The following is a 57671-nucleotide window of genomic DNA, read 5'->3' as shown; positions in this document are numbered from 1 at the left end:
ATGAAGTTCGCGGCAGGTCTCCGGCCCCTTAGGCCGGGACGAGAGAAATGGGCGCCGACAAAGGGCGCCCACATCCAACTCCGGCAGTGGGGGCAGGTGCTCCGCGACGGCGTCATCGAGGACGTTATGCCCGACCGGGCCGGCTTCTGGCTGGGGGCAGACGGAGCCGATTCCCGGCTTTTCGTCCATCTCAACTACGACGACATCGAGGTCTGGGTGCCCGAAGGGATCGGGCGCTCCCAGCGGCGAGTCGCCTGAAATGCAAGCGAATCAGATCGGAGACATGACATGAGAACAACAATTCCGCCTCGTCTGGGCACCTCTTCTGCCTGGCGGAGAGCGGCGCCTGCGCGCACCGGCGAGCACTGCCCTCTGACCGGCTGGTGGTCGACCGCCGGAATTGGGGAAGCCCAACAGTTTTCGGTCTTCCTCTCGAAAGGGAGCCTCATGCCATCAGCTGGGGGAAAGCCCACCGTCTGGAGCCTCTCAGCCTGATTCCGCAGGCACCCGCGCTCCCACCCGGTTGTGTTTTCCCAATCGGTCGGGAGCGCGGCGCGTCGCGGCCACATCACGTGTCGCAGGCAGAGAAGTGGGCTGGAGCGTGAGGTCCCGCCCAGCCGGCCCGCGCACGCCCGAGCAGCTGACACCACCCCTCTTGCAGCTGACACCACTTTGGTGTCATTATGGCGTCATGGAACTGGATCGCTACGTCGCCGACCTCCGCTCCCAGCTCGCCGTCTCCGCCGAGACCGCTGGGGAGGAAGTCCGGGGACTGGTCGAGCAGCTGAGTCTCTCACTCGACTCGGCCGCCCGACTCGCGCTGCTGGAGGCACTCAGCGACGCGGCGAGCGAGATCACCCGCGAGCTCGCCCCGGGTTCGGTCGATGTACGTCTCCGGGGTCGCGACCCGGAATTCGTGGTGTCGCCCCCTCCCACCGTCGAGTTCACCGACGCGCGCACAACACCGGCGCCCACACCGGTGGAGACGGGGAACGAGGGCAGCTCGCCGAGCGCCGACGCCCTGGACGACACCGTCACCTCACGCACCACCCTGCGCTTGCCCGATCAGCTCAAGGCCCGCGTAGAACGGGCCGCCGCGCAGGATGGCATCTCTCTCAACGCCTGGCTGGTCCGTGCGATCGCGGCCGCCCTCGAACCAAAGAGCCGTCGGACCGCGCAGCGCGAGCCGCGCTCGGGAGACAGCTTCATGGGCTGGGTCCGCTAGCCCAAGCCCATCTCATCTACGTCCCGCGGCTGCGGGACCGATCCGTCATGCCCGCAGACCCCGGCACAGAAGGCCGGGCATCAGGAGGTCACCATGCCCAGATACAAGACCGACGGCCCGATCGACGCCGTCATCGACCTCGGCGTCGGCCACGTCGAAGTGCTCGCCTCCCCCCGCGGCGAAGTGGTCGCGGAGGTCGTCCCGACGAACCCCGGCCGCAATGGGGACGCCTCTCTCGCAAGCGAGGCGACCATAACCTTCGACGCCGGCCGGCTCCGCATCCGGGTCCCGCGCCGGCGAAACCTGTTCGGCCCGGGAGACTCCGTGGATGTCCGAGTCGAGCTGCCCACCGGGTCACGGGTCGACGTCGACAACGCCTACGGCTCCGTGCGGACTCGTGGCGAGCTCGGCGAAAGCAGCATCACTGCGAAATACGGCACCATCACCGGTGACACGATTGGGGGCCTGGTCCTCGTCTCGCCATACGGGAGCGTCGACATTGAACGCGTCGCCGGCCGGCTTGACGCAACTCTCGGACACGGTCAGGTGCGGATCGGCCGGGTTGACGGCGAAGCCCGGGTGCGTGGCTCGCACGGAACGATTGATCTCGGAACCACCGGAGGGCCAGTCGAAGTCACGACGTCGGGTCCCCTCACCATCGACCGGGCGCTCGACGATGTCACCGCCAAGAGCGCGCACGGGGCCATCCGCGTGCGGGAGGTGACCGGCGGCTCGATCCGGATCGAGAACGGTTATGCCGAGGTCGAGGTCGGCGTGCCGGCGGGGTTGGCCGCGTGGCTCGACGCCTCGTCCCTGCACGGCGCCGTTCGAAACGAGCTGACCCCAGATCCCGAGGCGGCGACGAGCGGCCGCACCGTCGAACTGCGCCTCCGCTCCAATTGGGCAGACGTCAGCGTCCGCCGCGCGGGCCTCGGCACCAGAAGGGAAGCAGCATCATGACCATGGCCATCACCGCCCGCGGACTGACGAAGCGCTACCGCGAGCAGACGGTCCTCGACAGCGTCGACCTCGATGTCACGGCCGGCACCGTCCTTGCCCTGCTCGGCCCCAACGGTGCGGGCAAGACGACCACCGTGCACATTCTCTCCACCCTCGTGCGGCCGGACGCAGGGAGCGCGACAATCGCGGGCCGCGATCTGCGCCGAGACTCGCAAGGCGTGCGTGGCGCGATCGGCCTCACGGGCCAGTTCGCAGCAGTCGACGGCCTGCTCACGGGCGAGGAGAACCTCAGGCTCATGGCGGACCTGCGGCATCTAGGCCCACGCGTCGGCCGCCGCCGCGTCGCTGAGCTGCTCGAACGATTCGACCTCACCGAGGCCGCCCGCAAGCCGCTCGTGACCTACTCCGGCGGAATGAAGCGCCGCCTCGATCTGGCCATGACGCTCGTCGGGACGCCGCAGATCGTCTTCCTCGATGAGCCGACCACCGGCCTCGACCCCCGCAGCCGGCAGACCATGTGGGAGATCGTCCGCGAACTGCTCGACGACGGGGTAACCATCTTCCTCACCACCCAGTACCTCGAGGAGGCCGACCGGGTCGCGGACCGCGTCGTCGTGCTCGACCACGGCCGCGTCGTCGGCGAAGGCACGCCCAGCGAGCTCAAGGCTCGGGTCGGCACGGAAGTGCTCATCGTCACCGATCGCGATGGCACCGTCCGTCCTGAGATCCCGATCGACGGGACGGTCGGGGGACTTCGCGACGTGCTCGCGGCTATCGACGGGGACGAATCGGCGAGCGTGAGTCTACGCGCGCCGAGCCTCGACGACGTCTTCTTCGCGCTCACGGGGAGTTCGTCGTCGTACGACGACGCCGCGCCCGCCTCCGCATCGGCGCCCGCCTTCATCACCCGGGAGGAATCATGACCGCCACAGCTTCCACCGTCGCCGACTCGGGGACGATGTTCCGCCGCAACCTTCTCCACATGCTGCGCTACCCGGGCCTGACCGTGTTCGTCATCGGCATTCCCGTGCTGCTTCTGCTGCTTTTCGTCTACGTGTTCGGCGGCACCCTCGGCGCGGGCCTCCCCGGGGGCGGGCGGGGAGCAGACCAGGAATACCTCGCCTACGTCGTCCCGGGGATCCTGCTGATCGGCGTCGCCGGGATCGCTAACGGAGCTTCGATCGGCATCGCGCAGGACATGACGGAAGGCATCGTCGCCCGCTTCCGCTCGATGGCGATCTCGCGCGCCGCCGTCCTCAACGGACACGTCCTTGGCAACACGGTGCAAGGACTGCTGTGTCTCGCCATCGTCATGGGGGTCGCGCTTCTCATGGGCCTGCGGCCAGCGGCCGGGGTGTTCGCTTGGCTCGTGCTCGTCGTCTTCCTCGCCCTGGTCTGCTACTCGGTGTCCTGGATGGCCGTCGCGATGGGGATGAGCAGCAAGACCGTCGAAGGTGCCAGCAATACTCCTATGATCTTCACGCTCCTTCCGTTCCTCGGCAGCGGCTTCGTGCCAACCGCCTCGATGCCGGGTTGGCTACAGTGGTTCGCCGACGCGCAGCCGTTCACGCCGTTCATCGAGACCACCCGCAGCCTGCTCGCCGGGCAAGCACCCGACCCGCGCTACGGCTCGGCGTCGCTCATCTGGTGTGCGGCGTTCATCGCCCTGGGCTACTTCTGGTCACGAGCGCTGTACGAGCGCAAGTCGGTGAGATCATGAGGTAAACTTCCGCCGCGACTCTCGCCGCCCAGCGGTTCACACTCGTTCTGCCCCTTCCCGTTTCGGGTACGGCAACTCCCCCTTTTATCGCGTTCCGGGAGCAGCTATTCCTCCCCACGGAGCTTTCGGGTACGGCTAGCGAAGACCAAAGGCGGACGACGGCGCGCGGTGCTTTCGTCGTCGTCCTCGCCTTCAAGCGCAGGTGAGTTGGCGTACCCGAAACGACCAGGGGCGCGAGTTGGCGTACCCGAAACGACCAGAGGCGGGGTTGGGGTTAGGATCCGCCCCACTTGGGGTGCGGCGTCTCGGGCCCCTCGTAGGGCCGGTCCCCGTAGAACTCCTGCAGGCGGTCGAGCTCGTCCCGCAGCTCCGCGAGTACTGACGCGTACGCCGGGTCCGCGATGACGTCCACGAGCTCGTGCGGGTCGGCCTCGAGATCGAACAGCTCCCACTCGCTCGGCTCCCGTTCGGGCGAGGCGCCGGGCACTCCCAAACCGTCGCAGTAGTAGTGGATCAGCTTGTGCGTCCGCGTTCGGACGCCGTAATGGGCGGGCACGTTGTGGCTCGGGTCGCGATGTTCCCAGTAGCGGTAGTACATCGACTCGGGCCAGCCGGGAACCTGCTCCCCCCGGAGGAGCGGCCGGAACGAGCGGCCCTGCGAAGTCGGCAGCGCCGAGGCAGGGTCCAGTCCGCAGAAGTCGAGGAAGGTCGCCGCGAAGTCCGCGTTGGAGACGATCGCGTCGCAGCGGCTCCCGGCTGGAATCTCGGCGGGCCACCGCACGAGCAGCGGCATCTGGAGCGACTGCTCGAACATGAGCCGCTTGTCGAACCAGCCGTGGTCGCCGAGGAAGAAGCCCTGGTCGGAGGAGTAGACGACGATCGTGTCCTCGGCGAGCCCCTGGGCGTCGAGGTATTCGAGCAGGCGGCCCACTCCGTCGTCGAGCGCTTGGACGCACTGGAGGTAGTCCCGCATGTACCGCTGGTACTTCCAGCGTGCCCGCTCCCCCGCACGCTCGGGGCCCTCGAGCTCCGGCGGCGTCGGCTCCTTGACGTCCTCCTCGGTGAGGTCGTCGGCGATGCTCATGCGCACGGAGCGGACGCACTCCGCCAAGTTCGCGTGGTCGTCGTCGAACGTCTCCGGCTCAGGGATGGAGCCGACTGGGTACAGGTCGCGGTGCTTCTCGTCCGGGATCCACGGCCGGTGGGGCGCCTTGTGGTGCACCATGAGCGCGAAGGGGCGGCCCGGATCGCGGTTGATGAGCCAGTCGAGCGCGAGATCCGTCACGAGGTCAGTCGCATACCCGTGGAGTCGCCGTTCGCCCTCCGGGCCGATCATGACGGGGTCGAGGTAGTCGCCCTGGCCTGGGAAGACGAGCCAGTCGTCGAAGCCGCGGGGCCTGGCCCTTGGGGACTCCCCGAGGTGCCACTTCCCGTAGAGCGCTGTCGCGTAGCCCGAACCATGGAGCACGTCCACGAACGTGGGCACGCGGTAGTCGAACTCGGCGAAGATCCCGGGAACGCCGTTGATGTGGCTGTAGGTCCCCGTGAGGATCGTGGCGCGCGAGGGACTGCAGATCGCGTTCGTGCAGTACACCGAGCCGAGGCGCGCTCCTTCCCTGCCGATCCGGTCGATGGCCGGCGTCGTGTTGACCCTGCTCCCGTATGCCGAAATCGCATGTGGGGCGTGATCGTCGGAGAGGATGAAGAGCAGATTCGGGCGGTTCATCGGCTGGCTCATCGGGCCCGGACGATTCCCAGGCGCAGAAGGCTCTCCGCGCAGGAGACGGCGGCCTCCTCGTTCGAGCGCGGTTCCCACCCGAGCATCCGCCGCGCCTTCTCGTTGCTGGCGGCCCGAATGATGTTGAGCTGCGATGAGATTTCACGCACGGGAGGGACGACGACGGCGAGCGCCTTGAACACCCAAGCTGGCGCCGTGCGCGTAGTCACCTTCGACGCTGCCGACCCCAGGGCGTCCCGCAACGCGAGCGCGATCTCGTGGAAGGAGATCGGCTGCCCGGCGACGGCGAGGAAGCGCTGCCCAGCGGCTTGGGGGTCGATCATCGCCCGGAGGTGGAGGTCGGCGACGTCCCGAACGTCGACGATGTTCATCCACATGGGCGGAGCGGCAGGCAGCTGGCCGCTCAAGAGAGTCGAGACGATCCGGATGGAGCTCGAAAGGTGCGGGCCGAGCACCGGCCCGAGGATCCCGACGGGGTTCACGACGGCGAGTTCGATCCCGCCCTCGCGTTCGACGAAGTCCCAGGCGGCGCGCTCCGCGATGGTCTTCGACTTCACGTACGGGCTGATTCCGCGAGCGCTCAGATCCGTCCAGTCGTTCTCGTCGAAGACGTGCTGCTTGTCGGGGTGCCCGTAGCCGACCGCAGCGAACGACGACGTCAGCACCACCCGCCGCACTCCGGCGTCGCGCGCTGCCCGCAGGACCCGCCCCGCACCATCCCGCGCAGGGCCAATCAGCTCCTTCTCGTCCTTCGGCTGGACGCTCGGAAACGGAGAGGCCACGTGGAGCACGTAATCGGCCCCGTGGGCAGCTTCGGCCCAGCCGCTGCCAGCCCTCAGATCGGCCGTCAGATACGTGACGCGCTCCTGATGCGGCGCTCCCGCGATCGCGAGCATCCGCTCGACGGCGATCCGACGGTCCGGCGAGCGAACGGTTGTACGGACGCTGTGGCCGGCGGTGAGGAGCTGCACTATGGCGTGGGCCGCCACGAATCCAGAGCCGCCCGTCACGAGCACTGTGGCCACGGCCAATTCACCCCTCGCCGCCGAGCTTCGCGGAGAGCTTTCGCCGGAGGCGGTCGTAGCGCGCCTCCGCCTCGGCCGCGAGCTGGAGCTCCCTCGCATGGAGCCGACCGTAGGTGAAGGCGTTCTCGCCGCGTCCGTATGCCTCGACCCCAAGCCGCTGAACAAGTTCCGCGGTGACGATCGAATCTTGATGCTCGCCCAACGTCTTCTGGATCTTCTGCGCGCGGCGGCCGAGTCGCGCAGCCTTCTTCGCCCCGAACGGGGCGGCCGCCTCCGCCGAGTACCGAAGACGCTTGGCCGCCTTGCGCACGTCGTGGAGTGCGACGTCGTGCTTATCGGTGCCCTCGGTTCCCTCCGCCGTCTTCACGGCAGCGCGGAGGCGCTTCGCATCGCGGCGCACGACGCCGGAGACGGTCGCCTTGGTCGCCCACTTTCCGTCGACCTCCCCAGCTGAGTCGACCAGCTCTGTGATGCCGTCGAGGAGCCGGAAGTACCGCTCCGAGCCAAGGGCGTCCTTGAGCTCGCGCGACGCCTCGGCGTGCTCAGCGCCGAGCGACTCGTCGAAGGACCGCCTCACCGGGCCGAGCACCAGCTCGGCCTGCTCGCTCTCCACCCGGCCACGCAGGCGCTCGCGCATGACCTCGGCGTCCCGCACCCTCCCGAGGACCCGGCCGAACCATTGGAGCTCATCACGCAGCTCCCGTCCGGCCTCCGGGTCGAGGTCCTTCCGGAAGGCCGAGAGGCACGAGCGCAAGCGCCGCATCGTGATGCGGAGCTTGTGGACGGAGTCGGGTGTGGCGAGGCGTACCTCGGGATCGAGCTGTTCCCATCTCTCCAGCAGCTCCGCGACATACTCCACGAACGCGCGCTGCACCTTCCCCGGCTTGCGCTGTGCAGGGCCCTCATCACGGGTGACCCGGGGAACTGAAGCGGCGAGCGTCAGAAGCGAACTGCTGCGGCCGCCGGGCTCCGCTCCCGATTCGGCGAAAGCCGTGCGGAGTTCCTTCGCCAGCCGCTTGTTGCTCGGCTCGCGCACCTCGTAGTCCCACAACCGCCACGCCCTTGGTCCGCCGTCGGCAATGAGGGGCTCCGCGCGGTGGTGCTCGTCGGCTGCCTCCGCGAGTTCGCCGCCGTCGTCCGCAATGAGCAGGGCGATCCGCCGGACAACGGTCACGTCCGCGCTCCTCACAAGCTGGCGCCCGCGCAGATAGAACTGAAGGCCGTCCGTCAGCGAGGCGGGCAGGGACTGGTGCGAGCCCAGAGGCTCGACGGCACTCCGGCCGTCGGGGAGCTCAAGGTGCCAGCCCTCCCGTGGGCCGCCTGTCCGGCGGTAGAGGACGATGCCATGGGAGCCGAGCCGGAAATCCTCGGTGTCGAAGAATTGCTCCTCGAAGACTAGATCCTCGCCGCTGCGGACCTCGGCGACGTCGCTCAGCGAATCGAACTCGGGAAAGCGGCCGGCCACAGACGCATCGAAGGTGCCGTGGGCGGCCGAAGGGGTCCTGGCCATAGCGCATTCTAGGCATCGCATGCCGCGCTGCCCCATGGCTCGCGCGGAAGAAGATGCCAGCGTGCCTTGAGGAGCCCGTCCTCTAGCGGTGGGAGAAAATGAAAGGCCAAACGGAAAGGAACATTCGCCCATGCCCTTGTACCTCGACGACCTGCAGGCCGGACAGATCTTCGTGACGCCGGGCCGCACGATCACCGAAGCGGACGTGATGTCATTCGCCGCCTGGACGAACGACAACAACCAAGTGCACACCGACGTGGAATTCGCCAAGAACACGCGGTATGGGCAGCGCATTGTGCACGGCATGCTCGGGGCATCCCTCTGTCTCGGCCTCATCGCCCGCACCGGCGTCTTCGAGGGGAGCGCGGTCGCCTTGCTGGGAATCGACCAGTGGCAATTCACCGCGCCGGTCTTCATAGGCGACACGCTCACGTGCACCGTCGAAATCCTGTCCACGCGGGCCACGAGCTCGGGCAAATATGGCATCGTCGAGCGCCAGCTGACCCTGCGCAACCAGCACGGGGAGACCGTGCAGACCGGACGCATGGATGTCATGGTGACGACTGGGCCGGTTGGCTGAATCGGTCAGGAATCGAGAAGCGCCCGGAGCCGGGCGGGACCTAGTGTGAAGACAACACCGATGATCGTCAGGAGGCCACAATGCCGTACGCCGTAGATTTCAAGGACGTCTCCACCGTCGGATTGGAATCATCCCCAGTCGCCGAGGCGTTGGCAGGACTGCGTGCCAACGAGGCGAGGTATTACAAGAACAAGTACGATCACGTTTTCACCGTGACGCCCGCGAACGAGGCCCCGGAAATCCTCGACTGGGTGAACCGCATCCTTTCCGAAGAGCGAAACCTCGTCATCGCTTCCCGCCCGCTCGAGGTGACCTCCTTTGAGGTCGACGGTCTTCGCATGGCCTACGTCTTCTACGAATCCGGGCTCTCGATAAACGTGATGTATGGGATTGAAGAGGGAGCGAAAAGGGCTGTAGGGTTCAAGCTCTCCGATGGCATGGAAGTTCCCGAAGAACTTGCCGGGACCTTCAAATTTGCCCGGCAGAAGTCGAAGTTGGCGGGGACGATCCGCGGCTCCTTCTTTGTGATTAAGGGCGAGTACTGACGGGGATCAGGTGGTCGCCCAAGCGACCGGAAGATGCTTGAGCCCATAGACGATCGAGCTGTCCATTCGCGTCAGGTCTTCCGCCGACCGGAGGGCGAGGCCGGGGAGCCCCCTCAGGAGTGCGGTGAGTGCGATGCGGGCTTCGAGCCGGGCCAAGGGCGCTCCCAAGCAGAAGTGGATGCCCTGGCCGAAGGCGAGGTGGCGGTTGGGCGTCCGGTCGATGTCGAACTCCTCCGGGGCGGGGAACTGCCGTTCGTCGTGGTTCGCTGAGCCGATCCAGGCCACCAGACGGGCGCCCGCGGGGATCTGCTGGCCCGAGAGCGTTACGTCCTGGGCCGCGATGCGGTACATGGACTGAACGGGAGAGCGGAAGCGCAACACCTCCTCGACGGCAGCCGGAAGTGCGTCGCCGTCGGCCCGGAGCCGCTCCACGAGGTGCGGGCGTTCCAAGAAGGTAAGGACCGCGTTGCCCAGCAGATTTGTCGTGGTTTCGTTGCCGGCGACGAGGAGCAGCGCGCAGAATCCGAGCAACTCCGGCACTGACAGATGCTCGCCCTCGATCTGGGCGGCGAGCAGCCGGCTGATCAGGTCTTCACCCGGGTCGCTGCGCCGGTGCTCGATCATGTCCAGGAAGTAATGACCCATCTCCTCCTGGGCCTCGCTGTGGCCGGCGGCTGGCGCCGGGGCACCCGCCCGCGTCTGGCTCACTACCACGTCCGACCATCGTCGGAACCGATCGCGATCCTCGGGCGGGATCCCCATGAGCTCCGCGATGACGATCACGGGCAGCGGGTAGGCGAAGTCGTCGATCAGGTCCATCTCCCCGGCGGCTGCCGCCCGCCCAAGCAGCTCGTCGGAGATTTCAGTGATCCGCGGAGCGAGCGCGTCGACGGCGCGCGGGGTGAACGCCTGGGTCACGAGCGACCTCAGCTGACGGTGGCGGGGAGGGTCGGTGCTGATCAGGCTCGAGGCGAAAAGGCCGCCTTGGCCCGGGCCCCGGCTCCCCGCCAGTTGCGATGAAAAGACGTGGTGGTCCGAGAGGACGCGTTGGACGTCGTCGTATCGGAAGACATTCCACGCCTGCCGTTGAGCGTCGAACAGGACTGGCGATTCGTCCCGCAGACTTCGGTAGAGAGCAAACGGATCGAGTTGCTGGGTCAGTGCTGGCAGAGCGTCCACGGTGTCCTCCCGGCAACCAAGGAATAGGGCGGTTTCCCGCCGCCGCCAGTTTACGTCCGCGCCTTGCTGCCGAGGACTTTGTATTCCCCGCCTTACCATCTCAGTATGCTGATGCAGCCAGAACGCCTTACTGTCCGTTCGGAAGCTGACGGGCTGGGCATCTCAGTCCTCCGTTGGGAGGCCGTCGGGGAGAAGAAGGGCTCGGTCCAGATCTCGCATGGCATGGCCGAGCACAAGCACCGCTATGCCCGTCTCGCAGAAGAACTCGCACGAAACGGCTTCACGGTCTACGCATCGGACCACCGTGGACACGGAGAGTCGGTGTCAGAGTCGGTGCCGTTGGGAGACTTCGGCGAAGCTGGCTGGGACGGATTGCTGAACGACCTCGCTCAGCTTGGGGGCTGGGTCCGAGAGCGTGAAGGTGCCCCGGTACTCCTCCTTGCCCACTCGATGGGCTCCATGGCCGGCCAGCAGGTCATTTTGACCCACGCGGACCTTTACGACGGCGTCGTCTTCTCTGGTACCTCTGCGCTAGATGAGCTCGCTGCCGCCGCTGCGGAGAGCGACTCGGAGGGATTGCAGTCGTTCAACGAGCCGTTCGAGCACCGGACGGGCTTCGAGTGGCTCAGCCGTGACGCGGACGAGGTGCAGAAGTACATCGACGATCCCCTCTGCGGTTTCGACCTCTCAGAGAAGGCCTCGAATGGGTTCTGGTCGTCTGGATCGGCCGCGGCCGACCCGGAAAAGCTCGCGGGCGTCAAGGAGGATCTCCCGATCCTGCTGATCTCGGGCGAGGCCGATCCCGTCGGCGGGGGCGATGGCAGGTGGGTCCACAAAGTCGCCGACCGCTACAGGGAAGCCGGCCTGCACGACGTCGAAACCCGCCTTTACCCGGAGGCGCGCCACGAACTCTTCAACGAGACAAATCGCGACGAGGTGACCGCCGAAGTCGTCTCGTGGCTCACGCGAGTTTCGACCGCACCGTCTCGCTGACCGTCTTGCCCGGCGGTTCCATGGGCAAGGATCCTTCTGGCAGCACGCCTAGCTTCTCGAGTTGTAGGGGCTACCATACAGCCGTGTCCAATGAGCTGATCGAGTCGCTCCTCGCCGAGGAGGACCGCTGCGCCCAGGAGTCGCACCGTGCCCGCTGGGAGATGCTCCGGGCCGCGGAAAGGCGCCAGGAGGCGATGTTCGGACTTCAGGCCGAGGGCCTCTCTATCCGGGACATAGCGAAGAGGCTAGGATGCAGCCCGAAGGTCGTCCAGGACTCCATCGAAAAAGCCAAGCGCCGCCGACCGCCCATGGAGCGCCGGGAGCAGCGCGTCTCGTGGGAGCTCCATCGGGCGATTGCCGACCGACTGCGGCAAGACCCGGCCCCGATCCTTGAGGTCGCGCGCAGGAACATCGATCGAATGAAGGACCGGCGCCGCGACGAGTACGCGCGCGGATGGGTCGAAGAATGGGAGCGCCTCGTCGAAGGCGATGTAAGCGCCCTCATCGATAGGATGCTGGGCACCGACGAGCGCGCCATCGACCTCCGGCAGATGACGCCGTTCGCAGGAGCTCTCAGCCAGGCCGCCCGCCTTGTCGCGATCCACAAGGCGGTCGCCCGTGCGACGTGACCAGCTCGAGCACGCGATCCGCGCCGCGACGGAGATCATTCGGCAGGACGCGGTCATCGTCATCGGCAGCCAGGCCATCCTCGGCAGCTACGACGAGGACGACCTCCCGGAGGAAGCCACCCTTTCCGACGAGGTTGACATCTGCCCACTTGAGGACGATGACGCTGAATCCTTGGCGACAGAGCTGGACTCGGTCATCGGAGAGATGTCTATGTTCCACGAGACACACGGCTTCTACATTCAGGGAGTGGGCCCTCACACCGCTGTTCTCCCCTCCGGATGGCCCGACCGGCTTGTGCCCGTCGAGAATGACAACACCAACGGCCGGACCGGGCTCTGCCTCGAGCCCCACGACCTCTGCGCTGCGAAGCTGATCGCCAATCGCGAGAAGGACCACCGATTCGTCCGTGCCCTCCTCGATGAGAACTTCGTGCAGGAGGACATCCTGAGGCAGCGACTGGCCATGACCGAGGGCCAGGACGATCAGGTGGCGCTGGCTTAAATGACCGCAACCCCTCCCCAGGAGGGGGCTCGGGGCAGTTCGGCCTCGACGACCATCGCTTCGGCCAATCCTCGGCGCGACGACGGCCCCTGGGCCTCGTTGACCCTTGATGTGGCGTAGGTTACGCTCAGATTCGATATCTCGATTGATGTTCGATATATCGAATCCAAAGCCATCCAGCCGAAAGGGTTGACCATGCCCTCTCTTCCCTCGCCTAACTCGGAAACGCGAGTCACCGTCGACCGCAGGCCGATCACGCGCGCGCGGTGGGTGATCGCGACGCTGCTGTGTCTGGGGACGGCGATCAGCTACGTTGACCGAGCGAACATCTCCGTAGCGCTGCCGTTCATGGAGCACGATCTCGGCATCAGCAAGGCAGCCACCGGCCTGCTGCTCTCGTCGTTCTTCTTCACCTACGCCCCCGGACAGCTGATCGGCGGGCGCCTCGTGGATCTCGTCGGACCCCGCATTGCCGCAGGTTTCGCCACCATCTGGTGGTCGTTCTTCACAGCCATAAACGCCCTTGCTACAGGCTTCGGGTCCCTCTTCGCCTTCAGGCTAGGCCTGGGCATCGGAGAGGCAGTCGGGCCCAATGCATTCGGGAAGGTAGTGGGAAGGTGGTTCCCGCTGCGTGAGCGCGCTCGCGCAGCTGCACTCTACGATTCGGGTTCCCGGCTCGGAACGGCCCTATCCTTCCCGATAGTCTCGCTGCTGATCTACTACTGGGGCTGGCAGGCCTCGTTTGTCTTCTCGGGTTGCCTCGGCCTGCTCTGGGTCATCGGCTGGTTTACCTACTACCGAGATCCGGAGAAACACCACCGAGCGTCCGAGGCGGAGAAGCGGCTCATCCTCGACGGCGGTGCGCGGCTTTCGGGCGACGGCCAGACCAGCGGACGGAAGGTGCGCTGGGTCCAGCTCCTGCGCTATCGGACGGTCTGGGGCATGATGCTGGGGTTCTTCGCCCTGAACTTCGCGTTCTACTTCTTCGTCACTTGGTTCCCCTCCTACCTAGTGCAGGCGCGAGGGATGAACCTGCTGAGCATCGCTTGGATCGGCATGATCCCCCCGCTCGTCGCGTTCTTGGCCGAGCAGTTCGGCGGATGGCTCTCGGACGTGCTGACCGCGAAGTACGGCCCGACGAGGGGCCGCAAGATCCCCATCGTGTGCTCGATGATCTTCGCCTCGGTGATCGCCCTCGCCGCCGTCGTACCGAGCGCGGCACTCGCCATCGCCCTCCTGAGCGTTTCGATGGGCTGCCTCGCCATTGCGGCGGCCTCCATCTGGTCCCTACCCTCAGATGTGGCACCCACCGAAGCCACCGTAGGTTCGATCGGAGGCCTGCAGAACTTCGCCTCGAATATCGCCGGCATCATCTGTCCGATCTTCTTCGGGCTCTTCAGTGGGGCCGGAAGTGCCGCTTTCGTCATGCCACTTGTCGTCACCGGTGGAATCGTGGTGGTGGGTGCGCTCTGCTACTTGGTCATCTGCCAACGGTTCGAGCCCCTGCCCGTGCCCGCGGACGCGATCGAGATCGCATCCCCGCACGACGTCACCTCACTGAAGGAAGGAAGCGACCTCCGATGATCTCCCACTCCGCCGGGACCACCCTGGTCACCGGGGCTGTTCCCGTCATGCCCACCATCTTCGACGACGACGGCGGGCTCGATCTCGCGGGCCAGGCACGGGTGGTCGAGCATCTCATCGACGCAGAGGTCGACGGAATCTGTGTGCACGCGAACTACTCCGAACAGTTCTCCCTGACGGACAGCGAACGCCAGCGGGTCCTTGAGCTCGTGAGTGGGCAGGCCGCGGGGCGCGTTCCGCTCTTCGTCACGACGAGCCACTACAGCACTCGGGTGGCAGTCGAACGAACCCGGGCCGCACGCGACGCGGGGGCGAGTGCGGTCATGCTCATGCCTCCGTTCGTCGGCGCGACGATCCGCGCAGGTGAGCAGGAGATGCTGCACTACTTCGAAGCGGTGGCCGCCGTCGGGGTGCCGATCATGATCCAGGATGCCCCTATGAGCCCCACGCCGCTCTCGGTCCCGTTCCTGGCCAAGCTCGCCCGGGAGATCGAGGAAGTGAAGTACGTCAAGATCGAGGTCGCGGGTGCAGCGGAGAAGCTCCGGGCCCTCAAGGCTGCGGCCGGCGACGCCCTCCCCGGCCTGTTCGACGGCGAGGAGGGAGTCACGCTCATCCCGGACCTCGCCGCAGGCGCCGTGGGCACCATGTGCTCGGCATCGGTCCCGCACGAGCTCGGACGGATCGTCCACGACTACCTCTCGGGGCACGAGGACGAAGCCTCCGAGGCTTGGGAAGCTCTCCTTCCGCTCATCCACTTCGAGAACCGTCAGTGCGGGCCAGCGGCGTGCAAGGTGCTCCTGAAGGAGGGCGGCGTGATCGGCAGCGACGCGATGCGAGCCCCGTGGCCACGGATGCACCCCGCGGTCCGGGAAACTCTCGTGCGGCTCGCCCGCAGCCGGAGCGTCTTCGCCATCAGCAGCGCCACGGAGGCAGCACGCGCATGAGCGCCCAAGCCCTTCCCCTGCAAACAGTGGCGGTGCTCCCGGAGCCCGGAGACAATGCCGCCGTCGCAAGCCGCGTGCTCGAGGCCGGGACCGTCCTGGACCTCGGCGACGACCGCGAGACTGTCCTGCCGCATCGCATCATGGAGGGCCACCGCTTCATGGTGCGCCCGGCAGCCGCAGGAGAACCGATCCTGTCCTGGGGCACCCCCTTCGCCAGCGCCCTGCGCCCCCTCGCTCCCGGCGACTACGTCTGCACTGATCCCGTGCTCGAAGCCCTCGGCCGCCGGGGAGTCCAAGGCCTGCCCGAGACCGCCTCTGCCGCCAACGTGATGCTCGATCCCTACGAGCTCGACGAGTCCGCGGTGCACGTCGGCCAGCAAGTCGTGCTCCCGGCAGGGGTGCCGCCGCGCACCTTCAAGGGGTACCGCCGGGACGACGGCAAGGTCGGCACCCGCAACCACATCATCGTCGTCGGAGTTACCTCGCGAAGCGCGAGCTTCGCCGAAGCGCTCGCCGCCCGCTTCAAGGGCCGCACGAGCGAGACCTTCGACGGCGTCGTGGCCGTCGCTCACACCGAGGGCGGCGAGGACACCGCGCCCAACAACCGGGAGTTCCTGCTCGGGGTGCTCGCGGGGTGCCTGAGTCACCCTAACGTCGGTGCCGTGCTCGTGGTCGACGAACCCGGCGCCGCAATCACGGCCGACGACGTATTCGCCCACCACCGCGAGTCCGGCCGCGAGCCGCTCACCGCGCTGTACGCGACGTTCCAGCGCACCCGGGGCTTCACTCGGGATCTCGAGCGGGCGGCCGAGCTGATCGAGGACTGGATCGCCGTCGTGAGCGAGACAGAGCGGAGCGACGAGCCGCTCACCGCCCTCTCGATCGCGCTGCAGTGCGGCGGATCGGACGCCTTCTCGGGCATCACGGCCAACCCGCTCGCCGGGCTGGTCGGCGCCGAGGTCATCCGCCACGGGGGAACCGCCGTCCTCGCAGAGACCGATGAGCTGATCGGCGCGGAGCCCTACGTCCTGCAGAACGTGCGGTCAATGGATGTCGCGCGGCGCTTCCTTCAGAAGGTGGAGGAATTCAAGCAGCGGGTGGCCCTACACGGCCACACGGCCGAGGGCAATCCCTCGGGCGGGAACCTCTACCGGGGCCTGAGCAACATCGTGCTCAAATCCCTCGGCGCGGCCCGCAAGCTGCCTCGGGAGGTCCGCCTCGATGAGGTCATCGGCTACGCGGATCCCTGCGACCGGAGCGGCTACATCTTCATGGACAGTCCCGGCAACGACCTCGAGTCCGTCGCGGGCCAGATCGCCTCCGGGTGCAACCTCATCTTCTTCACCACCGGCAACGGCTCGATCACCAACTTCCCCTTCGTCCCCACGCTGAAGTTCGTCACGACCACGGCCCGGCACGACCTCATGCCCAACGAGATGGACGTCAACGCCGGGGCCTACCTCGACGGAATCCCGATGGAGCAGCTCGTCGGCGAAGTCTTCGACCTCACCCTCAACGTCGCTTCCGGGCAGCGGACGGCGGGCGAACTCGCCGGCCACAGCCAGGTCTCGATCTGGCGCGACTGGAAGCAGACCGCCCCACGCCCCGGCATCTCGATCAGGATCGACGGTCGGGACGGCTACGATGCACCCGATGCCCCGGATGAGGAGCGGGACGCCCCACTCCCCGGCCTTCCCCTAGGCGCGCAGGGGAAACCCAAGCTGGCCTCCGCGTCTTCGCACACTACAGCGCCGGCAACAGAGCGCGTGGCCCTCGTGCTCCCCACCTCGCTGTGCTCCGGGCAGGTCAGCCGGTTGATCGCCGAGCGGGCTGCAGCCGAGGACTGGGCTGGCGGTGCCGTGGACAGGATTGTCGCCCTGCCCCACACCGAGGGCTGCGGCGTCTCCAGCGGGGCGAACATCTCAACGTTCTCGCGAGTCATGACCGGTTCTCTGACCCACCCGAACGTGGCCATGGCTCTCCTGCTCGAGCACGGTTGCGAGAAGACGCACAACGACTTCTTCCGGGACGAGCTCGGCAAGATCGGGGCGGACCCCGACCGGTACGGCTGGGCGAGCATCCAGCTCGGGGGCGGTGTGGAAGCCGCAACGGAGGCCGTTCGCGAATGGTTCCGCTCAACCTCCCCAAACGTCCCTCCCGCTGCCCGGCCCGAAATCGATCCGGACACCGATTCGGCATTCGCCGGTATTGCGGTCGGGCTCGACGCGCGGGGCGAGCTCACCGAGGAGACGGCCGCGGCGCTGGCGAGCGCCGGGCAGCGAGTGGTCGACGACGGCGGCACAGTCATCCTGCCCGCGGGCAGTGCCCTGCTCGCGCACCCGCGCTTCCGGGGGCTGGTCGCGGAGCAGACGGGGCAGGACCCCGAAGAGTGGACGCCCACACTCGCCCATGGCCAGCAGCCCACCGCACCCGGGTGGCACATCATGCGCGCGCCGACCAAGGACTGGGCCGAGACCGCCACCGGCCTAGTGGCCTGCGGGGCGCACGCCGTCCTGGTGCACGTCTCCGGCCCTCCGCTCAGCGGCCACCGGCTCGCACCGGTGCTCCAGGTCAGCTCGGACCCGCCCACGATCGCCCACGTGCAGGACGATCTCGACGCCGAACTCGTCGGCTCGCCCGCCGAGCAGAGCGCGACGATCCTCGCCGTCCTCGCCTCTACGCTGTCCGGGCACCATGCGCCGCAGTCCCTCGCGGCCGGCAACGTGGCCTTCCAGATCACCCGAGGCCTCCTCGGGACCTCGATGTAAGGAGAATGAACTCTCGATGACCCTCCCCAGCAGCGCCGCCCCCGCCGACCTCAAGGCGCCCCGCCGCGCCGTCGTCCGATATCAAGGCGACTCCGACCCAGAGCCCCTCGTCGGAGTCCTCGAAGCCGGCCAGCTCCACCCGATGAAGGGCATCCGGTCGATTGCAGACCTGCTCTCCCGCACCGGCGATGAAATTGCCCGCCTCATTGAAGCAGCGGCAGAATCGGGGAGCGTGGACGGGGATCCCGTCCTCCTTCCGCCGCTCGACGGGCGAGGTGAGCTCTGGTGCTCCGGCGTCACGTATCAGCGGAGCAAGGACGGCCGCATGGAGGAAAGCGCGGAGGCAACGGTCTATGACAAGGTCTACGCTGCCGAGCGCCCCGAGCTCTTCGCCAAGTCTCCGGCCTGGCGCCTCATCGCCGACGGCGAGCCTGTCGGGATCCGCTCGGACTCCGGCCATGACGTCCCTGAACCGGAACTCGCCCTCGTCTGCAACGCGTTCGGCGAGATCGTCGGCTACGCCGTCTGCAACGACATGAGCTCGCGGTCGATCGAGGGCGAGAATCCGGTCTACATTCCGCAGGCGAAGGTGTTCGCTGGGGGTTGCTCGGTGAGCTCGGGTTTCGTGCCGGCGGCCGATGTCGCTGATCCGTCGAACCTCAGGATTCGCATGCGCGTTGTCCGCGAAGGGCAAGAGGTCTTCGCTGACGAGACGTCGACCGCGCAGCTCGCACGACCCCTCGCCGAGCTTGTGCGGTACCTGTTCCATCCCTTGGACTTCCCGGACGGTGTGATGCTCGCAACCGGAACCGGCATCGTTCCGGAACTCGACTTCGCCCTCGCCGACGGAGACCTCATCGAGATCGAGATCGACCAGGTTGGCCGTCTCCGGAACACCGTGCGCGTCGGGAAGGAGCCCTTCCGGGCGCTGTCGCACGGAAACCGTCCCTCCCACGCTGGCATAGCTGCCCGAAGCTGACGGCCAGCCCCTCGACAGCGCCACTCCCACCGCCCCCCATCGAAAGGAATCCCGCGTGAAGTTCGCACGGATCGGCTCCCCTGGAGCCGAAATCCCCGCCGTGAGCCAGGACGGCTCCCTGTTCAGCCTTGAGAAGATCACCGACGACATCGACGGCGTGTTCCTCTCCGGTAATGGGGCAGCGAAGGCAGCCGAAGCCCTGGCCGCAGGGCGACTTCCACGAATCGATCGCGAGGCTGTGCGCTTCGGGGCGCCCATCGCAAGGCCTGCCGCCGTCATCTGCATCGGCCAGAACTATGCGGCGCATGCGGCAGAATCAGGCTCCTCCGCGCCGGAGCATCCCATCGTCTTCTTCAAGCACCCGAACACGGTTGTCGGGCCGAACGATCCGCTTGTCCTGCCCAAGGGCTCTGGGAAGACGGACTGGGAAGTCGAGCTCGGCGTCGTCATCGGCAAGCGCGCGTCCTATTTGGCCTCAAAGGAAGATGCCACGGACCACATCGCCGGATTCGTCACGGTCAATGACCTGTCCGAACGCGAATTCCAGCTGGGCGTCTCGGGCGGCCAATGGTCGAAAGGCAAGAGCTCTCCGGGGTTCTGCCCCACGGGGCCGTACCTCGTCACCCCGGACGAGGTCGACGCCCGCGGCCTGATGCTCAGGAGCTGGGTCAACGGAGAGCCACGTCAGGAATCCTCCACCGCGGACATGATCTTCGACGTTGAGACCCTCATTTGGGACCTGAGCCAGTTCATGGTGCTCGAGCCGGGCGATCTCATCTGCACGGGAACTCCACAGGGCGTGGCCCTCTCGGGCCGCTTCCCGTATCTCCAGCCCGGAGACACGGTCGAGATCGAGATCGAGGGGATCGGCCGCCAGCGCCAGGAAGTCATGGCCCACGGGGAGGGCTAGTCTTTGAGACGGAAAGACGATCCGAGCAGCCGTGACCGAGAAGCCGCAAAGGCGGAGGCCTAGATGCCCAGACTTACCCCAGCTGTGCTCCGCAGCCTGGACATCCTCGAGCTCTTCCTCGACCACCAGCGCCTGACAGGAGCGGAAGTGGGCCGTCTCACCGGCCTGCCGCGGGCATCCGTACACGAGCTTCTGGCCACGCTGGCCGAACGTCGGTATCTGGACCGGCATTCTGACGGTTCTTACGCGTTGGGCGTCTCCTCCTTCGTGCTCGGCCAGGCGTACCGAGACCGGCTCGATCTGCGACAAGCTGGCCGCCAGATCGGTCAGCAGGTCGCGGAACGCTGCCAGGAGACCGTCAACATCGGTGTCTTGGAGGGGTCCGATGTGGTCTACCTCGTGAAGATCGACAGCCCGCTGCCAGTCCGATTGGTCTCCCGTGCCGGCGGACGGTTGCCCGCCTCCTGCACGGCGATCGGCAAGGCGTTGCTGTCCGCCCTGGACGCCGACGAGCTCAACACCCGGATCCCGGCCGTCCTCCCGCAACTGACCCCGCAGAGCATCACCGACCGCGAGGTGCTGCTCGCCCAGCTCAACGAGGCACGCTCGGCTGGTGCTGCCTACGAGGCCGGGGAATCGTCGCCGGAGGTCAACTGCGTCGGGGTCCCGATCAGGGACCACAGTGGAACTGTCGTTGCTGCGCTTTCGGTGTCTGTGCCCGAATCCCGCTGGGCGCGGCGGGCCGCCGAAGAGTGGACCGCCTTCGCCAGACGAGGCGCCCAAGAGCTCTCGAGGACCTTGGGTTGGCGCGTCCCGGCCGACGAAGAGCTCGAACCCGGGGCCCGGGAGGAGAGCGCAGACGAGGCCGATTCCGCGCTTTCCCAGACGCCTCCGGTTCCGAAGGCCTCCTGAGAAGACCGGCGACCCCTCACCGCCCCTCCAACCGCCGCTTGGTCTTCCCGGTCGCGACGGCCGTCCAAGGGTCCTCCGGCCACGGGTGCTTGGGGTACCGCCCCCGCATCTCGGCGCGCACCTGCGCGTACGGGCCCGACCAGAACGAGGCGAGGTCGCCGGTCACCGCCACGGGGCGGCCCGCCGGTGAGAGCAGATGGAAGAGCACCGGCACGCGTCCGTCCACGAGGCGCGGTGTCTCTGCCCACCCGAAGCACTCCTGAAGCTTGACGGCGACAACCGGCCGAGCGCCGTCGTCCACTCCGCTTTCGCCCACCTCCGGATACTCGATCCGCACGCGTGATCCGCTCGGAACCTCGAGGCGCTCGGGGGCCAGCTCGTCGAACCGGGCAGCCGCGGGCCATGGCAGGAGCCTTCGGAGGGGGTCGGCCAGATCAACGGCCCGCATCGGCGCGCCGCTGGCCAGCGCCTCGAGCTCTGGGCCGAGCCACTCATCGAGCCGCGCAAGTAGCGCGGCCTCCGAGACGTCCGGCCACGGTTCGCCGAGTTCCCGATGCACCAACGCGAGCCGGCGGCGCAAAGCGTCGGCCGCGGGCGACCACCCGATAGTCCCCAGGCCGCCAGTGCCGAGAGCGCGGGCGACGGCTTCCCGCCCCTCAGTAGGTGAGGGCCGCACAGGAGTCGAGGTGAGCGAGATCGCCCCGAGGCGCACCTCCCGCCGGGCCACCACGCGCCCGTCAGCGAAGCGTGCCTCGACGTCATCGCTCAGAAGGTGGGCCGCCGCGAATTCTGCAGACGCGCGATTGAGCGGCGCGGCAGCGCGCACGACTGCCCCCGTCCCCGCCGCGTCGCGTCCGTCAGCCCGTGTCACGTCCGCAATCGCAAGCCATTCGTGCCCCGCGAGCGAACTCCCCGAGGGGAGACCGGCCCGCGTTCCGGACGCGAGCAAGTAGCGTTCCTCGGCCCCGGGAACTCGCTTCGCCACGAGGCGCGGGAACGCGAGGGCGACGACGAGGGCCGCCTTCTCCGCGTCGGTTTCCAGCTGTGCAACGAGCGGATCGGAGTTCTCGCCTGAGCCTGAGTTCTCTCGGGCGATGCGCTCGAAGCGCCGAACGTCGTCGGCCCACGCTCGAGCAGACGCCTCGCGTCCCGACCGAAGCGACGCGAGGAGGCGGCCGAGGTCCGCTCCGGGAGGCCGAAGGTCTCGCGCGACGAGGGCAACCGTCTCGGCGGCGACACGGGCGCCGACAAGCGGTGCGCCCTCAAGCAGGGCTCGGCCGAGACGGGGATCGGCGGGTATACGCGCAAGCGTCCGCCCGAGATCAGTCGCGAGGCCTTCTGGGGTCAGCGCACCGAGGCCATCGAGCGTCCGGAGCGCGTCCTCGAGAGCGGACGACGGCGGCGGGTCCGGGAGCGCGAGGCCGTGGCCGCCCGGTGCGCCCCAGCATGCGAGGACGAGCGCCGCCTCGGTGAGGTCAGACGTCGCAATCTCCGGGAGCGACTGCGGCGGTGCCGCAGCGTAGGAACGCTCGTCGTAGCACCGGACCACGCGGCCCGGTCCCTGACGTGCGGCGCGCCCTGCGCGCTGTTCCGCCGACGCGCGCGAGCAGGAGACGGTCACGAGCCCCGTCATCCCGCGCCCCGCATCCCGCCGCGGCTCTCGGGCCAGCCCCGAATCGACGACGAGCCGGACGCCGGGAACCGTGAGCGACGATTCGGCGAGGGCGGTGCTCACGACGATCCGCGGTGGCTCGCCCGGCTGCCGGCCGCCGACGGCGCGGTCCTGCTCGGCGGGGGGCGCCTGCCCGTGCAGCTCAAGGACTTCCCGTGTCACGCCGGAAGGGTGCGCCCGCAGCCACTCCGCGACGGCGCGCACCTCGCGCACGCCCGGCAGGAAGACGAGGGCGTCAACGTCTTCCCCGGCGGCAAGCAAGCTCGCGTGTTCGCGTGCGGCGGTTTCCGCGACATGGTCGAGGAATGCCCGGCTCACCCCACGATCGTCGAGGCGGGGAGCGGACGACGGCGCCCACCTCACCTCAAGTGGATGCAACGCTGCAGGTGAGTCGATCACGGGAGCCGGCTCGCCGCCGTCGTCCGCAAGCAGCGCAGCAAAGCGCGGCGCCTCGACGGTCGCCGACATCGCGACAAGGTTGAGATCGCCCCGCAGTGCGCGCACGTCCGCGAGCATGCCGAGGGCCAGATCCGTCTCGAGGCCGCGCTCGTGCACCTCGTCGAGGATCACGGCCGCGGTGCCCTCGAGACCAGGGTCAGCGAGGAGCCGCCGAAGGAGGATGCCCGGTGTCACGAACTCGACGAGCGTTCTCGAGCTGATCTTCCGTTCGCCACGAACCGTGTAACCGACCCGTTCGCCAAGGGAAGTGCCATCGAGCGCCGCGAGGTGCCGGGCGGCCGAGCGCACCGCGACTCGCCTTGGCTGGGTGACGACGACGCGAGGCGGCAGGGCGCCGTCCGCGCGACTGAGGACGAGATTGGCAATGAGCGGCGGAACGAGCGTAGTCTTCCCGGTCCCTGGGGGAGCTTGCACGACGGCGGCGGCCCCCTCAGGCGCGAGGGCGCGCGTGAGCTGGCCCTCGACCTGGGCGACGACGAGGCCGGTTCCTATGGACTCGAGATCGAACTGGCGCGCCAACGTCAGGGGGCGCTGCTCTCCGCGGGCTGCCGCGGCTTCCACAGGCTCGCGAGTGTCCACCGGTCCGGTGCGCCGTCGAACGCGCCGCCTTGCGGGTCATCCTCCCGGCTCCGGCGAATCGGGTCGGTGGCCGGATCGTAGATGTCCGCCACCACATGGAGGCACACGTAGAGCAGCGTGATCATGTGGACGACGACCGCCAATACGTAATACGGGGTGTCGATATTGTTCTGGACGGGCCCGTTACTCGTGGTCCACCCGATGTACATCCAGACCGCGACCCAGTGCAGGGCCTCACCTGCCATCCACACGAGGAAGTCACGCCAACGTGGGCGCGCAAGGGCGAACAGCGGAATAAGCCACACGACGTACTGGGGCGAGTACACCTTTCCAGTGAGGATGAACGCGGCGACGACGAGGAAGGCGAGCTGGGCGACGCGGGGCCGGCGCGGAGCGTGGAGCGCGATGAAGGCGATGGCCAGGCAGCACAGGCCGAACGCCACCACGAAGATCGTGTTGGTCGTAGCTGCCGAGAGCTTTGCCAGATGCATGCGGTCGGCGAGCAGGTTCCACGAGTAGTAGGCGGATGAGAAGCTCGGGTCACGGTCCGTCGAGTACGCGAAGAAGAAGGACCAGTCGCGGGGGTTCGCGATCGCTGCCGGGAAATCGACGACAAACCAAGCGATCACCGCCGACCCAATCGTGACGAGGGTCTGGCGCCAGCGGCCGGTCCGGAGGGCAAGCAGCACGAACACGCCGAGGACCAGGACGGGATAGAACTTGGTGGCCGTGCCAAGGCCGATCGCGGCCCCCGCGAGCGCTGGATGGTTGCGCGAGAACGCGAGCAAGCCCAAAGCGAGCAGAGCCACAGCCCACATGTCCCAGTTGATGAACCCCGAGAGGATGATCCCGGGGGCGAGCGCAACAAAGGCGGCGTCCCAGGGCCTGCGGGGATTCGAGCGGGCCGTCGCGATCACGGTGATCAGCCACATGACGGCGACGAGGATCGCGTTGATGTCGAAATAGGTTGTCGCCCGCGCGTCCGTGGCACCCACCCCGGGAACGAGGAGCGCGGTGAAGCCCGCGATGAGGGACGTGATGACGGGGTACTCGAAGAGTGCGCTGTGCGAGAAGAGGGGAAGGACGCCGTCCGCTAGGCCTCGCTCCTTGAAGAGGGTCGGGAAGTCCGAGTAGCACGTCGCGTAGAACTCGGTCGGCGGGTTCCAGCCGACCGCCTGACAATAGCCCTTGATGAGGACGCCGCCGATCGCCGCGATCACCGTGAGGATGATGAGCACCAGTTCGACGGTCCACCACCCGCTGCGGATGAGCCCCGGGGCGGCGTGATTCCCGATTGGGCCGCCGACTGCCTCGGAGAGCGTGTGGACGAGGGGATCGTTTCGGCTCGGCGAGATGACGCCGCGAGGCGCGCGGCCGCCGTCGTCCGCGGTCGGTTCCATGGCTCCGAGCATACCGGGGAGGTCTGACAACCCCGGGGGAGGCCGGAAGTCCCTGAGATCCAGGGCTGTGGAAGGTTTCGAGGCTTTTATACAGAACCGTCAGGTTCTTCTCTAATCCGGGCGATTCGCAAGCTTTCGCCTGAGGCAAAGCGCCGTATCCAAGCGGCAATCGACCTGCTCGCCGAGGAACCGCGTCCACCTGCCGCAAGGAAGCTCACTGGTCGCCCCGAATGGCGCGTACGCACCGGCGACTACCGCATCCTCTACCGGGTTCAGGATGAGGTACTTCTCGTCGTCGTGGTCGACGCGGGGCACCGGCGCGAGATCCCCGAAGCCTCAACAGAACGCAGCCCCCGGGGTGACCCGGGGGCTGCTGGACGGCGAAACCTGCCCTAGGAGGCAGCGGTGGTGCCCTCCATGCTGGTGATCCACGACTGGATCGAAGCGACGTCAACGCGTTGCAGACCGTCGAGCGCGAGGCAGTTCTTGTTGCCGAAGCTCGTCAGGCCCACGATCTGATCGCCGAGGAAGATCGGACCACCGGAATCGCCCGAGCAGATCCCGCCGGTTCCCTGTGCCGGATTCACGTTGGCGTGGGTCGTGAAGATCTGCGGGCCGACGCTCTGGAGGTTCATATCAACCGAGCGGCGGATCATCGGGTAGGAGACGGGCACCCGCCGCTGCGGTCCGGAATCCGGCTTGGCGAGCTCCGCGCCGTAGCCGACGGCGGTCACGACAGTCTTCGGAACGTCCCCGGGAGCGATCGCGTCAAGCGCGCCCGGCGCCGCAAGGGAATAGAACGGCTGCGAAACGGGGGTGTCGAGCTTGATGATGCCGACATCGTTCCAGTTGTTCTTGTCCGTGAAATTCGAGAACCCGGGGTCGGTCTGGGCCGTACCCGAGATGCGCCCTGCAAGGTCAGCGGACGTGTAGCCAACGCTGGGGTTCGCATCGGGGAAGCCAGCCGGCGACTGCTCGGCAATCACGGAGTTGAAGGTCACGAGGGTCTTGCCGATCGTCCCGTCCGTGCAGTGCGCGGCTGTGAGGACCACGGTGGGCGAAACGAGCGCCCCCGAGCAGCGGAAGCGCCCTTCGGCCGTGTAGAAGACGATCAGCGCCACACTCCCATGGGTGTCTCCGTCTGCGGTCCCGCCCGTGCTCGCCTGCGCTGGCGCGGCGGCGAAGGCCAACCCGAAGGCTGCTGTGAGCGCCGCCAACGCGGCAATGAGTTTCCTGCGCATTGTCCCCTCTTCCTTGAGCACGCATGTACCGTGACACGGATTATGCCCGAAGCCGCGGCTTCTCGCCTGAGGTTACCGCAGAGTCAACATGAGTGACATTTCGCGATGCACTTCGGCGCGGTGCGCCTCAATGCGTCCGGCATCGATCTTGGTGGAGAGAGCGCGAAAAACGCGATCCAGCATGGCGGTCACCTCCTTGGGGAGTGAAAAGACGTACGACGACGGGCGGCGCCCCTCGGGCATTCGGGCAGGCTGTTGCTCCGAACTGACTCGAGGGTCCAAGCGCAGGGCATGGCGAGGCGAAGGCATGGTGATTCCTTGGAAAAGGGCACGCAAGAATAGCGTGCTGGGGCACGGAAAGGAGCCCTATCATTGCCAGGCAAAATGGGTGCACGAAATCACAGGAGATCGGCATTAGCGGCAACGAAAAGGAGAATTCGAAATGCAGGATTTCGGCGTCAGCGAGTGGCGACGGCGGAGCTCAGCGCGGCCAGGATCAGAGCCCGGGTAGGGTACAAGCGCGTCAAATCAATCCTCCGAAAGGCGGAAAAGCGCCTTTCGGAGGGAGTGGAGCTCTTCTGAGTGGGCGGGAGTCAGTCCCGTGCCGCGCCGAATGCCGGGAGCAGGCCACGGTTGCGGCGCACGGCGAAGATCCCGCGGAAGAACGCCTCAGTGGTGATCATTGTCCCTACCCCCTCTGCTACCGAATGGCCCAGCGCTCTAATACGCCGGTACCGGGTGATTGAGGCCAGTGAGCCTCAGAAGCACAAAGCAAAGCTAACTCACCCTTCGAAGAAAAGGCAAGAGAAAAATCAGAAAATCTGGGAATCGCGGCGGCTAAAGTCCCCATGCCTCGACGGCGGGCGTTTTCTTGTCCCACCCCAGACGGCAGACTTTAGCCGTACCGAGAATGAAATGACGGCCTTCCACCGGAACCATGCCGAGCCACCGTGCGGTGAGGATTCGGCAGAAGTGACCATGGGCCACCAGCAGCACATTCTCCGCTCCGGAGTGGAGAACGCGATCGACGATCAGGTCCGCCCGGGCCGCCACCTCGGAGAGAGTCTCGCCGTTGGGAACGCCGTCCTTCCAAATGAGATAGCTCGGATTCGTGCGCCGCACATCGGCCGAGCGCACGCCCTCGTAGTCGCCGTAGTCCCACTCGACCGCGTTCGGCTCGAGCTCTGCCTCCGGGAAGCCGGCGAGCTCCGCCGTCCTTCGCGCCCGCTGCAACGGCGAGGTGAACACCAGCCCGAAGTGCACACCGTCGAGCGCTGCCTTCGCCGCTCGCGCCTGGTCCTCACCCTCGGGGGTGAGTGGAAGGTCTGTGAGCCCGGTGTACTGGCCGCTCTTGGACCACTCAGTTTCACCATGCCGCAGAAGCCACAGCCTCGGCAGTCCGAAGTCCTCGGTGCTCACTCGCTCTCCTTCTCCTCTTTAACAGCGCCTTCAGCCTTTACAGCGCCCTCAGCGTTCTCCGGCTGCGCCGCCCACCATTCAAGCAACTTGGCCCGCGCCTCTTCCTCGTTGGCTGGCCCGTTCTCCATGCGCTCTTCGAGCAGGTACCGGTAGGCCCGCCCCACGAGCGGTCCGGGAGGGACCCCCAGGATCTGCATGATCTGCTGCCCGTCAAGGTCGGGGCGGATCGCGGCGAGTTCCTCCTGCTCGGCGAGTTCGGCGATGCGGTGCTCGAGGTCGTCGTAGGCGAACGAGAGCCGGTCCGCTTTGCGCTGGTTGCGGGTCGTGACGTCGGAGCGCGTGAGCCGGTGGAGCCGTTCAAGCAGTGGCCCCGCGTCGGTGACGTAGCGGCGAACAGCCGAATCGGTCCAGCCGGCGTCCCCATATCCGTAGAAGCGCATGTGCAACTCGACCAGGCGTGCGACCGCCTTGATGGTCTCGTTGTCGAAACGCAGCTCGCGCATGCGCTTCTTGACGAGCTTCGATCCGACGACGTCGTGGTGCCGGAAGGAGACGGCGCCACCGGGCTCGAAGCGGCGTGTTGCCGGCTTCCCGATGTCGTGCAGGAGTGCCGCGAAGCGCAGCACGAAGTCCGGGCCGGGCACTGGCCCGTCGGGACCAGTCTCGAGAGCAGCAGCCTGCTCGAGGACGGTGAGCGAGTGCTGGTACACGTCCTTGTGGCGATGGTGCTCGTCCACCTCGAGCCGCAGTGCGCCCACCTCGGGAAGCACGACGTCGGCGATCCCGGTGTCGACGAGGAGGTCGACGCCGGTGCGGGGCGCGGCTCCGTTGATGAGCTTGACCAGCTCGTCGCGGACGCGTTCAGCCGAGACGATCGAGATGCGGCCGGCCATTGCCGTCATCGCGTCACGAACCTCAGGCGCTACGTCCACCTTGAGCTGTGAGGCGAAACGCGCCGCGCGCATCATGCGCAGCGGATCGTCCGAAAACGAATCTTGGGGGGCCCCGGGGGTGCGGAGGATGCCCGCATGAAGGTCGCGCACACCGCCGAACGGGTCCACGAGTTCGAGTGACGGGAGGCGGAGCGCCATGGCGTTCATGCTGAAGTCGCGGCGGCCGAGGTCGTCCTCGAGCGAGGTGCCGAACGCGACGGCGGGCTTGCGTGACTCCGGGTCGTAGGCTTCCGCGCGGTACGTCGTCACTTCGATCTGGAAGCCTTGCTTCCGCAGTCCGATCGTGCCGAAATCCCTGCCGATCTCCCAGAACGCGTCAGCCCAACCCTTGATCACAGACAGGGTCTCATCAGGCGTGGCGTTGGTCGTGAAGTCTAAGTCTGGGGACTTCCGGCCCAGGAACAGGTCCCGCACTGGTCCGCCCACAAGCGAAAGTTCAAAACCGGCGTCGACGAAGCGGCGCCCGATTTCGAGCGCCACGGGCTCGACGGCGAAGCCGACGGACGGTGATTCAGGCGCCGTCGTGCGCGCCCAGTTCGAGTCTTCTCCTGCCATAGCCCTTAAAGCTTCGCAGATCGGAGAGGCACTTACAGATCCGAGTGACGCGGCGGACCATGAGTCATCGCGAGAGGCTTCTGGTTAGAGTGGACTGCATGGTGATTCCGCTGCCGAGCGATCCTCAGAAGAGGAGGGGTGCGCCGCTGCCGTCCGCGATCGGGCCGCACGTCGCCCCGGCGGGTCATACCTATATTCACTCGCTCCCGACCGTCGAGGAGATCTCGGCGGGCGGGGTCATCGTCGATACGGACAATCCGAATCTTCCCGTAGCGATCATCGCGCGGCTCAATCGGGGCGGGCGCCTCGAGTGGTGCCTTCCCAAAGGGCATCCCGAGGGCCGTGAGTCGAACGAGAGCGCGGCTGTCCGCGAAATCAGCGAGGAAACCGGCATCGATGGCCGGATCCTTGCGCCCCTCGGCAGCATTGACTACTGGTTCACCGTCACGGGGCACCGCGTCCACAAGACGGTCCACCACTATCTGCTCCAAGCCGTCGGCGGCGAACTGACCATCGAGAACGATCCCGACCAGGAGGCCGTCGACGTCGCGTGGGTGCCCATTTCCGAACTCTCGCGCCGCCTCTCGTTTCCGAACGAGCGGCGCATCGCGGACCTCGCCCGGGAAGTGCTCCCGGAGCATCTACTGAAGTGACGGTTCGATGACGGCAGCCCAAGCCGGGCGATCCGAGGCCAGATCCAGCGCGGTCATGGCGGTCGGCACGCTCCTCTCCCGAGTACTCGGCTTCCTGCGGCAGTTGCTCCTTGTGTACGCGTTGGGCCTCGGCTCTACGGTCACGGACACGTTCGTCAACGCGAACAACCTGCCGAACCTCATCTTCCTGCTCGTCGCGGGCGGCGTCTTCAACACGGTTCTCGTCCCGCAGATCCTCAAGGCAAGCAGAGCCCCTGACCGCGGTGCGGACTACATCAGTCGCCTGCTCACGCTGGGGGTGGTCGTCACCTTCGTTCTCACGGGGCTCGTGACGATCGGTGCACCCATCGTCATGCGGCTCACGACGTCCGACTACAGTGCACAGCAGCTAGCGCTCGCCACCGTCTTCGCGTATTGGTGCCTTCCGCAGATCTTCTTCTACGGCCTGTACGCGCTCCTGACCCAGGTCCTCAACGCGCACGGCGCCTTCGGGCCCGCGATGTGGGCGCCGCTAGTGAACAACATCGTCGCCATCGCTGGCCTCGGCATGTTCATCTGGATCTTCGGAACGAACGCCGCGAACCCGCACACGATCGAATCCTGGGGAACCCCGCAGACCCTGCTTGTCGCGGGTGCGTCCACGGTCGGCGTCGTCATCCAGACCGCCATGCTGTTCATCCCCGTAGGCCGGCTGGGCCTTGGCCTGCGGCCCAAGTTCGGATGGCGCGGCGTCGGGCTCGGTGCGGCGGCGAGGATCGGGATCTGGACGCTCGCCACCACGGCCGTGGGCCAGCTGACCTTCCTCTACCTCATGAAGATCGCGTCCCAACCGGGCGCCGTGCGCGAGCAGCTCCGACAGGCGGGGAACCCCTCGTGGCAGTTCATCCCCGGTAACACCGTCCTCGAGATGGCGAGCCAGCTGTACCTCCTGCCGCACTCGATCATCGCGCTTTCGCTCGCCACCGTCCTGTTCAATCGGATGACGGCGGCATCCCAAGCGGGTGATCGCCGCGGCGTTCGGATTGCGCTTTCCCAAGGCTTGCGGACCATGGCCGTCGCGACCGTCTTCAGCGCCCTGGCATTGTTCGCCCTCGCGGCTCCGCTCGGCCGGTTCTTCTCCGGCGGATCAGCCACCGACGGCGTCATGCTCGCCCAGACCCTCAGCATCCTCGCGCTGAGCACGCCGTTCCTCAGCGCGAATTTCATGATGTCCCGCGTCTTCTACTCCTACGAGGACGCGAAGACCCCCTTCAAGGTCCAGGTCTGGCTCGGCATCCTCAACGTAGTCGGCGCAACGGTCATCCAGTTCCTGCCGGCTCGCTACATCATCTTCGCCATCGCCACGCTGTACACGGTCGGGAACATCCTCTCCGTCGTGCTGAGCGGTGCCTACCTGCGGCGCAAGCTCGGCAACCTGGACGGTGTGACCGTGGCCCGCTCCTACATCCGCATGGGCTACGCCGCCCTTGGCGCGGCCGTCGCCGGAGGGCTCGCGGTGTGGCTGCTGGGCGGCCTCTCCTCGAGGGGGTTCATCTGGAGCTCGAGCTTCGCGGCGTTGCTTTCGATCATCGTGATCGGCGTTGCGATGCTGCTCGTCTACCTCGCCCTGCTCCGGATCTTCGGCGTGACCGAGCTCCGCGACCTCCTGCGCCCGATCATGGGGCGCCTCACCGGCCGAAGGGGGGCCGCGCCGTCGCCCGCCCAGCCAGCGCACGACGCCGGGGCTCCCGCCGGCTACGAGGGGGCCGCGGGCTACGAGGCGGCTGCGTACGACGACGCCGCGCACGGCTACGAGGGCGGGGGCTACGACGGCGCTCCCCACGGCTATGAAGCCGGTGCGTACGAGGGCGCGGCGTACGAGAGCACCCCTTACGAGGGCGCGGCCCACGGATATGGCTCCACTGGCTATGACGACTCGGGCTACGACGTCCCTGACTACGGGTACGCCGAAGAGACCGCCCGCTCGAGGGAACCGGTCTATGCTCTTCGCGAAAGCGCCCCGACTCTCTCGGATGACACGGGAATCATTCCGCGGATTTCGGGTCAGTTCGATCCGAGCATGTACCGCGCCCGGCCCGGGTCCTCGCGGCAGGAACCCCTGCCGGGGCGCAGGACCTATCAGGGTCCTCCGGGGCGCAATCCCCACTTCCGTGACCTCTGACCGATGCCCTTGGATGCATCAACGGAGCCAGGTGAAACAAGCAGTGGGGGTGCCGTCCGCTAGGATCGAGTGATAGCAAGCGCCCGGCGTGTCCGGGCTGGCGGGGCAGACTGTCCAGGAGGTACCCGTGTCCCAGTCCATCGACGTCGGCAGTGTGCTCGGCGGTCGGTACAAGGTCACGTCCTCGATCATTGAGTCGCATGACGGAGACCTGGTCCTCGACGGAGTGGATCAGATCCTCAACCGTCCCGTCAGCATCCTCGTTTCCGCGCCGCACAACTCCCAACAGCTCGCCCAGAGCGCGCGGGAAGTCGCCACCGGCGAACGTCACGTCGGCATCCAGGTGCTGGATCTCGGAACAAGCCATGAGGCGACCTACCTCATTACGAACCACGCCGCAGCCGCAGACCTGCTCGACCTGATCGTGGCCCAGGACGCGCCGTACGTCGAACCATTCTTCACGGACACCTTGGGGAGCGAGATCTTCGGCGAGTCGCGTTCACGCGAGCCGGAGACGTACGACGGCCTGTACGAGCATGGCGACCACGATTACATCCGTTACCCGAACGCGCACCCCGACGACGCCCGGCCGGAGGCTCCCCGTGAGCAACGGCCAGCACCGGCCGCGCAGCCCCGCCCAGTCCCGCCGCCCCCCGCCGCGCCGCCGCGATCCGCCGAGGGTCCCTCCGAAGAGTCGCGCGGTCGGTCGGGTGGCGCGCCGGGCGGAGGCGCTGCTGCGGCTGCGGCAGCAGCTGCCGCAGCCGGGTCGCAAATCCCGAACCCGCCGAAGGTGACACCTTGGCCGGCCTCCTCCGGCACGTCGGACCGCACAGATGCTGGCCCTCAGACACGTCCGGACAACCGCGCTCCTGCGACTCCAGCCAGCGGACAGCCGGCCGGATACAACGAGTCACACCGAGAGCCGGCCCAGTACGAGCGACCAGCACAGTACGAGCAATCGACGCAGTACGGCGATGCGACACAGCCGGTACAGAAGGCACCTACCGCACCGGCAGGCCCGTCCGGTCCCACCCGCGGAACGGCCTTCCCGGCCGAGGCCCGAGGAGCCGGTTGGGGAAGTGGCTCGGACCGCATCTTCGACCGCGACGACGAGCTGGAAGAGGACGATGAGTCAACGCGTCCGAAGTCGGTGCCGTGGCTTGTCGGCGGCATTCTCGCCATCGTGCTGATCGCGGCTCTCATTTTCGCATTCACGACGCTTGGCAGCGTCTTCCAGCCGCAGGCCAGCGGTTCGAAGCCGGCGTCGAACGCACCATCGGTGGCCCAGCCAACCCAGGCCACCCCTTCGCCTGGGCAGACGCGCGCGCCAGCTCCTGTTGTCGCGCCAGTCATCGATTCTGTCTCGCGCCTCAACCCGAGCGATCTGACGTTCGCGGATCAATTCGACGCGAAGCTGGTCGCGACCTACGACGGCAATCCTGCGAGCTACTGGTCTGACATGGAGTTCGCACGCGAGGATTGGGGCGGATTCGCCAAGAGCGTCACGCTCGCGGTGAAGCTGCAGAGCGTCTCGGATATCAAGCAGGTCGAGCTCGACCAGCTCGGTGCAACCGGGGGCAGCGTGAGCGTCTACACGAACGCGACCCCAGATCTCGGTGGGGCGGCATTGGCTGGCACGAGCTCGTTCAATGGGCCACAGCTCGTGTTCCAGCTGCCGTCGGCCGTGAAGGCGCAGTACGTCCTCATCCAGATCAACGCTTTGCCGCGGCTCGCGAATTACAAGGTGTACCCCTACGGCCTCCGACTCGCGGAGATCAAGGTCCAGTAAGACGAACGACGGCGGCCATGGCCGCCGCGGCCAGGGCGCCTCGAGCTTACGAGCTGGGGCGCCCTTTCCGTGTCCTTCCTTTACGTTTCATGCCAGTTCAATGCGCGCGCCGGCGTTTCGGTACGCTTGAAGGGCGACGGTTCCCGGAATACCGGCGCTCGTCGACATGTTGTGAGCTGTGAACGTACTGAGTCCAGCGCGTCAGAAGAAGAGGTTATACGCCCGTGAGCACTGCCGATAGCAACGCCGCCGAGGTGCGGGACGTCATCGTCGTTGGATCAGGCCCTGCCGGCTACACAACGGCCATCTACACAGCGCGAGCCAACCTGAAGCCGTTGATTTTCGCTGGTTCGGTCACGGCTGGCGGTGAGCTGATGAACACCACCGAAGTCGAGAACTTCCCGGGCTTCCCGGACGGGGTTCAGGGGCCCGAGCTCATGGACAAGCTCGAGCAGCAGGCAGCGAAGTTCGGCGCGCAGATCGAGTTCGAGGATGTCGCGTCGGTTGATCTCGAAGGCGAGGTCAAGCGGGTGGTGCTCGGCAACGGTGAGGAGCATCTGGCTCGTGCGGTGGTGATCGCGACGGGGTCGGCTTACCGGGAGCTCGGCCTGCCGAATGAGAAGCGGCTCTCAGGTCACGGCGTTAGCTGGTGTGCTACCTGTGACGGCTTCTTCTTCAAGGATCAGGACATTGCGGTCATCGGCGGTGGAGATTCGGCAATGGAGGAGGCTCTCTTCCTCACCAAGTTCGCGCGCTCAGTCACCGTTGTGCACCGCCGCGATTCGCTGCGTGCGTCAAAGATCATGGCCGATCGCGCTCTTGCACACGAAAAGATCAAGTTCGCCTGGAACAGCGAGGTTGCCGACGTTCGTGGCGAGGACAAGGTAACCGGCCTCGTTCTCCGGAGCACCGTCGATGGTTCCGAGTCTGAGCTCGACGTCACTGGGATCTTCGTCGCAATTGGCAATGATCCCCGGACAGAGCTCGTGAAGGGCACTTTGGCCCTCACCCCCGAAGGCACGATCGCAGTAGAGGGTCGGACGTCGCGTACGAGTATCCCCGGGGTCTTCGCGGCTGGAGACGTCGTTGATCCCACCTACCGACAAGCCATTACCGCAGCCGGATCCGGTTGCGTTGCGGCTCTGGACGTTGAGCACTACCTTGCAAATCTCGAAGTGCCGACCCTCGCAACCCAGCACGCCTAATTTATCCCCTCTGATCGGAAGGCAGACATGAGCAACGCCAAAGACGTCACCGACGCCCAGTTCACGGATGAGGTTCTCCTCGCCGAGAAGCCTGTCATTGTGGATTTCTGGGCCGAATGGTGCGGTCCCTGCCGCAAGGTCGGACCCATCCTCGACGACATCTCCGTCGAGTACTCGGACAAGGTCGAGGTCGTGAAGGTGAACGTCGACGACAACCCGAATATCGCCGCCGAATACGGGATTACTTCTATCCCCGCCGTTTACCTTTTCGAAAAGGGTAAGGTGACCGGCACTGTGATCGGTGCTCGGCCGAAGCAGTACTTCGAAAAGGAGTGGTCTGAGGTTCTGAGCAAGTAGCCTCCGGCGCAAAAGCGAGGGATGCGGCGTGCCCGCGTCCCTCGCTTTTTGTTTTGGTCTCCTGGATCCTCATATGAGCCGTCCTGTTTCACGTGAAACGAGAGCGCGACCGGCGGTTGGCGGCTGGGAAAGGACCGACCGACTGAAGTTCACGGCAGCCTAGATCGGCTAGCGCGCCTCGTCAGACCCGAGCCCGGCGACGGGTGAGGGTTTCACGCCCAACAAATCGGGACTGTGCAATTCTCAGGTTCTGGGCAAAACTTCAAGCGCATTTGCTCAAGGTCCTAGCCCGAGCTACCCACAAAGAGGGGTGACCACGTTGCTCAGCCATCTACGAGGCAGCAGCGGGCAGTAGCGCTTCCACGATGGGGGCCTTTTGTTCTCGCTGCCCTGTTTCACGTTGGTTCTGTCCTCATCGCGGTGTTTCACGTGAAACAGCAAGCGGCAGTCCAAAATAGTGCAGGCGAACGTGGGCTACGAAAAGCCTACTTGTGGCATGCCCATTCGCACCTTCGATTCTTGAGTGGGAAAGAGCCGCGACAGCTGAAACATCATCAGCAAGCTCTACAGGGGAAATAGGCGAACGATATAGGCGAGCTGCCCAGCGTTCTGCATGCCGTCTGTGACCGGTAGGCATCCCGCTACTGCGCCCGTTCGGGCGCGCCGGCCGACTGTGGGGCTCGAATCGACTAAACGAGTTTGCTTTCTGGCGACTGGCCCGGCAGAAGCGGCTCTCGAAACCCAGGAGGATCAGGGAATCGGAGCGGGTCAGGCTGCTCGCAACTTCGTAAACCTCAAAGCGCAGCGGCCCGATGTTCCGCCCGTTCCGCCTCTCAACCGGCACTGAGGCGTCGGCCGCCTCCTTCTCGCGGACACTCGAGCACTGCTGCCGCCGCTCATCTGTTCGATCCGGGCCCCGTCTCGACGCGGTCAAAACCAGGAGTCAGAACGATACTCTTGGGCTTTACCGGACTCGAGTGAAGCGCTCATGCGCCCTTCCCGCTCAAGACGGACGCCTCCTGAGATGGAAAGTCCCCGGGGCTGATCTGCAAGCATCGGTACGATCCTTCACCTGCACACGCCAGATCCTGTACTAACGGGCACTTTCGTGCGCCGTTCTGCGCAAACTGACCAAATGGGGCCCATTGCCCATCAAGGCCGGAAGGGTTCTCTCTCCCGCTCAATTCTCAGCTCGATCAGTCGGGTAGATCCCAGCCTTTGCCATCGTCGCGAGGTGGGCCCATTCGCCGATCATGCTCGTCCATGGGGCCGCGCATCATCGGGCGCCAGCGCGGTGTACGGCGATGTCCGACGCGAGCGGCAATCGCAGGATCCTGCGGAGAACATTGCACCTTGACGGGAATCCATCGCTCCACGCGCTGCGCTGACCGCTCTGTCTAGGCCTATCAGTGCCATGGGCCCGCGAGAGCCTAGACCGGGAGAGCCTGGACGATCCGTACGTGATGTTGCGCCAGTATTCGGTACGTCTGGGTGGTCGTTCTAGGCCGCTCGCCGCGTCAACGCCCATTTTGGCCAGTCGAGCCCTCCATCTTTCCGGCAAGACCGGATCGCTGTCACCCCCGCCGCAACGGGAGCTCAATCCGGGTTCACAGAAGGATGACCACGAACCCGATCCTGGGCCAAACCGCCATCGTCCTCCATCGTGGTATTGAACGAAGCTCAGATCCGACAAAAGCTCGGCCGGCTGTTTCACGTGAAACAGCGCGTACGTCTCGCCAATCTGGCCGCGTAGGCCAACCTGGCTGGCCTCGCAGGCCCATATGGCGTAAGCGGACGGGCTTACCGCATCAGCTGGCAGTGCTCCTCGGGGCACCAAATCGCCGAGATGTCCTGCGCCACCAGTCGTCGTAGTCGAGCCCCTCAGCAGACCACGACTCCACTCAAAGAGACCAGACCACTACCCCACGCCCCACGTCCTCTACTCTTTGTCCCATCAGCCCGCCTAGAGGTCCACCGAGCAGGCAGATGCCCGTGTCAGCTGCCAACCGATCTCCAGCACACCGTCTAGTGGGACGATGCCCGCCCGCTTCGAGTGACGAATGGGCGATAGCAGCGGCCTACTCCGATTGCCCGGTGCCAACGCTTGTCCTGCCCTCCCGGCTAACGGTTGTCCTGCCCCAAAGGGACACCCAATCCCCGCTACCCAAGTCTCTCCCGGTCGGGTCTCAAGCTCCCCCGCGAGCTTTCCTCCTCAAGGTGCTTTGGTGCTCTCCCGCTGAGTACTAGCAAGGTTCCAGACTTCCGAACTCCCGACCCCGGCGCCGACCGTCGCTGCAGTAGCGTAATTTTCCCTCGGTCGCGCGCCTCCATCATGTATACGTGTGGCCGGGCCATCTGCCTTGCCGCTCGAGCGCACGCGTGGGGGTCCGACTCTTAGACGTCCCTTGTAGACCGTCCGGCCCTCACGTAGGGCGACAGCGATCTGAACGGGACGCGGCCCCTCATAGCTCGCAGTGGATCTTTCGGAGAGCCGAGCAACGAAGCCGCACCACGTTATCCACATGATGGTCCACAGAAGTTATCCACAAGCGGGCCCATCGGGCTGTGGGAAACCCAAAGACGCAATTGCCTCACGCAAGATGGCGATCAGACCCGAAGGAGAGCTCACAGAGCTCCAGGCCGACGAGAGTCCAACGCGGTCGCCAGACCCCGATCTCAGTTGCCCCGCAAAGGTTTCATTTCGCACAGATTTCGCACCCCAGAGCGCAAAATCTGCCCTCCCTCCTGTATTCCTCACGCTGGTTCACTCCTCATGTGGACGATCGCGGCGCAGGGGCCGATCCTTGCAGACCGGCGAGCTCGAACCCGTTCGGCGGGCGCTTCCGTTCTACGCATTCGACCAGCAAGTTATCCACACCGCGGCGGGCCGCCTGTGGAGTTTTCTGCGCCGGTTATCCACAGCAGATTCCACAACGGATACCAATGATTCCGACGGCTGCTCGCCCCTCTCACATGTCGTTATGCCTTGGCGCAGCGGCACACCTCTGTCCAGCAAAGCGAGGACACTGGCTACCCGCTTTCGCCGACCACCCCCTCCTGACAGCGGGGAAGGTGGCGTTTCACGTGAAACATGCATACCTGCTACTTGTGTCTCCTCCTCTGGGTCCTTGTCCTACCTTCCGAACAGTGCCGATCCCATAGCTCGAAGCCCCGCGGCGACTGAAGGTTCAGCAGGGAAAGGAAGACCCGTGACCGCTGCATCCGCGCCGGCACCCGCTCCGACGCGGCGCCCCCTCGCGACCGAAACCGCGCATCGCACGGACGCCCCACCGACTCACCTCTGATTCCCTCTCCCAAGCGTCCACGCAGCCGCGCAGGGATCGCCTCTCTGGCGCATCACTCACCTCACCCAGGACTACTGCCCCATGGAATCCCGGCTCGTTCCCGGCCAGCATTCAGCCGGACCGCCCGCCGTGCGTGGACGGCACCGGATGCCCTCGTTTGGGCCCGCACACGATGGCAAGTGACGGACCCAGGGCATCTGTAGGTTCAGGCGCATGTCGTTTGGAGAGGCTCCTCTTGGAGGGGCATTGATTAAACCGCGTCAAAAGGGCGTGAGACTGTCATAGCATCCAATGCAGCTCTGGTCTGTGCGATGGACACTGTCCGGCGTCCGCGACTCCAATTCCTATCCACCTCAGGGGTGGGGGAACTTCACCGTTCTTGGGGGGCACGTCCATCCCTGTTCCAGGGAAACCGGCAGGTCTGGTCGCGAAAGCCTCGATAATAACGGCCCTCCGCCCCCAGGTTGGCTCTCTCAGCTACTAGGCAAAGCTGCCGCCACAGCAATTCCTTTGACAACTATCCGCGACGTCTGACCGCTTCATCTGCCACAGGCCGGCGATGTGAGCCTTCGTCCTTCACGGGAATCTGACAATCCTCCCCAGACGAGGGTGGTAGCCAGAGGGCTTTAGTCGTCCGACGCGCTAACCGATCATGTCCTATCCTTCAATCGCGAGCATGCCGGCGGTGCTCTCAGGCAGATCCGGCTCATTCGTCTCGTTCCTCTGCGCTTCTCACACCGCAGGACAGCTTTCGTCTGATGTTGGGTTCGCAGTGAGTCGGAGAGTCAGAACGACCCCACTGGCCGCCGGAGATGTTTCACGTGAAACGCGCAGTGGCAGGTGAAACACACCGTGGGTGGCCGTCGGGCCCGCTTCACCGCAGGGAAATGAGCTGACACCGCTGCTACGTCAGGCAGAGGTGGCGACGCCGTGAACCAACAAACTCAGGGACCCCCTGTCGGGCAAACCCACGGACCGCCTATTTCACTCTCCCGTGGGCATCTGAGGGCCCCTACAGCCGACCTGGCATTCGGTCCGAATCAGTAATGGGCCAAGATCTCTCTTGAGGCCCAGCTCCCCCCTGACCAATGCCGCACATCAGGGGCTCATCACGAATTCTGGGACGCAAGTGGAAACCGGGATATGCAGTTGCTCGTCGCAGCCGTCCAACCTTGCAGAACCGCCCAGAGGTGCCGCACGAGGTCCGAATAGAGCCCTCCGCGCCCAGAGAGCGGGAATGGATTCAGGTCCAGCTCGTCCGGACGTCGCCGATCGAAATCGTCGAGCTTTTGAAGCCAGCCAAGCATGTGCGCCCCACCGCGATCACCGCGATCGCCCGGGCTTTTCGCCTCTTGAACCGACAATGAATGAGGGCGTCTTTGCATCCCTATCGGCTCACTTACACCCCGGTTATCGGCAGCCACCCCTACCGCGCGCGAGGTAAACGCGTATTGTGGCTACGCCCACCCAGGGAGGAACGCGACTAGCCCAAATGGAGGGAAAGGTGCCCTCTTCTCAAATACGAACCTATCCGCGAGACGAGCTCGAATCGCCCCTCATGCTCGTTGCTCATAAAGTGCCACTGCATGGAATCCCTTGAAACGGAGCCGAGATGAGTTCTAAGGCCTCTGCGGCGCTCCTACAGGATGCACACCTCGACAGGACCAAGGAAAAGACCCTATTCAAACCCTCCGTTCTCTCCCAACTCTGCCACCGTGTCGGCTCGTTCGGAGGTATCGAAGCGCGAGCAACAACCTCAGGGACTTTGTTTTGCGGTCTCTTCCCAGCCGAAGCGCTGCGAAGCACCTAGGAAGGGAGCCAAAAGCGAGAACGCCGCGATCTCTTCGTCGTAAGGGTCTGCTCCTAGCCCTTTCTCGCCCCCGCGGGACCCGACGACCTTCCCTGGTCCTGTTTCACGTGAAACGCCAGGGCAAATAGTAGGGGCCGCCCGTTACGCGAGCGGCCCTTGCCTGAATGCTGGAAGTCTACTCCGAACCGGGGTTCAGCACGCCCATGATTCGATTGAGGTCCTCGACGCTGGCGAACTCGATGCTGACACGACCCTTGCGAGCTCCGAGTGTGATCTTGACGTTGGTGTCGAGGCGATCCGCGAGCGTCGACGCTAGGAAATCGAGCCGCTCATGCCGAGCATTTGGCTTCGGGATGTTCGAGCGCCGCGGCTCCCCCGGATCCTGATACAGAGCTACGGCCTCTTCCGTTGCTCGAACCGAGAGCCCCTCCGCCACAATGCGCTGGGCGACCCTTTCCATTGCTCCCGCATCTGGGAGCGACAGCAGAGCACGAGCATGGCCGGCAGTGAGAACACCTGCGGCGACGCGGCGTTGGACAAGCGGAGGCAGCCGAAGGAGACGAATGGTGTTGGAAACTTGAGGACGCGAGCGACCGATGCGATCAGCAAGTTCTTCGTGAGTCGTCCCAAAGTCTTCGAGCAGCTGCTGGTACGCAGCTGCCTCTTCAAGCGGGTTCAGCTGGCTTCGATGCAGGTTCTCGAGGAGAGCATCGCGGAGAAGGTCATCATCGCTCGTATCACGGATGATGGCTGGAATGGTCTCAAGGCCAGCTTGCTGTACCGCGCGCCACCGGCGTTCACCCATGACGATCTCATAGCTCTCGCTACCAAGATCGGTTGACTTCCGAACAACTATCGGTTGAAGCACGCCGATCTCGCGGACGGAGTGCACAAGCTCCGCCATTTCGTCCTCATCGAAGACGCTGCGGGGCTGCTTGCGGTTGGGGTGAATCGATGTGACCGGAAGTTCTGCAAATTGAGCTCCCGGGACTTCAACCAAATCAAGTTCGTCGGCTCCTTCACCGTCGGCACTCGACGCGCCCTGGGAGGAGTGGGTCTTGCTTCTGCCTCCGGCCGCGCTACCCGATTTGGAAGCGTCGACGTCGGCAGACTTGCCAGTGCCAGCCTCCGAACCTTCTGACACTCCCTCTTCCTCGAGCGACCTCGAAGCGGCGCCCGAGCGCTGAATGGACGAAGTCACAACGGCGCCAGTTGAAGCTGAATCGAGGGATCCACTCTCAGCGCGCGATTCCGCCTCAATTGCTGCCTGATCGGCGGCCCCACGAGTGGTGCCGGCATCCGCCGCGGGCGTGCCAGTATCAGGCCGCGCGGGAGTCTTGGATTCTTCCTCGGCTTGGGTGGGATTCCGCGATTCCGGGAAGAAGAGGTCGACAGGGCGTGACGCTGAACCAGAACCGCCAGCAGCAGCTCCTGAGCTTGGAATCAAAGCCCCCAGGCCACGGCCCAGTCCACGGCGCTTCTCGCTCATGCGCGAACTTCCTCCTTCGGACCCTCAGAACTGAGGGTATGACCAGTATGCAAATCAGCGCTCAGCGATTTCCGCCGCCGCCTCCATGTAGGAGAGAGCACCAGTGGAAGACGGATCGTAGGTCATAACCGTCTGCTGGTAGCTCGGGGCTTCTGAAATACGGACAGAACGCGGAACGACAGCCTCAAGAACCTGCTGGGGGAAGTGTTCCCGTACCTCTGCCGCAACCTGTGCGGCAAGGTTGGTGCGGCCGTCATACATCGTCAGCAGAATCGTCGAGACGCGAAGATCTGCGTTCAGGTGCTTCTGGATCATTTCAATGTTGCTCAGCAGCTGGCTTAGGCCCTCAAGAGCGTAGTACTCGCACTGGATCGGGATGAGCACCTCGTTGGCAGCGCAGAACGCATTGACGGTGAGCAATCCTAGACTGGGTGGGCAGTCAACGAAGATGTAGTCGAGGCGCTCCAAGCCTTGCGCCTCCCGCTCCTTCGCGTAGATTTCGATCGCACGACGGAGCCTCTGCTCACGGGCTACCAGCGAGACGAGCTCGATTTCGGCGCCTGCAAGGTGGATTGTTGCGGGCGCGCACTCAAGTCGTTCGACATCCGGGCACGATCGGACTACTTCACCCAAAGAGACATCGTTGATGAGAACGTCATAGATGCTCTCGACCTCAGCATGATGCTCGATCCCCAACGCAGTCGACGCATTTCCCTGCGGATCGATGTCGATGACCAGGACGTTGAGCCCAGACGCAGCGAGGGCAGCGGCGATATTCACCGTCGTCGTGGTCTTGCCGACGCCTCCCTTTTGATTCGACACCGTAAAGATGCGGGTCGCGCCCGGACGCCGGAGCTTGCGCTGGCTCAAGCGCTCTCGGCGCTTAGTCTCGTTCGCCAGTTGGCTACCAATCGGACTCGATTCATCGATGGTGATAGCGGACCCGTTGCCCGACGCTCCTTTGGGAGAGGAGGTTTCACGTGAAACGGATGGAACCTTTGCGAGTTTAGAAGAAGGTGACGGTGCTACAGTCGTCGATCGAGCGGGTCCTAGGGCCACGAAGGGCGGAATCCGCTGAGCCGATGACTCGTCACTAGCCACTGTTCACTCACTCCCGGGTCGCGTCGATGTCCTTCACTCTAGCCTAGCGGGTAGCCCCACCCTCGCCCCGGATCAGGCGGTGCCGACGGCGATCCGTACTACCGTCGTCGGCTCCTCAAGGAGACCCTCGCCGAGGACCTTGATTTCCGGGCTGTGCCCTCGATACTTCTTGATTGCCTTGGCTGCGCTCTCGACTTCTTCGCTGGCGCTGCGGCCCTTGATCGCCACAAGCGACCCCGATCCACGCAACAATGGAAGGGTGATCGGGACCAGTTTCGAAAGAGCCGAGACGGCTCGGGCAGTGACGTAGTCCGCCGTCACATGATCCACCGCTTGCTCGGCACGAGAGCGCAGTACACGCACGTTCTCAAGACCGAGGTCCGCGACGACTTCCTCGAGCCAGACCACCCGCCGCTCAAGCGGTTCGATGAGGACGAGCGTGAGATCTGGCCGCGCCAAGGCGAGGCACAACCCAGGCAGTCCGGCTCCGCTGCCAACATCCGCCACCGTCGCTTCGGCCGCGAACTCGGACTCGATCACCGCACAGTTCAGAACGTGCCGGCTCCACAGCCGAGGAACCTCACGCGGTCCGATGAGCCCTCGTTCGAGGCCCGAGGTCGCAAGATGTTCAACATACCGGGCGGCAAGGTCGAGCCGTTCGCCGAAGATCTTCTCGGCAGCGACGAGTTCCCGCCCCTCAAGGCGCGGCAGGCCGCCGTCGCCCGCTGACGGAGTGGCAGCCAAGTCCTCTGCCACGTCAGTCAGCGGAGACGACGATGTGGCGCTTGGCGCCCTCGCCTTCGGACTCGCTCACAAGTCCAAGATCTGCCACGGCATCATGCACGATCTTCCGCTCGTAAGAGCTCATCGGCACCAAGTGCACGGCCTCGCCGTCGGACTTCACCTTGGCGACCGCCTCCTCAGCCAGCGAGTGCAGATATTTCGCGCGCTGCCCACGGTAGCCGTTGATGTCGAGCACGAGGCGCGAACGGTTGCCGGTCTGCGAGAGCACGGCCAGGCGAGTGAGTTCCTGAAGAGCGTCGAGCACTTCGCCGCCCTGGCCCACGAGCGCGGTCAGACCGCTGTTGCTGCTCTCATCGGCGATGACCGAAAGATAGGTACGCCCACCTCGCACCTCGATATCGATGTCGCCATCGATGTCGGCGATGTCGAGGAGTTCCTCGAGGTAGTCGGCGGCGACGTCGCCCTCCTCCTCGAGACGGTTCAGCGGGGTCGCGGTGGCGTCGTCGCCTGCGTCCTCGGCACCCTCGGGATCGACTGCAGGCGTCTCGGCTTCGCCCTCGTTGGTTTCGAAGTCCATGTCTTCGGTGCCACGCTCGGCGGCAGTTTCAGCAGGGCTCACTTCTTCCTCCTGTTCTTGCGCTGAGGCTGTTGGCGCTGCCCCTTGGGCTGCACGGGTTCCGGAATATCTTCGGCCTTCATGGTCTTGCCGGTCGTCACGTCGATGGGAGCGAGGCCCCTCGCCGCGCGGCGCTCGTTGAGCGCCCGCGCTGCCGGCGAGCCGGGGGCCGGCATACGGCGGATGACGTAGAACTGCTGGCCCATGGTCCAGAGGTTGCTGATCGTCCAGTAGATCAGAACACCGATCGGGAAGTTGATGCCGCCGATGCCGAAGACAAGCGGAAGGATGTAGAGCAGGATCTTCTGCTGGCGCATGAACGGACTCTGCATCGCAGCGTCGGACATGTTCTTCGCCATGATCTGCTTCTGGGTGATGAACTGCGAGGCGGTCATCGCGACGATCATGAAGATCGAGAGGATGGCGACGACGACGGCATTCCCGCCACCGCCGTGCAGCAGCGAGGCCGAGAGCGGGGCGCTGAAGATCTCAGAACCGTGGAACTGGTTGACCTGGCTGGTGGTCATCGCCCCGATGCCGGGGTTGTTGCTCTGCGCGCTGCTGACGTTCGAGAGAACTCGGAAGAGCCCGAAGAAGAACGGCATCTGGATGACCATGGGGAGGCAGGCCGAGAAGGGGTTCGTGCCGTGCTTCTTGTACAGGGCCATCTGCTCCTGTGCCATGGCTTGGCGCGAGAGCTGGTCGGTCTTGCCCTTGTACTTGGCTTGAAGCTTCTGAAGGTCCGGCTGGAGCAGCTGCATGCCCCGCTGCGCCTTGATCTGGCGGACAAAGACAGGGATGAGGGCTCCGCGGATCACGAGCACGAGGCCGATGATCGAGAGGGTCCATGTCCAACCGTTCCCCGATGGCATGCCCAGGAATGAAAGCGCCTCGTGGAAGGCCACCATCACAAAGGAGACCAGCCACTCAAAGGGCAGCAGTATGGCGCTTAACGGGTCCATGAATTTTCCCTATTTCCTCGTGTCGTCATCGCTGGCAGGGCCGGAGTCCGACTCGTCCTTCCAGTAGCGGTCGGGGTGGTTCAGCACCACGATCCGCGGCGTGCAGCCTTCGGGCCAGTGCCGGTGCCCATCGGGCACCGGATCAAGCCCTCCGGAATTCCAGGGGTGGCAGCGCGCGAGCCGACGAACTGCCAAATAAGATCCTCGCACAGCCCCGTGGACTGTGACGGCTTCGAGCGCGTAGGCCGAGCAGGACGGATAGAACCGGCACACCTGCCCGTAGAGAGGCGAGATGACGGCTCGGTACGCCGTGAGCAGCAGGATCAGCAGGTTGCGAGGGAGGTCCCATACAGCGCGTCCGACGACGGTCGCGGCCTTGGAGGGCATGCGCGCACCAGCGGCGTCGCTCACCGCAGCCATCAGCCAACCTCCGTTCCGTCGGGCGAAGCCCCGCTTTCCTGCGACGGCTCAAGCCTTCGCAGCGCCCCGCGGAGTGCGGATGCGTAGTCGCTGCGGAGGGCGGTCCAGTCCGCGGACGACGCGGCGGGCAGAGCGCGCACGACGACGTCGACACCCGTGGGCCTTTCCCTCAGGGTCTCTGCGCCAACTTCCCTCAGCCTCCTCTTAACGAGGTTCCGGGTGACAGCGTTCCCCACCGCCTTGGAGACGATGAAGCCGAACCGCGAGGGAGCGCCGTCGTCCGAAAGGGCCGCATACAGCACGACGTTCCGGCGCCCTTGTCGGACGCCGGAACGTACGGTATGCGAGAAGTCTGCGCTCGTGCGCAGCCGATGCCGGGCAGGAAGCATCCTGACCGCTAGAGCCGCGTCACTGCTGAGGCCAAGCCGGGTGCGGCGTCAGGCCGAGAGTTCCGAGCGGCCCTTCGAGCGGCGGGCGGCCAGGATGGCACGGCCGGCACGGGTACGCATACGAAGGCGGAAGCCGTGCTTCTTGGCACGACGGCGGTTGTTTGGCTGAAAAGTCCGCTTGCTCACGGTTGTCACTCCAGTGGTTCCGGGGCGTCTGCCCAGGGGGCGCGGGTGGCTCTGGCGGACGCTGTATAGGCGGTGCCTGCCGCCCCGCCGCGCCTCATGCCGGTCGCCATGGGCAGCATCAGCTGATTCCAACGGCGTCCGAGGGCATGCGACAGGACAGTAGACAGACACAAAGGACTTAATGACGTTAGGGCAGGAGCCGTCCGGCCGTCAAACTGGCGCGCGAAAACGCCAGCTCTCCGCGGCCTACGCCTCGAAGGCTGTCTCACACTGCGAAGCCAGCTCTCGGTTCTTTTTCCCCAGCTGTGGTGAATTGCACGTGCAGCCTGTGGACAGCGAGCTGGTGCGGCAGGCGCGGTGAACTCCATCAGTGTAATTCACTGACCCTCTCTCCCCAGTTCTCATCTGGATTCTCCGTACTCTAGGCTTGCTCAGTGCGCCCCCCTCCTGCATGTGGACAGCCATGTGGACAAAGGGAGCGGCGAAACCACTGGCAGAAGGCGGCGAGAAGGGCATATGGGCATTGAGGAGGCCAACGAGGCCAACACGGTTGGCAGCTCGTGGCGGCGCGTCGTGCGCTTGCTCGAGGAAGACGACCGCGTCTCGCCTCGGCAGCGCGGATTCGTTGCCCTCGCCCAGGCCCAAGGACTCATCGGATCGACGCTGCTCGTCGCCGTCCCCAACGAGCTGACCCGTGAGGTCCTCCAGACTCAGCTCAAAGAGCCGCTCGATACGGCCCTCCGCCTCGTCTTCTCAGACGACGTCCGCTGCGCCATCGACGTCGACACCGAGATGCTGCCGGCGCGGGAAGAGATCTTCGAGCCGGTCAAGCGCCAGGAAGCCATCCCGGACCTCCGCCCTGCCCCCACCCCGCCGAGCACGTCTCAGGAGTTCGGCCGGCTCAACCCCAAGTACACGTTCGACACGTTCGTGATCGGGGCATCCAACCGCTTCGCGCACGCGGCGGCCGTTGCGGTGGCCGAGGCTCCTGCCAAGGCCTACAACCCGCTCTTCATCTATGGCGACTCGGGACTCGGGAAGACGCACCTCCTGCACGCGATCGGCCATTATGCGAGGCGCCTCTACACGGGTATCCGGGTGCGCTACGTGAACTCGGAGGAGTTCACCAACGACTTCATCAACTCGATCCGCGACGACGAGGGAACCAGCTTCAAGACGACGTACCGCAACGTCGATCTCCTGCTCATCGACGACATCCAGTTCCTCGCGGGCCGCACGGGAACCATGGAGGAGTTCTTCCACACGTTCAACGCCCTCCACAACAGCAACAAACAGGTCGTCATCACCTCGGACCAACCGCCGAAGGCCCTGCATGGCTTCGAGGACCGCATGAAGTCCCGGTTCGAGTGGGGCCTCCTGACCGACATCCAGCCGCCGGACCTCGAGACCCGTATCGCGATCCTCCGGAAGAAGGCGAACAGTGAGGGCCTGTACGCACCGGACGATGTGCTCGAGTACATCGCTTCCCGGATCGCCTCGAACATTCGCGAACTCGAGGGCGCACTCATCCGGGTCACGGCATTCGCGAGCCTCAACAAGCAGCCGGTCGACGTTGCCCTTGCCGAAATGGTCCTCAAGGATCTCATCACCGACGATTCCGCCCTCGAGATCACAGCGGACCAGATCCTCCAGGAGACGGCGGCCTACTTCAAGCTCACCATCGAAGAGCTCAACAGCAAGTCCCGGACGAGGACTCTCGTGACCGCGCGCCAGATCGCGATGTACCTGTGCCGTGAGCTCACGGACATGTCGCTTCCGAAGATCGGCCAGGTCCTCGGCGGCCGCGACCACACGACCGTGATCCATGCCGACCGGAAGATCCGAGAGCTCATGGCGGAGCGACGGGCAATCTTCAACCAGGTCACCGAGCTCACGAACAAGATCAAGCAGGCCCAGCGGGGGGTCTGACGCCAGCCGCATTACGGCCTCGTCCCGCCCTGTGCAGGGACTGTCGGAAGCCGAACAGCTTTCTTGTCATTCCTTATTAACAGCAGGCTGTGGACAACCCTGTGGGCGGTTAAGTGCACATCCCCCTTCAATGGCCTTAAAAGTCCCCCAGGGGTTGTGGAGAGAGCGAATGACAAGAATCTGGGCTTCCACAGCCGGTCGCCTGTCCATCCGCACGCACTCAACACTTCGTGAACAAGCTGACCCCGCGTCGTCGCTGGTCAGAAGAGGGTTTTCCACAGTTTCCACAGCAGTTATTAACACCACGAATCCCAAAAAATCTGAGATCCGTTAGACAACAGGAACCCCGCCTCCACGCGCTTGGCCCATCCAAGCCACTGAAGACCACCGGCCGTTGAACGAGCCGCCGATCTTGCGGCTAAGCTGTCCCCAGTGCGCACAGGGCCATGCACCAATCTGCGCAGCGCCACGCACCGAAATCGTTGAAAGGCGGGAACCCTTCCGTGAAGTTCCGAGTCGAGCGGGATGTCCTCACCGAGGCAGTGAGCTGGGCGGCACGTTCCCTCTCCCCTAGGCCTCCGGTCCCCGTCCTCTCCGGCCTCCTGCTCAAAGCGCACGACGGCGTTGTCAGCCTGAGCAGCTTCGACTACGAAACATCCGCACGGCTTGAGATCCCCGCTGAGATCAGCACCGAAGGTACGATCCTCGTTTCCGGGCGCCTCCTGGCCGATATCTGCCGCAGTCTCCCTGCCGCACCCGTAGACGTCGAGACTGACGGCTCGAAGGTCACGCTCACGTGCCGCCGAAGCTCGTTCCACCTCGCAACCATGCCCGAAGCGGAATACCCGCCGCTTCCGGCGCTGCCACCCCTGACAGGAGCCGTCTCCGGGGACGCGTTCGCCCGAGGCGTCTCCCAGGTGATCATCGCCGCGAGCCGAGATGACACCTTGCCGATCCTCACCGGTGTTCGCATGGAGTTCGAAGACGAACTCATCACCCTCCTCGCAACCGACCGGTACCGGCTGGCGCTCCGTGAAATCCCGTGGAAGCCGGCGTCGCCGTCTGTGTCGACGAGCGCACTCGTCAAAGCAAAGACCCTCAACGAAGTGGCGAAGACCCTAGGCGGGGCAGGCGAGCTCAACATCGCCCTCGCAGACGACGACTCGCGCCTCATCGGCTTCGAAAGCGGCGGCCGCACCACGACGTCGCTCCTCGTCGATGGCGATTACCCGAAGATCCGCTCGCTTTTTCCCGAGACCACGCCGATCCACGCGATCGTTTCCACCCAGGAGCTCGTCGAGGCGGTGCGCCGCGTCTCTCTGGTCGCCGAACGCAATACCCCCGTCCGGCTGGCGTTCTCGGACGGCCTCGTGGCGCTCGACGCCGGCACGGGCGAGGACGCGCAGGCCTCCGAAGAACTCGAGGCCCACCTCACTGGCGAGGACATCACCGTGGCCTTCAACCCCCACTACCTGATCGAGGGACTGAGCGTCATCGAAGCTCCGTACGTGCGCTTCTCCTTCACGAGTGCGCCCAAGCCCGCGATGCTCACGGCCCAGCGGGAGCTCGAGGGCGACGACGAGATCGGCTACCGCTACCTCGTCATGCCAGTCCGTCTCCCCAACTAGGCGGCGATCCCGCTAGCTCGGAACCACACGCCTCGTCGAAAGGAACACCATGCACTTTGGATTGATCGGCCTCGGCAGGATGGGCTTCAACATGCGCGAGCGGGCACGCCGCGCCGGCCTTGAGGTGACGGGCTACGACCGGAACCAGGACGTCGCCGACGTCGCATCGATCGAGGCCCTCGTCGCTGCTCTGCCGACTCCGCGCGTCGTCTGGGTCATGGTCCCGGCGGGTGAGATCACGGACGCGGTGGTCAAGGAACTCTGCGAGAAGCTCTCCGAGGGCGACCTCGTGATCGACGGCGGCAACTCACGGTTCACCGAGGACCAGCGGCACGCGGCTGAACTTGCCCAGAAGGGGATCCACTTCGTCGACTGCGGTGTGTCCGGTGGCGTCTGGGGGCTCCAGAACGGCTACGGCCTCATGGCCGGTGGCGAAGCCGAGGACATCGAAATTGCTATGCCCATCTTCGACGCGCTGCGCCCCGAGGGCGAGCGCGCGGACAGCTTCGTCCACGTGGGCGGGATCGGCGCCGGCCACTACGCGAAGATGGTTCACAACGGCATCGAGTACGGCCTCATGCAGTCGTACGCCGAGGGGTACCAGCTCCTGGCGGCCAAGGACATCATCACGGATCTCCCGGGGACGTTCCGCGCGTGGCAGAAGGGCACCGTCGTCCGCTCGTGGCTCCTGGACCTCCTGGTCAAGGCTCTCGAGGAGGACCCGGGACTCGACAACATCGGTGACTACGTCGAGGACTCGGGCGAGGGGCGCTGGACCGTCGAGGAAGCCATCGCCAACGCGATCCCTGCCCCGGCCATCACGGCCGCCCTCTTCGCACGGTTCGAGTCGCGTGAGGACAGCTCGCCTGCGATGAAGATGGTCTCCGCGCTGCGCCACCAGTTCGGTGGCCACGCGACGCGTCCTGCCAAGTAGCAGGGTCGGGGAAAGGACGGTCTCGTCCCGGTGTACGTCGAACGGCTTTCGCTCACGGATTTCCGGAGCTATCCGCAGCTCGACCTCACCCTCGAGCCGGGGCCGACCGTCCTCGTAGGCCCCAACGGCGTCGGCAAGACCAATGTCGTGGAGGCCCTCGGCCTCCTTTCGACGCTGTCCTCGCACCGAGTTTCCTCGGATGCCCCACTCGTGGCGTTCGGCGCGAGCCAGGCGATCGTCCGTGCAGGTTTCGTGCGGGGCGCGCAGCGGTCGCAGCTTGAGCTCGAGATCAATCCGGGCAAGGCGAACCGGGCTAGGATCAATAGGGGCGCTCCGCGACGTGCGAGGGAACTGCTCGGCATCGCCCGAACGGTCCTGTTCGCGCCCGAGGATCTCGCCTTGGTCAAGGGCGATCCCTCGGCACGCCGCCGGTTCCTCGACGAGCTCCTCACTGTCCTCGTGCCGCGCCACGCGGGAACCCGCTCAGACTATGAGCGGGTTCTCAAGCAACGGAATGCCCTGCTCAAGTCCGCTCGCACGTCGCGCTCTCGCGGTGGCCGCGTCCCTGACGCCCACGGAGCCACCGTCGAGTCGACGCTCGACGTCTGGGACCAGCACCTGGCGAAGGTCGGCGCCGAGCTGCTGGCCGCGCGCCTCGCGCTCGTGGAAAGACTGCGACCGCACGTCGCGGCCGCGTATGCGCAGTTGACCGATGGTTCGAAGGCAGCCGAGCTCGCCTACCGCTCGTCCATCGAGGGTTTCGTGCCGGATGATGATGCTGAGTCCGCTGATCGCTTGCCTGAGCGCTCCCCTGAGGGCGACCCCGGCGGCGGCTCCGCGCCGTCGTCTGTCTTGTCGGCTGAGCTCGAGACTCTCAGCGTTGACGAGATCGGCGCGCGGTACCTCGCTGCGCTTGCGGCCGCCCGCCCGGCCGAACTCGAACGCGGGCTTTCCCTCGTTGGCCCGCATCGCGACGAGCTTGAGCTCCTCCTCGGCCAGGCCCCCGCGAAGGGGTTCGCCTCGCACGGGGAGACGTGGTCGTTCGCGCTCGCCCTCCGCCTCGCGTCCTACTACGTGATGCTCGACGATTCGACCGTCGAGGGAGACGAGCCGATCCTCATCCTCGACGATGTCTTCGCCGAACTCGATGTCGCCCGGCGTACGCGGCTCGCCGCGATCGTCGCGAGGGCCGAACAGGTCCTCGTCACGGCGGCGGTCGACGGCGACATTCCGCCTGAGCTTTCTGGGCGACGCGTCCGCGTTGTCCCCGGGGGCACCGAAGAGGCCGACGACGCCGCGCACTCGCGGGGTGCGGAGCCCAGCGCCGTGGAACCCAGCGCCGTGGAACCCGGTCTCGAGGGCGCGTGATGGCGGACGCTGATCAACCCGAGGTTGACGCAGCCCAAGCGGCGCTCAACCGGGTCCGCCAAGCCGCAGAAGCCCGGGGTGAGACGCGGACCCGGACGACGGGTTCGCTCGTCCCTGCCGCTCCCGGATCTCCCGCCCGGCGAGGCACGCGGCGCAGAGGTGAGCCAGGCTATGGGGGTCGCGATCCGCTCGGGCTCGGCAGCGTCGTCCAGCGAATGGTTGCCGAGCGCGGCTGGTCCTCTCCCGTGGCGGTCGGTTCCGTCATGGCCCGCTGGCCGGAACTCGTGGGCCGCGAGGTCGCGGCGCACTGCACTCCTGAGAGCTTCGAGGACACGACGTTGCGGGTCAGGTGCGATTCGACCGCCTGGGCAACCCAGCTTCGCCTGCTGAGCACGGCACTCCTGGACCGCTTCGCGCGCGAGCTTGGCCCCGACGTCGTGCGCACGCTCCAAGTGCTCGGCCCGGCGGCGCCGAGCTGGCGGAAGGGGATGCGGAATGTCCGCGGCCGGGGCCCGCGCGACACGTACGGATAAATCTCCCTCGGGACTCTTGACATGGGAAGCCGGAAATCCCTGTCTGTGCCTCTCTCGGGCCGGGACCCACACTCCCCCTTAGACGCCCGCCCGCTGAGCCGCCATTTCGCCCCTTAAAGGCCTCCCATGGGCACCGGCCGGGCGCGTGTGTCCGGGATCGCGCGGCGAACCCGGTAGAATTGAGACGTTAAGCCTGCCTACCAAAAGAGGGGTCGAGACCGCCTGTGGCTGACGAGAGCGCAGCGAACGTGTCCAACGAGCATGCGACCAACCCGCCGAATGCTCCTAGGGAATACGGGGCGAGCAGCATCACGGTGCTCGAAGGCCTCGAAGCAGTCCGCAAACGCCCTGGCATGTACATCGGATCGACCGGTCCCCGCGGCCTCCATCACCTTGTCTATGAGGTGGTCGACAACTCGGTGGATGAGGCCCTCGCCGGGTACTGCGACCACATCCAGGTAACGCTCCAGCAGGATGGCGGCGTCCGCGTCGAGGACAACGGCCGCGGCATCCCGGTCGACATCCACCCGACGGAGGGCAAGCCCACCGTCGAGGTTGTCATGACGATCCTGCACGCGGGCGGCAAGTTCGGCGGTGGCGGGTACACCGTCTCGGGCGGCCTGCACGGCGTCGGCATCTCGGTCGTGAACGCACTCTCGACCCGCGTCGACACGGAGGTGCGCCGGCAGGGCCATGTCTGGAGGATGTCGTTCCGCGATGGCGGGCACCCGGTGGGCAGCCTCGTCGAGGGCGAAGAGACGGACGCGACCGGTACGATCCAGACGTTCTACCCAGACCCCTCGATTTTCGACAGCGTCGAGTTCGACTTCGAGACGCTCCGTGCACGCTTCCAGCAGATGGCGTTCCTCAACAAGGGCCTGCGCATCACCCTCACGGACGAGCGCACGGCCCAGGTCGACGAGGAGGAGCTCGCCGACGAGCAGGAGCATGCTCCCGAGCACCGGACCGTCGACTACAAGTACGACGAGGGCCTGCTCGACTACGTCAAGCACCTCAACTCCTCGAAGAAGATCGAGGTCATCCACGAAGAGGTCATCGCGTTCGACAGCACGGACAGTGAGCGCGGGATGGCCCTCGAGGTTGCGATGCAGTGGACGACTGCCTACGCCGAGTCGGTGCACACGTACGCGAATACGATCAACACCCACGAGGGCGGCACCCACGAGGAAGGCTTCCGCGCGGCGATGACGTCGCTGGTGAACCGGTACGCGCGCGACAAGGGGATCCTCAAGGAGAAGGAAGACAACCTCACGGGCGACGACGTGCGCGAGGGCCTGACCGCCGTCATCAGCATCAAGCTTGCAGAGCCGCAGTTCGAAGGGCAGACGAAGACGAAGCTCGGCAACTCGGAGGCGAAGGGCTTCGTCCAGCGCGTCGTGACCGACCAACTCGGCGACTGGTTCGAGCGCAACCCAGGGCCGGCCCGCGACATCATCCGCAAGGCGATTCAGGCCTCGCAGGCTCGCATGGCGGCTCGCAAGGCCCGTGACAACGCACGCCGCAAGAGCCCGCTCGAATCGTTCGGCATGCCGGGCAAGCTCTCGGACTGCTCCTCGAAGGACCCGTCGGAGTGCGAGGTCTACCTCGTCGAGGGCGATTCGGCCGGCGGTTCCGCCAAGCGCGGGCGCAACCCGAAGACGCAGGCCATCCTGCCCCTCCGTGGCAAGATCCTCAACGTCGAGCGGGCGCGCCTCGACAAGGCGCTCGGGAATGCTGAGATCCAGTCGATGATCACGGCTTTCGGCACGGGCATCGGCGAGGACTTCGACATTGCCAAGCTGCGCTACCACAAGATCGTGCTGATGGCCGATGCGGACGTCGACGGGCAGCACATCACGACGCTGCTTATGACCCTGCTGTTCCGCTACATGCGGCCGCTCATCGAGAACGGCTACGTGTACCTCGCGCAGCCTCCGCTGTACCGGATCAAGTGGTCCAACCACGCGCACGACTACGTGTACAGCGACCGCGAGCGGGATGAGATGATCCGGGTGGGCCTCGCGAACGGCCAGCGGCTCCCGAAGGAGAACGGCATCCAGCGGTACAAGGGCCTCGGCGAGATGGACTACACGGAGCTGTGGGACACCACGATGGACCCGGATCGACGCACGCTCCTCCAGGTGACCATGGAGGACGCCGCCGCGGCCGATCAGACCTTCGCGGTGCTCATGGGCGACGACGTCGAGTCCCGCCGCCACTTCATCCAGCAGAACGCCAAGGACGTCCGCTTCCTGGACATCTGACGCCGGGCCCGCGTCCCGCCAGATGAACCAGAGCAACCAGAGGAGACATTCATGAGCGACGAGACTCCCGATACTCCCGGCCTCGGACCGGACGGCATGCCCACCGGACCGCTCGCCGAGGGAGCCCTCATCGACCGTGTCGAGCAGGTGGACCTGCAGACGGAGATGCAGCGTTCCTACCTCGACTACGCGATGGCGGTCATCGTCGGCCGCGCGCTGCCCGACGTGCGCGACGGCCTCAAGCCGGTGCACCGGCGAGTCCTGTACGCGATGTTCGACGGCGGCTACCGTCCGGACCGCGGGTTCAACAAGTGCGCGCGCGTCGTCGGCGACGTCATGGGCACCTACCACCCCCACGGCGACATGGCGATCTACGACGCCCTCGTGCGCCTCATCCAGGACTGGGTCATGCGGTACCCGCTCGCGCTCGGCCAGGGGAACTTCGGCTCCCCCGGCAACGACGGCGCCGCGGCACCTCGGTACACCGAGACCAAGATGGCCCCGCTCGCCATGGAAATGGTCCGGGACATCGACGAGGAGACCGTCGACTTCCAGGACAACTACGACGGCAAGAACCAGGAGCCGACGATCCTGCCGGCGCGGTTCCCGAACCTGCTCGTCAACGGCTCCTCGGGCATCGCCGTCGGCATGGCCACGAACATCCCGCCGCACAATCTGCGCGAGGTGGCCGACGGCGTCCAGTGGTACCTGCAGAACCCGGAGGCCTCCCGGGAGGAACTCCTCGAAGCGCTCCTTGAGCGCATCAAGGGCCCCGACTTCCCGACCGGCGCGACGATCCTCGGCCGCCGCGGGATCGAGGACGCCTACCGCACGGGCCGCGGCTCGATCACGATGCGTGCCGTGGTCAACGTCGAGGAGATCCAGGGGCGCACGTGCCTTGTTGTCACGGAACTGCCCTACATGGCGAACCCGGACAACCTCGCGATGAAGATCGCAGAGCTCGTCAAGGACGGGAAGCTCCACGGCATCGCCGACCTCCGGGATGAGACCTCTGGCCGCACAGGTCAGCGCCTCGTGATCGTCTTGAAGCGCGACGCGGTCGCGAAGGTTGTGCTCAACAACCTGTACAAGCACACGCAGCTCCAGGACAACTTCCCCGCGAACATGCTCGCGATCGTCGACGGCGTGCCGCGCACGCTCTCGCTCGACGCGTTCGTGCGCCACTGGGTGACCCACCAGATCGACGTGATCGTGCGCCGCACTCAGTTCCGGCTGCGGAAGGCCGAGGAGGAAATCCACATCCTCCGCGGCCTGCTCAAGGCCCTCGACATGCTTGACGAGGTCATCGCCCTCATTCGCCGATCCCCCACGGTGGAGGAGGCCCGCGACGGTCTCATCGCGCTCCTCGAGATCGACGAGCTTCAGGCGCGTGCCATCCTCGACATGCAGCTTCGCCGTCTCGCTGCCCTCGAACGGCAGAAGATCCAGGACCGCAACGACGAGCTCGAGGCCCAGATCGCCGAGTACCGCGAGATCCTCGCGGACCCGGCACGCCAGCGGGCGATCATCTCGGAGGAACTCGGCACGATCGTCGAGAAGTACGGCGACGACCGCCGGACGCGCATCCTGGCCGGCTTCGGCGGCGAGATGAGTGTCGAGGACCTCATCCCCGAGGAAGAGATGGTCGTGACCATCACACGCGGCGGATACGTCAAGCGGACCCGCAGCGACCAGTACCGGCAGCAGGGCCGGGGCGGCAAGGGAGTTCGGGGCGCTCAGCTGCGCGGGGACGACGTCGTCGAGCACTTCTTCGTCACGACCACGCACCACTGGCTCCTGTTCTTCACGAACCTCGGCCGCGTGTACCGCGCGAAGGCGTACGAGCTCGCCGAGGGCGGACGCGACGCGAAGGGCCAGCACGTCGCGAACGTCCTCGCGTTCCAGCCAGACGAGCGCATTGCCCAGGTCCTCGATCTCCGCGACTACCAGCAGGCCCCGTACCTCGTGCTCGCCACGAAGGACGGCCTTGTGAAGAAGACACGGCTCGAGGACTACGACACGAACCGCACGGCCGGGGTCATCGCCATCAACCTGCGCGATGGGGACGAGCTCGTCTCCGCCCAGCTCGTCTCAGAGACCGACGACCTCATGCTCGTCTCACGGCACGGCCAGTCCGTGCGCTTCACCGCGGACGACGACGCGCTGCGTCCGATGGGCCGCGCGACGAGCGGCGTGACCGGCATGAAGTTCCGGGACGACGACGAACTCCTCGCCGCGGACGTCGTGCGCGAGGATTCGTACGTCTTCATCGTGACCGAGGCCGGCTACGCGAAGAAGACGGCCGTCGACGAGTACCGCCGCCAGGGGCGCGGCGGCCTCGGGATCAAGGTTGGGAAGTACCAGGAGGGCCGCGGCCACCTCATGGGCGCGCTCATCGTCAACGACGAGGACGAGGTCCTCGTCGTCATGGAGGGCGGCAAGGTCGTCCGTTCCGCCGTATCGGGTGTGCCCGCGACAGGTCGCGACACAATGGGCGTCATTTTTGCCCGCCCTGACGACGGCGACCGCATCATCGCGGTGGCGAGGAACACCGAGCGTGGGCTCACCGAGGCCGTCGAGGGCGAGGTAGTCGATGCCGAGATCGAACCGGTCGACGACAGCGAGCAGGCTCAGGATGCCGTAACGTTGACCGGAGACTCTGTCGAGAACCCCGGAGGTAACGAGTGAGCACGCCCGAGAATGAAGCCCGTCCCGGGGGCTACCAGGTGACCCCACCGGCCCGGCCCCCGCAGCGGCCAGCCGCGGCACCGGCGTCGTCCGGAGGCTATCAGCCTCGTGGCGCGCAGGCTCCTGCAGCTGCGACCCAACGGCCCAGCGTCAGCCCGG

Annotated in this window: 48 protein-coding genes (2 of these 48 only partly in view); 31 read left to right on the top strand and 17 right to left on the bottom strand. The window is 65.9% G+C overall.

Annotation, left to right across the window (positions count from 1 at the left end; all coding sequences use genetic code 11):
• Positions 1-4, top strand: partial view of a RidA family protein gene (locus LK10_RS20745; RefSeq protein WP_052206993.1) — the 3' end only. The gene continues 551 nt to the left of window position 1, outside the view; 4 of the gene's 555 nt are visible here — the last part of the coding sequence; its start codon lies beyond the left edge, outside the window; its stop codon occupies positions 2-4.
• Positions 1-258 (top strand): hypothetical protein, encoded by a 258-nt coding sequence (locus LK10_RS05550; protein WP_043120820.1) that lies wholly within the window; start codon positions 1-3, stop codon positions 256-258. Before LK10_RS20745 ends, LK10_RS05550 begins: the two co-directional genes overlap by 4 nt.
• Positions 259-691: 433 nt before the next feature.
• Entirely contained in the window at positions 692-1225 is a 534-nt protein-coding gene (locus tag LK10_RS05545; RefSeq protein ID WP_043120819.1) for a toxin-antitoxin system HicB family antitoxin, read from the top strand.
• Positions 1226-1318: 93 nt separating this feature from the next.
• A complete protein-coding gene (locus tag LK10_RS05540) occupies positions 1319-2185 on the top strand; it encodes a DUF4097 family beta strand repeat-containing protein (protein WP_043120818.1) in 867 nt (288 codons plus the stop codon).
• The gene (locus LK10_RS05535) at positions 2182-3108 is read left to right on the top strand and encodes an ABC transporter ATP-binding protein (RefSeq protein ID WP_043120816.1); all 927 of its coding nucleotides are present in this window, start codon (positions 2182-2184) and stop codon (positions 3106-3108) included. The genes LK10_RS05540 and LK10_RS05535 overlap by 4 nt, the downstream gene beginning before the upstream one ends.
• Positions 3105-3905, top strand: coding sequence for an ABC transporter permease (locus LK10_RS05530; RefSeq protein ID WP_043120814.1), 801 nt, complete (start codon positions 3105-3107; stop codon positions 3903-3905). Before LK10_RS05535 ends, LK10_RS05530 begins: the two co-directional genes overlap by 4 nt.
• Before the next feature lie 274 nt (positions 3906-4179).
• Here the strand turns inward: LK10_RS05530 and LK10_RS05525 are convergent, their stop codons facing one another.
• Genes LK10_RS05525 through LK10_RS05515 form a run of 3 tightly spaced genes read right to left on the bottom strand, consistent with a single transcriptional unit; the run spans position 4180 to position 8178 of the window.
• Positions 4180-5643 (bottom strand): sulfatase family protein, encoded by a 1464-nt coding sequence (locus LK10_RS05525; RefSeq protein WP_052206992.1) that lies wholly within the window; start codon positions 5641-5643, stop codon positions 4180-4182.
• Complete coding sequence (locus LK10_RS05520) at positions 5640-6668, bottom strand: SDR family oxidoreductase (protein ID WP_043121023.1); 1029 nt, start codon at positions 6666-6668, stop codon at positions 5640-5642. Before LK10_RS05520 ends, LK10_RS05525 begins: the two co-directional genes overlap by 4 nt.
• 7 nt (positions 6669-6675) lie before the next feature.
• Complete coding sequence (locus LK10_RS05515) at positions 6676-8178, bottom strand: CYTH and CHAD domain-containing protein (protein WP_043120813.1); 1503 nt, start codon at positions 8176-8178, stop codon at positions 6676-6678.
• A 130-nt stretch (positions 8179-8308) separates the two neighbouring features.
• Here LK10_RS05515 and LK10_RS05510 point away from each other — a divergent pair, with 130 nt between their 5' ends.
• Together LK10_RS05510 and LK10_RS05505 are read left to right on the top strand one after the other, a co-directional pair.
• Complete coding sequence (locus LK10_RS05510; RefSeq protein WP_043120810.1) at positions 8309-8758, top strand: MaoC/PaaZ C-terminal domain-containing protein; 450 nt, start codon at positions 8309-8311, stop codon at positions 8756-8758.
• 80 nt (positions 8759-8838) lie between these two features.
• Positions 8839-9303, top strand: a complete 465-nt coding sequence (locus tag LK10_RS05505) for a hypothetical protein (protein ID WP_043120807.1) — start codon at positions 8839-8841, stop codon at positions 9301-9303.
• A 6-nt stretch (positions 9304-9309) separates the two neighbouring features.
• On the opposite strand, the gene LK10_RS05500 is transcribed toward LK10_RS05505, so the two are convergent.
• On the bottom strand, positions 9310-10482 hold the full coding sequence (locus LK10_RS05500) for a cytochrome P450 (protein ID WP_043120805.1): 1173 nt from the start codon (positions 10480-10482) through the stop codon (positions 9310-9312).
• 105 nt (positions 10483-10587) lie between these two features.
• On the opposite strand from LK10_RS05500, the gene LK10_RS05495 reads away from it, so the two are divergent.
• From LK10_RS05495 to LK10_RS05455, 9 genes are all read left to right on the top strand, one after another.
• Positions 10588-11475: an alpha/beta hydrolase gene (locus tag LK10_RS05495; RefSeq protein ID WP_231567621.1), complete on the top strand. Its 888-nt coding sequence runs from the start codon at positions 10588-10590 to the stop codon at positions 11473-11475.
• Positions 11476-11558: 83 nt separating this feature from the next.
• Positions 11559-12104: a hypothetical protein gene (locus LK10_RS20740; RefSeq protein ID WP_052206991.1), complete on the top strand. Its 546-nt coding sequence runs from the start codon at positions 11559-11561 to the stop codon at positions 12102-12104.
• On the top strand, positions 12094-12606 hold the full coding sequence (locus tag LK10_RS05485; RefSeq protein WP_043120802.1) for a DUF6036 family nucleotidyltransferase: 513 nt from the start codon (positions 12094-12096) through the stop codon (positions 12604-12606). Before LK10_RS20740 ends, LK10_RS05485 begins: the two co-directional genes overlap by 11 nt.
• Positions 12607-12801: 195 nt before the next feature.
• Complete coding sequence (locus tag LK10_RS05480; protein ID WP_052206990.1) at positions 12802-14190, top strand: MFS transporter; 1389 nt, start codon at positions 12802-12804, stop codon at positions 14188-14190.
• On the top strand, positions 14187-15134 hold the full coding sequence (locus LK10_RS05475) for a dihydrodipicolinate synthase family protein (protein WP_043120801.1): 948 nt from the start codon (positions 14187-14189) through the stop codon (positions 15132-15134). Before LK10_RS05480 ends, LK10_RS05475 begins: the two co-directional genes overlap by 4 nt.
• On the top strand, positions 15131-17902 hold the full coding sequence (locus tag LK10_RS05470) for a UxaA family hydrolase (RefSeq protein ID WP_043120799.1): 2772 nt from the start codon (positions 15131-15133) through the stop codon (positions 17900-17902). Before LK10_RS05475 ends, LK10_RS05470 begins: the two co-directional genes overlap by 4 nt.
• A 16-nt stretch (positions 17903-17918) precedes the next feature.
• A complete protein-coding gene (locus LK10_RS05465) occupies positions 17919-18881 on the top strand; it encodes a fumarylacetoacetate hydrolase family protein (RefSeq protein ID WP_052206989.1) in 963 nt (320 codons plus the stop codon).
• Positions 18882-18936: 55 nt separating this feature from the next.
• Positions 18937-19791, top strand: a complete 855-nt coding sequence (locus LK10_RS05460; RefSeq protein WP_043120798.1) for a fumarylacetoacetate hydrolase family protein — start codon at positions 18937-18939, stop codon at positions 19789-19791.
• Between the two features lie 63 nt (positions 19792-19854).
• On the top strand, positions 19855-20703 hold the full coding sequence (locus tag LK10_RS05455; RefSeq protein ID WP_081998301.1) for an IclR family transcriptional regulator: 849 nt from the start codon (positions 19855-19857) through the stop codon (positions 20701-20703).
• Positions 20704-20719: 16 nt separating this feature from the next.
• Here LK10_RS05455 and hrpB read toward each other — a convergent pair whose 3' ends face one another.
• Together hrpB and LK10_RS05445 are read right to left on the bottom strand one after the other, a co-directional pair.
• Entirely contained in the window at positions 20720-23395 is a 2676-nt protein-coding gene (gene hrpB, locus LK10_RS05450) for an ATP-dependent helicase HrpB (protein WP_231567620.1), read from the bottom strand.
• Positions 23356-24813: a glycosyltransferase family 87 protein gene (locus LK10_RS05445; protein WP_052206988.1), complete on the bottom strand. Its 1458-nt coding sequence runs from the start codon at positions 24811-24813 to the stop codon at positions 23356-23358. Before LK10_RS05445 ends, hrpB begins: the two co-directional genes overlap by 40 nt.
• Before the next feature lie 57 nt (positions 24814-24870).
• On the opposite strand from LK10_RS05445, the gene LK10_RS21200 reads away from it, so the two are divergent.
• Positions 24871-25209 carry a type II toxin-antitoxin system RelE family toxin gene (locus LK10_RS21200; RefSeq protein WP_081998299.1) on the top strand — a complete coding sequence of 113 codons (339 nt, stop codon included), beginning with the start codon at positions 24871-24873 and terminating at the stop codon, positions 25207-25209.
• On the opposite strand, the gene LK10_RS05435 is transcribed toward LK10_RS21200, so the two are convergent.
• From LK10_RS05435 to LK10_RS05425, 3 genes are all read right to left on the bottom strand, one after another.
• Entirely contained in the window at positions 25206-26054 is an 849-nt protein-coding gene (locus LK10_RS05435; RefSeq protein ID WP_043120795.1) for a trypsin-like serine protease, read from the bottom strand. The two genes, LK10_RS21200 and LK10_RS05435, sit on opposite strands and share 4 nt — an antisense overlap.
• Positions 26055-26891: 837 nt before the next feature.
• Entirely contained in the window at positions 26892-27473 is a 582-nt protein-coding gene (locus tag LK10_RS05430; RefSeq protein WP_043120793.1) for a histidine phosphatase family protein, read from the bottom strand.
• Positions 27470-28981, bottom strand: coding sequence for a CCA tRNA nucleotidyltransferase (locus LK10_RS05425; protein ID WP_052206987.1), 1512 nt, complete (start codon positions 28979-28981; stop codon positions 27470-27472). The genes LK10_RS05430 and LK10_RS05425 overlap by 4 nt, the downstream gene beginning before the upstream one ends.
• 146 nt (positions 28982-29127) lie before the next feature.
• Here LK10_RS05425 and LK10_RS05420 point away from each other — a divergent pair, with 146 nt between their 5' ends.
• The 5 genes from LK10_RS05420 (at position 29128) to trxA (ending at position 35146) form a co-directional block, all read left to right on the top strand.
• Complete coding sequence (locus LK10_RS05420; RefSeq protein ID WP_043121003.1) at positions 29128-29634, top strand: NUDIX hydrolase; 507 nt, start codon at positions 29128-29130, stop codon at positions 29632-29634.
• 7 nt (positions 29635-29641) lie between these two features.
• On the top strand, positions 29642-31795 hold the full coding sequence (gene murJ / locus LK10_RS05415; protein WP_043120791.1) for a murein biosynthesis integral membrane protein MurJ: 2154 nt from the start codon (positions 29642-29644) through the stop codon (positions 31793-31795).
• A gap of 127 nt (positions 31796-31922) precedes the next feature.
• Complete coding sequence (locus LK10_RS05410; protein ID WP_043120788.1) at positions 31923-33584, top strand: hypothetical protein; 1662 nt, start codon at positions 31923-31925, stop codon at positions 33582-33584.
• A 224-nt stretch (positions 33585-33808) separates the two neighbouring features.
• A complete protein-coding gene (trxB, locus tag LK10_RS05405; RefSeq protein ID WP_043120786.1) occupies positions 33809-34789 on the top strand; it encodes a thioredoxin-disulfide reductase in 981 nt (326 codons plus the stop codon).
• A gap of 27 nt (positions 34790-34816) precedes the next feature.
• Positions 34817-35146: a thioredoxin gene (gene trxA, locus LK10_RS05400; protein WP_043120785.1), complete on the top strand. Its 330-nt coding sequence runs from the start codon at positions 34817-34819 to the stop codon at positions 35144-35146.
• Between the two features lie 5290 nt (positions 35147-40436).
• Here trxA and LK10_RS05395 read toward each other — a convergent pair.
• From LK10_RS05395 to rpmH, 8 genes are all read right to left on the bottom strand, one after another.
• The gene (locus LK10_RS05395; protein ID WP_043120784.1) at positions 40437-41750 is read right to left on the bottom strand and encodes a ParB/RepB/Spo0J family partition protein; all 1314 of its coding nucleotides are present in this window, start codon (positions 41748-41750) and stop codon (positions 40437-40439) included.
• A 54-nt stretch (positions 41751-41804) separates the two neighbouring features.
• Positions 41805-42851, bottom strand: a complete 1047-nt coding sequence (locus tag LK10_RS05390) for a ParA family protein (RefSeq protein ID WP_081998298.1) — start codon at positions 42849-42851, stop codon at positions 41805-41807.
• 72 nt (positions 42852-42923) lie between these two features.
• The gene (gene rsmG / locus LK10_RS05385) at positions 42924-43562 is read right to left on the bottom strand and encodes a 16S rRNA (guanine(527)-N(7))-methyltransferase RsmG (RefSeq protein ID WP_043121000.1); all 639 of its coding nucleotides are present in this window, start codon (positions 43560-43562) and stop codon (positions 42924-42926) included.
• Between the two features lie 46 nt (positions 43563-43608).
• On the bottom strand, positions 43609-44172 hold the full coding sequence (locus LK10_RS05380) for a Jag family protein (RefSeq protein WP_043120997.1): 564 nt from the start codon (positions 44170-44172) through the stop codon (positions 43609-43611).
• A 38-nt stretch (positions 44173-44210) separates the two neighbouring features.
• Positions 44211-45173: a membrane protein insertase YidC gene (gene yidC, locus LK10_RS05375; RefSeq protein WP_043120779.1), complete on the bottom strand. Its 963-nt coding sequence runs from the start codon at positions 45171-45173 to the stop codon at positions 44211-44213.
• A 9-nt stretch (positions 45174-45182) separates the two neighbouring features.
• Complete coding sequence (gene yidD, locus LK10_RS05370) at positions 45183-45593, bottom strand: membrane protein insertion efficiency factor YidD (RefSeq protein WP_156144050.1); 411 nt, start codon at positions 45591-45593, stop codon at positions 45183-45185.
• Positions 45593-45982, bottom strand: a complete 390-nt coding sequence (gene rnpA / locus LK10_RS05365; protein ID WP_043120776.1) for a ribonuclease P protein component — start codon at positions 45980-45982, stop codon at positions 45593-45595. Before rnpA ends, yidD begins: the two co-directional genes overlap by 1 nt.
• A gap of 48 nt (positions 45983-46030) precedes the next feature.
• Positions 46031-46168, bottom strand: coding sequence for a 50S ribosomal protein L34 (gene rpmH / locus LK10_RS21195; protein WP_005268235.1), 138 nt, complete (start codon positions 46166-46168; stop codon positions 46031-46033).
• Positions 46169-46684: 516 nt separating this feature from the next.
• On the opposite strand from rpmH, the gene dnaA reads away from it, so the two are divergent.
• The 8 genes from dnaA to LK10_RS05325 form a co-directional block, all read left to right on the top strand.
• Positions 46685-48097 (top strand): chromosomal replication initiator protein DnaA, encoded by a 1413-nt coding sequence (dnaA, locus tag LK10_RS05360; RefSeq protein WP_043120774.1) that lies wholly within the window; start codon positions 46685-46687, stop codon positions 48095-48097.
• A 503-nt stretch (positions 48098-48600) separates the two neighbouring features.
• Positions 48601-49725, top strand: a complete 1125-nt coding sequence (gene dnaN / locus LK10_RS05355) for a DNA polymerase III subunit beta (RefSeq protein WP_043120772.1) — start codon at positions 48601-48603, stop codon at positions 49723-49725.
• Between the two features lie 49 nt (positions 49726-49774).
• Positions 49775-50659, top strand: coding sequence for a phosphogluconate dehydrogenase (NAD(+)-dependent, decarboxylating) (gnd, locus tag LK10_RS05350; protein ID WP_043120770.1), 885 nt, complete (start codon positions 49775-49777; stop codon positions 50657-50659).
• Positions 50660-50689: 30 nt separating this feature from the next.
• The gene (recF, locus tag LK10_RS05345) at positions 50690-52027 is read left to right on the top strand and encodes a DNA replication/repair protein RecF (RefSeq protein WP_081998296.1); all 1338 of its coding nucleotides are present in this window, start codon (positions 50690-50692) and stop codon (positions 52025-52027) included.
• Positions 52027-52560, top strand: coding sequence for a DUF721 domain-containing protein (locus tag LK10_RS05340; RefSeq protein ID WP_043120768.1), 534 nt, complete (start codon positions 52027-52029; stop codon positions 52558-52560). The genes recF and LK10_RS05340 overlap by 1 nt, the downstream gene beginning before the upstream one ends.
• Before the next feature lie 248 nt (positions 52561-52808).
• Positions 52809-54824 carry a DNA topoisomerase (ATP-hydrolyzing) subunit B gene (gene gyrB / locus LK10_RS05335; RefSeq protein WP_231567631.1) on the top strand — a complete coding sequence of 672 codons (2016 nt, stop codon included), beginning with the start codon at positions 52809-52811 and terminating at the stop codon, positions 54822-54824.
• A 51-nt stretch (positions 54825-54875) separates the two neighbouring features.
• Positions 54876-57512, top strand: a complete 2637-nt coding sequence (gene gyrA, locus LK10_RS05330) for a DNA gyrase subunit A (protein WP_043120764.1) — start codon at positions 54876-54878, stop codon at positions 57510-57512.
• On the top strand, positions 57509-57671 hold the beginning of the coding sequence (locus LK10_RS05325; RefSeq protein ID WP_052206986.1) for a DUF3566 domain-containing protein. The gene runs 461 nt beyond the window's last position; the window shows 163 of its 624 coding nt (coding positions 1-163); it begins with the start codon at positions 57509-57511; its stop codon lies off the right edge, out of view. Before gyrA ends, LK10_RS05325 begins: the two co-directional genes overlap by 4 nt.

The sequence above is a fragment of the Sinomonas humi genome (assembly GCF_000802235.1).
GTDB classification, from domain to species: Bacteria; Actinomycetota; Actinomycetes; order Actinomycetales; family Micrococcaceae; genus Sinomonas; species Sinomonas humi.
The sequence above is the reverse complement of the archived record's forward strand: the minus strand, read 5'-3'. Positions and strand labels throughout refer to the sequence as shown.

Excerpts from the sequence above, each read along its gene's own strand:
- LK10_RS05455 (WP_081998301.1), top strand. The coding sequence starts at position 19,855 with ATGCCCAGACTTACCCCAGCTGTGCTCCGCAGCCTGGACATCCTCGAG.
- LK10_RS05445 (WP_052206988.1), bottom strand. The coding sequence starts at position 24,813 with ATGGAACCGACCGCGGACGACGGCGGCCGCGCGCCTCGCGGCGTCATC.
- LK10_RS05435 (WP_043120795.1), bottom strand. The coding sequence starts at position 26,054 with ATGCGCAGGAAACTCATTGCCGCGTTGGCGGCGCTCACAGCAGCCTTC.
- LK10_RS05495 (WP_231567621.1), top strand. The coding sequence starts at position 10,588 with ATGCTGATGCAGCCAGAACGCCTTACTGTCCGTTCGGAAGCTGACGGG.
- LK10_RS05545 (WP_043120819.1), top strand. The coding sequence starts at position 692 with ATGGAACTGGATCGCTACGTCGCCGACCTCCGCTCCCAGCTCGCCGTC.
- LK10_RS05550 (WP_043120820.1), top strand. The coding sequence starts at position 1 with ATGAAGTTCGCGGCAGGTCTCCGGCCCCTTAGGCCGGGACGAGAGAAA.
- gnd (WP_043120770.1), top strand. The coding sequence starts at position 49,775 with ATGCACTTTGGATTGATCGGCCTCGGCAGGATGGGCTTCAACATGCGC.
- LK10_RS05380 (WP_043120997.1), bottom strand. The coding sequence starts at position 44,172 with ATGGACTTCGAAACCAACGAGGGCGAAGCCGAGACGCCTGCAGTCGAT.
- LK10_RS05530 (WP_043120814.1), top strand. The coding sequence starts at position 3,105 with ATGACCGCCACAGCTTCCACCGTCGCCGACTCGGGGACGATGTTCCGC.
- murJ (WP_043120791.1), top strand. The coding sequence starts at position 29,642 with ATGACGGCAGCCCAAGCCGGGCGATCCGAGGCCAGATCCAGCGCGGTC.
- LK10_RS05395 (WP_043120784.1), bottom strand. The coding sequence starts at position 41,750 with ATGAGCGAGAAGCGCCGTGGACTGGGCCGTGGCCTGGGGGCTTTGATT.
- LK10_RS05425 (WP_052206987.1), bottom strand. The coding sequence starts at position 28,981 with ATGGCAGGAGAAGACTCGAACTGGGCGCGCACGACGGCGCCTGAATCA.
- LK10_RS05480 (WP_052206990.1), top strand. The coding sequence starts at position 12,802 with ATGCCCTCTCTTCCCTCGCCTAACTCGGAAACGCGAGTCACCGTCGAC.
- dnaA (WP_043120774.1), top strand. The coding sequence starts at position 46,685 with ATGGGCATTGAGGAGGCCAACGAGGCCAACACGGTTGGCAGCTCGTGG.
- LK10_RS05540 (WP_043120818.1), top strand. The coding sequence starts at position 1,319 with ATGCCCAGATACAAGACCGACGGCCCGATCGACGCCGTCATCGACCTC.
- LK10_RS05505 (WP_043120807.1), top strand. The coding sequence starts at position 8,839 with ATGCCGTACGCCGTAGATTTCAAGGACGTCTCCACCGTCGGATTGGAA.
- yidD (WP_156144050.1), bottom strand. The coding sequence starts at position 45,593 with ATGGCTGCGGTGAGCGACGCCGCTGGTGCGCGCATGCCCTCCAAGGCC.
- LK10_RS05525 (WP_052206992.1), bottom strand. The coding sequence starts at position 5,643 with ATGAGCCAGCCGATGAACCGCCCGAATCTGCTCTTCATCCTCTCCGAC.
- LK10_RS05475 (WP_043120801.1), top strand. The coding sequence starts at position 14,187 with ATGATCTCCCACTCCGCCGGGACCACCCTGGTCACCGGGGCTGTTCCC.
- rnpA (WP_043120776.1), bottom strand. The coding sequence starts at position 45,982 with ATGCTTCCTGCCCGGCATCGGCTGCGCACGAGCGCAGACTTCTCGCAT.
- LK10_RS05470 (WP_043120799.1), top strand. The coding sequence starts at position 15,131 with ATGAGCGCCCAAGCCCTTCCCCTGCAAACAGTGGCGGTGCTCCCGGAG.
- LK10_RS05510 (WP_043120810.1), top strand. The coding sequence starts at position 8,309 with ATGCCCTTGTACCTCGACGACCTGCAGGCCGGACAGATCTTCGTGACG.
- trxA (WP_043120785.1), top strand. The coding sequence starts at position 34,817 with ATGAGCAACGCCAAAGACGTCACCGACGCCCAGTTCACGGATGAGGTT.
- gyrA (WP_043120764.1), top strand. The coding sequence starts at position 54,876 with ATGAGCGACGAGACTCCCGATACTCCCGGCCTCGGACCGGACGGCATG.
- LK10_RS05340 (WP_043120768.1), top strand. The coding sequence starts at position 52,027 with ATGGCGGACGCTGATCAACCCGAGGTTGACGCAGCCCAAGCGGCGCTC.
- LK10_RS05535 (WP_043120816.1), top strand. The coding sequence starts at position 2,182 with ATGACCATGGCCATCACCGCCCGCGGACTGACGAAGCGCTACCGCGAG.
- LK10_RS05465 (WP_052206989.1), top strand. The coding sequence starts at position 17,919 with ATGACCCTCCCCAGCAGCGCCGCCCCCGCCGACCTCAAGGCGCCCCGC.
- LK10_RS05515 (WP_043120813.1), bottom strand. The coding sequence starts at position 8,178 with ATGGCCAGGACCCCTTCGGCCGCCCACGGCACCTTCGATGCGTCTGTG.
- yidC (WP_043120779.1), bottom strand. The coding sequence starts at position 45,173 with ATGGACCCGTTAAGCGCCATACTGCTGCCCTTTGAGTGGCTGGTCTCC.